The organism is Arthrobacter sp. H14 (genome assembly GCF_000520495.1).
Classification (GTDB): domain Bacteria; phylum Actinomycetota; class Actinomycetes; order Actinomycetales; family Micrococcaceae; genus Arthrobacter_C.
Map to the genome: position 1 here is coordinate 79,239 of NZ_KI914666.1, position 50,753 is coordinate 129,991.

At 60.2% G+C, this 50,753-nt stretch carries 45 protein-coding genes; 31 read left to right on the plus strand and 14 right to left on the minus strand.

What is annotated here, in order from left to right:
• Positions 1–22: 22 nt before the first annotated feature.
• Positions 23–985: a LysR family transcriptional regulator gene (locus Y707_RS26420; RefSeq protein WP_051442064.1), complete on the minus strand. Its 963-nt coding sequence runs from the start codon at positions 983–985 to the stop codon at positions 23–25.
• A 214-nt stretch (positions 986–1,199) separates the two neighbouring features.
• On the opposite strand from Y707_RS26420, the gene Y707_RS33155 reads away from it, so the two are divergent.
• The 5 genes from Y707_RS33155 (at position 1,200) to nrdF (ending at position 8,904) form a co-directional block, all read left to right on the plus strand.
• Positions 1,200–4,463 carry a S8 family peptidase gene (locus Y707_RS33155; RefSeq protein ID WP_051442065.1) on the plus strand — a complete coding sequence of 1,088 codons (3,264 nt, stop codon included), beginning with the start codon at positions 1,200–1,202 and terminating at the stop codon, positions 4,461–4,463.
• Between the two features lie 480 nt (positions 4,464–4,943).
• Positions 4,944–5,189: a glutaredoxin-like protein NrdH gene (nrdH, locus tag Y707_RS0114930; RefSeq protein ID WP_026535676.1), complete on the plus strand. Its 246-nt coding sequence runs from the start codon at positions 4,944–4,946 to the stop codon at positions 5,187–5,189.
• A 35-nt stretch (positions 5,190–5,224) separates the two neighbouring features.
• Positions 5,225–5,716 (plus strand): class Ib ribonucleoside-diphosphate reductase assembly flavoprotein NrdI, encoded by a 492-nt coding sequence (nrdI, locus tag Y707_RS0114935; RefSeq protein WP_081744905.1) that lies wholly within the window; start codon positions 5,225–5,227, stop codon positions 5,714–5,716.
• A gap of 14 nt (positions 5,717–5,730) precedes the next feature.
• A complete protein-coding gene (gene nrdE / locus Y707_RS0114940; RefSeq protein WP_026535678.1) occupies positions 5,731–7,857 on the plus strand; it encodes a class 1b ribonucleoside-diphosphate reductase subunit alpha in 2,127 nt (708 codons plus the stop codon).
• Between the two features lie 72 nt (positions 7,858–7,929).
• Positions 7,930–8,904, plus strand: coding sequence for a class 1b ribonucleoside-diphosphate reductase subunit beta (nrdF, locus tag Y707_RS0114945; RefSeq protein WP_026535679.1), 975 nt, complete (start codon positions 7,930–7,932; stop codon positions 8,902–8,904).
• A 162-nt stretch (positions 8,905–9,066) separates the two neighbouring features.
• Here the strand turns inward: nrdF and Y707_RS33510 are convergent, their stop codons facing one another.
• On the minus strand, positions 9,067–9,480 hold the full coding sequence (locus Y707_RS33510) for a CapA family protein (RefSeq protein WP_442853299.1): 414 nt from the start codon (positions 9,478–9,480) through the stop codon (positions 9,067–9,069).
• Between Y707_RS33510 and Y707_RS0114950 the strand changes: the two genes are divergently transcribed.
• Together Y707_RS0114950 and Y707_RS26430 are read left to right on the plus strand one after the other, a co-directional pair.
• Entirely contained in the window at positions 9,361–10,146 is a 786-nt protein-coding gene (locus tag Y707_RS0114950) for a thioesterase family protein (RefSeq protein ID WP_035781901.1), read from the plus strand. The two genes, Y707_RS33510 and Y707_RS0114950, sit on opposite strands and share 120 nt — an antisense overlap.
• A gap of 18 nt (positions 10,147–10,164) precedes the next feature.
• Positions 10,165–11,007, plus strand: a complete 843-nt coding sequence (locus tag Y707_RS26430; protein ID WP_051442066.1) for a lipoate--protein ligase family protein — start codon at positions 10,165–10,167, stop codon at positions 11,005–11,007.
• A 56-nt stretch (positions 11,008–11,063) separates the two neighbouring features.
• Here Y707_RS26430 and Y707_RS0114960 read toward each other — a convergent pair whose 3' ends face one another.
• Both Y707_RS0114960 and Y707_RS0114965 read right to left on the minus strand, forming a co-directional pair.
• Positions 11,064–11,714 (minus strand): MBL fold metallo-hydrolase, encoded by a 651-nt coding sequence (locus Y707_RS0114960; RefSeq protein ID WP_026535681.1) that lies wholly within the window; start codon positions 11,712–11,714, stop codon positions 11,064–11,066.
• A complete protein-coding gene (locus tag Y707_RS0114965; RefSeq protein ID WP_026535682.1) occupies positions 11,714–12,799 on the minus strand; it encodes an S-(hydroxymethyl)mycothiol dehydrogenase in 1,086 nt (361 codons plus the stop codon). The genes Y707_RS0114960 and Y707_RS0114965 overlap by 1 nt, the downstream gene beginning before the upstream one ends.
• Positions 12,800–12,906: 107 nt before the next feature.
• Here Y707_RS0114965 and Y707_RS0114970 point away from each other — a divergent pair, with 107 nt between their 5' ends.
• Entirely contained in the window at positions 12,907–13,716 is an 810-nt protein-coding gene (locus Y707_RS0114970) for a DUF1684 domain-containing protein (RefSeq protein WP_035781870.1), read from the plus strand.
• Here the strand turns inward: Y707_RS0114970 and Y707_RS0114975 are convergent.
• The 3 genes from Y707_RS0114975 to Y707_RS0114985 all read right to left on the minus strand — a co-directional run bounded on the left by Y707_RS0114975 (position 13,713) and on the right by Y707_RS0114985 (position 15,345).
• A complete protein-coding gene (locus Y707_RS0114975; RefSeq protein ID WP_173401466.1) occupies positions 13,713–13,937 on the minus strand; it encodes a mycoredoxin in 225 nt (74 codons plus the stop codon). The genes Y707_RS0114970 and Y707_RS0114975 overlap by 4 nt on opposite strands.
• A gap of 199 nt (positions 13,938–14,136) precedes the next feature.
• Positions 14,137–14,841 carry an SOS response-associated peptidase gene (locus Y707_RS0114980; RefSeq protein WP_026535685.1) on the minus strand — a complete coding sequence of 235 codons (705 nt, stop codon included), beginning with the start codon at positions 14,839–14,841 and terminating at the stop codon, positions 14,137–14,139.
• A 66-nt stretch (positions 14,842–14,907) separates the two neighbouring features.
• Positions 14,908–15,345 carry a VOC family protein gene (locus tag Y707_RS0114985; protein WP_026535686.1) on the minus strand — a complete coding sequence of 146 codons (438 nt, stop codon included), beginning with the start codon at positions 15,343–15,345 and terminating at the stop codon, positions 14,908–14,910.
• 19 nt (positions 15,346–15,364) lie between these two features.
• On the opposite strand from Y707_RS0114985, the gene Y707_RS0114990 reads away from it, so the two are divergent.
• The 7 genes from Y707_RS0114990 (at position 15,365) to pdxS (ending at position 24,043) form a co-directional block, all read left to right on the plus strand.
• On the plus strand, positions 15,365–15,670 hold the full coding sequence (locus Y707_RS0114990; protein WP_026535687.1) for a chorismate mutase: 306 nt from the start codon (positions 15,365–15,367) through the stop codon (positions 15,668–15,670).
• 186 nt (positions 15,671–15,856) lie between these two features.
• Positions 15,857–16,171: a DUF6504 family protein gene (locus tag Y707_RS0114995; protein WP_026535688.1), complete on the plus strand. Its 315-nt coding sequence runs from the start codon at positions 15,857–15,859 to the stop codon at positions 16,169–16,171.
• A 30-nt stretch (positions 16,172–16,201) separates the two neighbouring features.
• Positions 16,202–19,576 (plus strand): DNA polymerase III subunit alpha, encoded by a 3,375-nt coding sequence (locus tag Y707_RS26435; RefSeq protein WP_051442067.1) that lies wholly within the window; start codon positions 16,202–16,204, stop codon positions 19,574–19,576.
• 127 nt (positions 19,577–19,703) lie between these two features.
• Entirely contained in the window at positions 19,704–21,779 is a 2,076-nt protein-coding gene (thrS, locus tag Y707_RS0115005; protein ID WP_051442068.1) for a threonine--tRNA ligase, read from the plus strand.
• Between the two features lie 35 nt (positions 21,780–21,814).
• On the plus strand, positions 21,815–22,390 hold the full coding sequence (locus Y707_RS0115010) for an HIT family protein (protein WP_026535690.1): 576 nt from the start codon (positions 21,815–21,817) through the stop codon (positions 22,388–22,390).
• 11 nt (positions 22,391–22,401) lie between these two features.
• Positions 22,402–23,025 (plus strand): phosphatidylinositol phosphate synthase, encoded by a 624-nt coding sequence (gene pgsA / locus Y707_RS0115015; protein WP_026535691.1) that lies wholly within the window; start codon positions 22,402–22,404, stop codon positions 23,023–23,025.
• A 106-nt stretch (positions 23,026–23,131) separates the two neighbouring features.
• Entirely contained in the window at positions 23,132–24,043 is a 912-nt protein-coding gene (gene pdxS, locus Y707_RS0115020) for a pyridoxal 5'-phosphate synthase lyase subunit PdxS (protein ID WP_035781872.1), read from the plus strand.
• Between the two features lie 119 nt (positions 24,044–24,162).
• On the opposite strand, the gene Y707_RS0115025 is transcribed toward pdxS, so the two are convergent.
• Positions 24,163–26,178 (minus strand): M3 family metallopeptidase, encoded by a 2,016-nt coding sequence (locus Y707_RS0115025; protein ID WP_026535693.1) that lies wholly within the window; start codon positions 26,176–26,178, stop codon positions 24,163–24,165.
• Positions 26,179–26,353: 175 nt separating this feature from the next.
• On the opposite strand from Y707_RS0115025, the gene Y707_RS0115030 reads away from it, so the two are divergent.
• Positions 26,354–26,773 (plus strand): DUF4262 domain-containing protein, encoded by a 420-nt coding sequence (locus Y707_RS0115030; RefSeq protein WP_162150229.1) that lies wholly within the window; start codon positions 26,354–26,356, stop codon positions 26,771–26,773.
• On the opposite strand, the gene asnB is transcribed toward Y707_RS0115030, so the two are convergent.
• Positions 26,763–29,498 (minus strand): asparagine synthase (glutamine-hydrolyzing), encoded by a 2,736-nt coding sequence (gene asnB / locus Y707_RS0115035; protein ID WP_026535695.1) that lies wholly within the window; start codon positions 29,496–29,498, stop codon positions 26,763–26,765. The genes Y707_RS0115030 and asnB overlap by 11 nt on opposite strands.
• Positions 29,499–29,608: 110 nt before the next feature.
• Between asnB and pdxT the strand changes: the two genes are divergently transcribed.
• The 9 genes from pdxT (at position 29,609) to Y707_RS26440 (ending at position 39,555) form a co-directional block, all read left to right on the plus strand.
• Positions 29,609–30,295 carry a pyridoxal 5'-phosphate synthase glutaminase subunit PdxT gene (pdxT, locus tag Y707_RS0115040; RefSeq protein WP_026535696.1) on the plus strand — a complete coding sequence of 229 codons (687 nt, stop codon included), beginning with the start codon at positions 29,609–29,611 and terminating at the stop codon, positions 30,293–30,295.
• 4 nt (positions 30,296–30,299) lie between these two features.
• Positions 30,300–31,058, plus strand: a complete 759-nt coding sequence (locus Y707_RS0115045) for a YebC/PmpR family DNA-binding transcriptional regulator (protein WP_026535697.1) — start codon at positions 30,300–30,302, stop codon at positions 31,056–31,058.
• 98 nt (positions 31,059–31,156) lie between these two features.
• A complete protein-coding gene (ruvC, locus tag Y707_RS0115050; RefSeq protein WP_026535698.1) occupies positions 31,157–31,738 on the plus strand; it encodes a crossover junction endodeoxyribonuclease RuvC in 582 nt (193 codons plus the stop codon).
• Between the two features lie 103 nt (positions 31,739–31,841).
• Positions 31,842–32,486, plus strand: a complete 645-nt coding sequence (gene ruvA, locus Y707_RS0115055) for a Holliday junction branch migration protein RuvA (RefSeq protein ID WP_026535699.1) — start codon at positions 31,842–31,844, stop codon at positions 32,484–32,486.
• A complete protein-coding gene (gene ruvB / locus Y707_RS0115060; protein WP_035781874.1) occupies positions 32,486–33,580 on the plus strand; it encodes a Holliday junction branch migration DNA helicase RuvB in 1,095 nt (364 codons plus the stop codon). Before ruvA ends, ruvB begins: the two co-directional genes overlap by 1 nt.
• A gap of 149 nt (positions 33,581–33,729) precedes the next feature.
• Positions 33,730–34,209 (plus strand): preprotein translocase subunit YajC, encoded by a 480-nt coding sequence (gene yajC, locus Y707_RS0115065; RefSeq protein WP_442853300.1) that lies wholly within the window; start codon positions 33,730–33,732, stop codon positions 34,207–34,209.
• Between the two features lie 5 nt (positions 34,210–34,214).
• Positions 34,215–35,936: a protein translocase subunit SecD gene (gene secD / locus Y707_RS0115070; RefSeq protein WP_026535702.1), complete on the plus strand. Its 1,722-nt coding sequence runs from the start codon at positions 34,215–34,217 to the stop codon at positions 35,934–35,936.
• Positions 35,936–36,949, plus strand: a complete 1,014-nt coding sequence (gene secF, locus Y707_RS0115075) for a protein translocase subunit SecF (protein WP_026535703.1) — start codon at positions 35,936–35,938, stop codon at positions 36,947–36,949. Before secD ends, secF begins: the two co-directional genes overlap by 1 nt.
• A 257-nt stretch (positions 36,950–37,206) precedes the next feature.
• Complete coding sequence (locus Y707_RS26440) at positions 37,207–39,555, plus strand: RelA/SpoT family protein (RefSeq protein ID WP_051442074.1); 2,349 nt, start codon at positions 37,207–37,209, stop codon at positions 39,553–39,555.
• Here Y707_RS26440 and Y707_RS26445 read toward each other — a convergent pair.
• From Y707_RS26445 to Y707_RS0115095, 3 genes are all read right to left on the minus strand, one after another.
• A complete protein-coding gene (locus Y707_RS26445; RefSeq protein WP_081744907.1) occupies positions 39,552–40,190 on the minus strand; it encodes a type IV toxin-antitoxin system AbiEi family antitoxin in 639 nt (212 codons plus the stop codon). The genes Y707_RS26440 and Y707_RS26445 overlap by 4 nt on opposite strands.
• Before the next feature lie 91 nt (positions 40,191–40,281).
• Entirely contained in the window at positions 40,282–41,931 is a 1,650-nt protein-coding gene (locus Y707_RS0115090) for a DUF349 domain-containing protein (RefSeq protein WP_026535704.1), read from the minus strand.
• A gap of 51 nt (positions 41,932–41,982) precedes the next feature.
• Positions 41,983–42,162 carry a peptidylprolyl isomerase gene (locus Y707_RS0115095; protein ID WP_026535705.1) on the minus strand — a complete coding sequence of 60 codons (180 nt, stop codon included), beginning with the start codon at positions 42,160–42,162 and terminating at the stop codon, positions 41,983–41,985.
• Positions 42,163–42,317: 155 nt separating this feature from the next.
• Here Y707_RS0115095 and hisS point away from each other — a divergent pair, with 155 nt between their 5' ends.
• Complete coding sequence (gene hisS, locus Y707_RS0115100) at positions 42,318–43,664, plus strand: histidine--tRNA ligase (RefSeq protein WP_026535706.1); 1,347 nt, start codon at positions 42,318–42,320, stop codon at positions 43,662–43,664.
• On the opposite strand, the gene Y707_RS0115105 is transcribed toward hisS, so the two are convergent.
• Positions 43,665–44,915, minus strand: coding sequence for an APC family permease (locus Y707_RS0115105; RefSeq protein WP_026535707.1), 1,251 nt, complete (start codon positions 44,913–44,915; stop codon positions 43,665–43,667).
• Positions 44,916–45,014: 99 nt separating this feature from the next.
• On the opposite strand from Y707_RS0115105, the gene aspS reads away from it, so the two are divergent.
• Positions 45,015–46,778 carry an aspartate--tRNA ligase gene (aspS, locus tag Y707_RS0115110; protein WP_026535708.1) on the plus strand — a complete coding sequence of 588 codons (1,764 nt, stop codon included), beginning with the start codon at positions 45,015–45,017 and terminating at the stop codon, positions 46,776–46,778.
• Here the strand turns inward: aspS and Y707_RS0115115 are convergent, their stop codons facing one another.
• Complete coding sequence (locus Y707_RS0115115; RefSeq protein ID WP_035781876.1) at positions 46,779–47,207, minus strand: GNAT family N-acetyltransferase; 429 nt, start codon at positions 47,205–47,207, stop codon at positions 46,779–46,781.
• A gap of 81 nt (positions 47,208–47,288) precedes the next feature.
• Between Y707_RS0115115 and Y707_RS0115120 the strand changes: the two genes are divergently transcribed.
• The 4 genes from Y707_RS0115120 to Y707_RS29990 form a co-directional block, all read left to right on the plus strand.
• The gene (locus Y707_RS0115120; RefSeq protein ID WP_026535710.1) at positions 47,289–48,431 is read left to right on the plus strand and encodes a type III polyketide synthase; all 1,143 of its coding nucleotides are present in this window, start codon (positions 47,289–47,291) and stop codon (positions 48,429–48,431) included.
• Complete coding sequence (locus tag Y707_RS0115125) at positions 48,431–49,171, plus strand: class I SAM-dependent methyltransferase (protein ID WP_035781878.1); 741 nt, start codon at positions 48,431–48,433, stop codon at positions 49,169–49,171. Before Y707_RS0115120 ends, Y707_RS0115125 begins: the two co-directional genes overlap by 1 nt.
• 6 nt (positions 49,172–49,177) lie before the next feature.
• Positions 49,178–50,329: an FAD-dependent oxidoreductase gene (locus Y707_RS0115130; protein ID WP_026535712.1), complete on the plus strand. Its 1,152-nt coding sequence runs from the start codon at positions 49,178–49,180 to the stop codon at positions 50,327–50,329.
• Between the two features lie 171 nt (positions 50,330–50,500).
• On the plus strand, positions 50,501–50,753 hold a 253-nt coding region (locus Y707_RS29990; RefSeq protein WP_026535713.1), incomplete at its 3' end, for a transposase.

A 50,753-nucleotide genomic window follows, 5' to 3' on the forward strand; every position in this document is an offset into this window, starting at 1 on the left:
GCGCACGGCCGGCGGGCCTTTCTCATGCCGGTTTTCGTGCTTTCCCGCGATCCTGATGGCGCACTGACCGGTCAGGCGAGATATTGAGCTTTTCCAGAATCTCTGCCAACAAATCGATAAAGACGCCAACCTCCGCCGTCTGCTTGTCGCTGATGAGCAGCGCGAAAAGGTTTCTGGCCAACCTTATTTCCGGGACGTCCAAAACAACGACCCCGGAAGGCCGGTTCAACAACGCCAGTTCAGGAACCAGCGACGCACCGATGCCGGCCGACGTCATCTGCAGGCTGGCGTTGAAGTCGTCGCACAACGCCGTCACCCGCGGATGGAGATTGCAGCTGGCGAAGAGCCGCTCGATAACGGCGGCGTCACTCGTTCCAGGATGGTGGACTATCCACGGCATATCGGAGAGCTGCGACGCGCTCACTTCCGAGCCCGGGCCGATGCCCCAGGATTCAGGCAGGACGACGCGGAAATCGTCATCACCAATCCACTGCTTATTGATGGTCGAAGGCCAGGCCAGACCGGTCTGGCCCACCTGGTAGACCAGTGCCACATCGAGTTCACCGCCGGCGCGCAGGTCCTGGATGGTCTCCGCCGGTTCCGCAACTGAAACTTTCAGGCTGATGCCCAGATCGTGCCACGCCGGCATCTGCATCAGCCGGGGGAGCACGTGCGTGGCAAGGCTGGGAAAGATGCCCAGCCGCAGTTCCTGGGTGGTGTTCTTATGTGTCCGGGCCGTTGCGGCCAATAGGGCGTCGATGTCGGACAGCACCTTGGTGGCGTGCCTGGACATTACGACTGCGGCCTCGGTGGGCAGAACGTTTCGTGCCGAACGGTGGAAGAGCTCAACCCCCGTTTCCCTTTCCAACGTCGACATCTGTTGGGACACTGCCGAGGCCGTGTATCCCAGACGGTTGGCAGCAGCCGCGAACGAACCCAACCGTGTGACCTCCAGAAGAGTCCGGAGATGAATCGGATTTACCATAAGGAAAACTTTAGCTCAGCGACTTACAATAATGAGGTCAGAGTGACTCCCGTGGCCGCTGTGATTTTGTCGCCCCGCGGCGGGCCTTGGCTTTAAAGCGTGGCGGAAGCCAGTAGGATTGATCCGTTGTGCCCGACGTCACAGATGTGGACACGATGGCAATATCGCTGAGGCATCCGCAACGTGCCTCCACCTTCCGAACCATTGGAGAGTTGTGAATAAGAAGAGATCCAGGAATTCCGCGCGTTCGTTCAGCCGAACCAGCGGGCGGTTTTTGGCCGCAACTGCCGCCATTTCGTTGGCCGCGACGGCGGCGGGTGGAACCGCATACGCGCAGCCGTCGGATACATCTCCGTCGCTGCCGGAGCGCCAGGCCATTGATACGTCCAACTTTGTGGATGGTGCCACATACATCGTGACGCTGGCGCAGGATGCCGCCAGTTCTTATGAGGGCGGCGTGAATGGCATTCCCGCGACGGCACCCGGCAATGGCAAGCAGCTTAACGCCAACTCCCAGGCAGTCAAGCAGTACCAGGGGCATCTGAAGAAGCAGCACAAGGAAGTCGCTGCCGAAGTTGAGGCGGAACCGACCCGGAACTATACGCTGACTGTCAACGCCTTCGCTGCAGAGATGACGGCGCTTCAGGCCAAGAAGCTGGCAGCCGACAAGGACGTCATCAGCGTCGAAAAGAACCAGCTGCACAAGATCCAGCAAAGCACTACAGACTTCCTCGGGCTCGGCAGCGAGGCCGACGGTTCGGGCGGCGTCTGGCAAGAGATCGGCGGCCCGGATGAAGCAGGCAAGGGCATCGTCGTCGGTGTTATCGATACCGGAATCGCTCCAGAGAACCCCTCCTTCGCCGGCGCAGACCTCACCGATGAGGTCTCCGCCGACACTCCCTATCTGAGTGGTGAAGCCATCACCTTCAACAGGGCCGACGGCGGCACATTCACCGGTACCTGCCAGGCGGGCGCGGAATTTACCGCGGACGACTGCAGCACCAAGCTGATCGGTGCGAAGTATTTCGTGGAAGGATTTGGCGCCGCAAATATCGGTACTCCGATAACCGACGGCGAGTACGGTTCGCCGCGCGACGGGCATGGCCACGGTTCGCACACTGCCAGTACAGCAGCAGGAAAATTCGGTGTCGAAGCCGACTTGGACGGCATCGACATGGGAACCATCTCGGGTGTCGCACCGGCCGCCAAAATAGCTGCCTACAAGGCGTGCTGGACCGGCAATGATCCCGGCGTCACCACCGACGACGGCTGCGCCACGACAGACCTGCTGGCAGCCATCGAAGCCGCCACCAACGACGGCGTGGATGTCATCAACTACTCCATCGGCGGCGGAGCGGCACAGTCCACCGTGTCGCCGATTGACCAATCCTTCCTGGGCGCAGCCGAGGCCGGAATTTTTGTCGCCGCCTCTGCCGGCAACTCCGGACCGGGTGCTTCGACACTGGATAACGCCTCGCCGTGGATCACCACAGTCGGAAACAGCACCTACGACACCCCGCAGTCCACCGTGGTCCTTGGGAACGACGCCAAACTGACCGGTGCATCATTGAGCATTTCCGACGCCGGGCTGGATGAAGCCCCATTGATCCTGGCGGAAGATGCCGCCTTGGAAGGTGCGGCAGAGGCGCCGCTCTGCGGGCCAGGATCCCTCGACCCGGCAAAAGTTGGCGGCAAGGTTGTCGTATGCGACCGTGGCCAATTTGCCTTGATTGAAAAGGCCACGGAGGTCGCGGACGCCGGCGGTGCCGGCATGGTCCTGGTCAATAAGCCGGGCGAAAGCAGCAGCGTTCTCTCTCTCCAGTACCCCGTTCCCACCGTTCACCTCACGGCGGAACACCGGGATGAACTGCGGGCATACGCGGCCACCGAGGGCGCCACCGCATCCATGATCCGGGAAGCAGTTAACCCGATGGTCATTCCGGCGCCGCAGATCGCCGAATCATCGAGTCGAGGACCGGTACTGGCAGATGGTTCCAATATTTTGAAGCCGGACGTTACGGCACCGGGAACAGGGATCCTGGCGGCCGGCGCCAATGCCGAAGGTGAAGATCCTCAGCAGGTATTGATGTCCGGTACATCCATGGCTTCACCGCATGTTGCCGGTCTGGCGGCCCTGTACCTGGGCGAACAACCGGATGCCAGCCCAGCGGAGGTTAAGTCGGCACTCATGACGACTGCCTACAATCTTGTCGACAGTTCCGGCGAGCCGGTGAAGGACGTATTCACTCAGGGAGCCGGACATGTAGATCCGACGCGTTACCTGCAGCCCGGCATGTATTTCCCGGCCGGTTCTGATGACTGGTTCGGCTATATTCAAGGCCTTGGCTACGACCTTGGCGCGGATGTTCCCGACGTCGAGGGCAGTGAATTGAACCAGCCGTCGATCGCCATTGGTTCAATGGCAGGACCGCGCACCGTGTCACGCACAGTCGTCTCAACAGAGGCAGGCACGTATACGGCGGACGTGGACATGCCCGGATTTGACGTCACCGTCTCTCAGCCGACGCTGACTTTTGAGAAGGCGGGGGAGTCCAAGACCTTCGATGTGACGTTCAAGCGCACAGATGCGGAAATGGATACGTTCTCAGACGGCTATCTGACGTGGACCTCCGGCAATGGCAACACCGTTCGGATGCCGCTGGCGGCCGCACCCGCGAGCATGCTGGCTCCGGCCACCGTTTCCGGCGAAGGCACCGAAGGAAGCATCGACATGACCGTGACGCCTGGCCTTGACGGTTCCGTGGCGGTCGATACATTCGGGCTTGCCAAAGGACATCTCTTTACACCTGAGGAGGGCCAGTTCATCAACGGATACCTTGGTGCTCCTGTTGACGGCACCGTGCGCAGCAAGGAGCACAGTGGTGAAGGAACCGCGGGACAGACGATCAGTTATGAGATGGATGTCGCTGAAGGAACACGTTTGGCCACCTTCGACCTGGACTCCGTCGACGATACGGCTGATCTGGATCTTGTCGTTGTCCATTTGAATGCGGCAGGCGTTCCGGACACCCTGTGGCAATCCGCCTCAGCATCTGCCGATGAAAAGGTGCAGATCAGCACTCCGGTTGCTGGAAAGTATTTGGTGCAGGCCAATATTTACTCCACCCCGGAAAAGGCGAAGCGCGCGTCGTTCGACCTTACCGGGTTTGCTGTTCCGTCCGGTTCCACCGATACGCCGTTGGTTTCATCGCCATCGGCGCTCGATGCACAACAAGGCGTTGAGACAAATATCGAGTTGTCCTGGGAAGGGCTGGATCACAATGCGGTCTACATGGGGCTGATTGGCTACGGTGTTTCCGCGGTCAACACCGTTGTCACCGTTAGTACCGGAGATGTTCCTTGCCAGGCGCCAGGTAAACCTCACGACGGTCAGCAGGCCAAGCCCAGCCACTCCGGTGAGCAGGGCCAGCCCGCTCATTCGAAGCTGGAGCATTGCAAGCCCGGCATGTCCTCGTAACACTGTTCCAGACCGCTATCGATAAGGGCATCTGAATGACGTGATTCCCTGCCACCGGCAGGTTGGATCGGGAACAGAAAATGCGGTGTGGTGGTTATATCCACTGCACCGCATTTTTCTGTCCTGGTGCATTTCCGACACGCCGAAGTTGCGGCGACACGGCACTTTTTCACTTGTGGGTTTCTCCTCCACAGACTGTGGACAGAACCTCGTGGAAAGCCTCAAAGACGGGCTTTTAAGTTGAAGATTCGACGCTGGGACTGTGGACTATCAGCCGTTGGAATGACATACTTGTAATACATCATGTTGGGGTGCCTTTCATGAAGGCGCACTAGATGTAGTATCGAAGAACAAACACCAGTGGTGGTGGGGTGTACGCCAAAGATCGACAATCAACGCCTTGAAGATGAGGCCGATGTGGTCGCTTCAGCAGTCACCGCCACGACGTAGTTAGAGACACTTCTGAAGGGGAGAGGGACCATGACCGTAACGGTATACACCAAACCAGCGTGCGTTCAGTGCAACGCAACTTACCGGGCTCTGGATAAGAAGGGCATCACCTACCAGAGCGTGGATATGTCCCAGGATCCCGAAGCCCTCGATCGGGTCCGGTCCCTCGGCTACATGCAGGCACCGGTTGTCGTCACTGAGAAGGATCACTGGTCCGGGTTCCGTCCGGACAAGATCAATGAACTTGCTCAGTCCTCAGCAACATCGGTGGCCTGATTTTCCGAAGCTATTGACGCTAAGGAGCAGTGCCCATGTCATCGCAGGCCATGGCAGAGCTGAAAGATGCAGCCGCCGGAGCCCAGGACAATCAGGCGGGCAACTTCACCGACGCGCAGTTGATCTACTTTTCTTCCATATCGGCGAATACGCACCGGTTTGTTGAAAAGCTGGGCGGGCAGGCGGGAAGAATTCCGCTTCGCACCCAAGAAGAAACCCTTCACGCACGAGCACCTTACGTACTGATTCTGCCCACCTACGGTGGAGTCTCAGGTAAGGGAGCCGTGCCGAAGCAAGTAATCAAATTCCTCAATTGCAAGGAAAACCGATTACTGATCCGCGGCGTTATCGGCGCGGGCAACACAAATTTCGGGGAAACATACTGTTTGGCCGGCGACGTCGTCGCAGCCAAGTGCCAGGTTCCCCACCTGTATAGATTCGAACTAATGGGTACGCCGGAAGACGTCGCCAAGGTTCATGAGGGATTGGAAGAGTTTTGGACACGACAGTTGCAGAGCCGGAAGTAGCAGAAGAGAAGCCAATGCCGGCGGCGTTTGAAGGTCTGGGCTACCACGAGCTCAACGCGATGCTGAACCTCTACGGAGCGGACGGCAAGATCCAGTTTGAAGCCGACCGCGAAGCAGCACACCAGTACTTCCTGCAACACGTGAACCAGAATACCGTGTTCTTCCATGATCTGGAGGAGCGCCTCGACTATCTGGTCAAGCATGACTACTACGAGCGCGGTGTCCTCGACCAGTACACGATGAACTTCATACGCGACCTGTATGACCGCGCGTACAAGAAGAAGTTCCGGTTCGAAACCTTCCTCGGTGCCTTCAAGTTCTACACCTCCTACACGCTGAAGACTTTTGACGGCAAGCGCTTCCTCGAACGGTATGAGGACCGCGTTTGCATGGTCGCACTGGCCCTTGCCGGCGGTGATGAGAACCTGGCCACGCATCTGATGAACGAGATTATCGACGGCCGCTTCCAGCCGGCGACACCCACTTTCCTCAACTCCGGCAAGAAGCAGCGCGGAGAGCTCGTCTCGTGCTTCCTGCTGCGCATTGAGGACAATATGGAGTCGATTGGCCGCTCCATCAACTCTGCACTGCAGCTGTCCAAACGCGGCGGCGGTGTCGCTTTCGCTTTGACGAATATCCGGGAAGTCGGAGCACCGATCAAGCACATCGAAAACCAGTCCTCCGGCGTCATCCCCGTCATGAAGCTGCTGGAAGATTCCTTCTCCTACGCCAACCAGCTCGGTGCCCGCCAGGGTGCCGGTGCCGTTTACCTGCACGCACACCATCCCGACATCTACCGGTTCCTCGATACCAAGCGCGAAAACGCCGACGAAAAGATCCGCATAAAGACGCTCTCGCTCGGCGTCGTCATTCCGGATATAACCTTTGAACTGGCCAAGAAGGACGAGGACATGTACCTGTTCTCACCCTATGACGTTGAGCGCGTCTACGGCATGCCGTTCTCTGATATTTCGGTGACCGAAAAGTACTACGAAATGGTCGACGATTCACGAATCAAGAAGTCCAAGATCAAAGCCCGCGACTTTTTCCAGACACTGGCGGAGATCCAGTTCGAATCGGGTTACCCGTACGTGATGTTCGAAGACACCGTGAACCGGGCCAACCCGATTGACGGCAAAATCATCATGAGCAACCTCTGCTCCGAGATCCTTCAGGTTTCCCAGCCGACGACCTACAACGATGATCTGTCGTACAACGAGGTCGGCAAAGACATCTCCTGCAACCTGGGTTCGCTCAACATTGCCAAGACGATGGATTCACCGGATTTCGGTGCCACCATTGAAACCGCTATCCGGGGTCTCTCCGCAGTCTCCGATATGAGCCACATTTCATCTGTGCCTTCGATCGAGAAAGGCAACGACCAGTCACACGCGATAGGCCTGGGACAGATGAACCTGCACGGCTACCTCGCACGGCAACGGGTCTATTATGGCTCCGAAGAGGGCCTGGACTTCACCAACATGTACTTCTACTCAGTGGTTTACCACGCGCTGCGCGCCTCAAACAGGATCGCGATGGAACGCGGTGAAACTTTCGGCGGCTTCGAGAAGTCGGATTATGCCAATGGGAGCTACTTCGACAAGTACACCGACCAGGTCTGGGAACCGAAGACCGAACGCGTCCGTGAACTCTTCGAGGAAGCCGGCGTAAACATCCCGAGCCAGGAGGACTGGCGGGAGCTGAAGGCGTCGGTCATGGAGCACGGGATCTACAACCAGAACCTGCAGGCGGTTCCGCCGACAGGATCGATCTCCTACATCAACAACTCGACGTCGTCGATCCATCCGGTGGCGTCCAAGGTGGAAATCCGCAAGGAAGGCAAGCTCGGTCGTGTTTACTACCCGGCCCCTTACCTGACTAACCACAACCTGGACTACTATCAGGATGCTTATGAGATCGGCTACGAGAAGATCATCGATACGTACGCCGAGGCCACCCAGCACGTGGACCAAGGGCTGTCGCTGACCTTGTTCTTCAAGGACACCGCCACCACCCGAGAGATCAATAAAGCCCAGATCTACGCTTGGCGCAAGGGCATCAAGACGCTCTATTACATCCGCCTGCGCCAGCAGGCCCTTGAAGGCACTGAGGTGGAGAATTGCGTCAGCTGTATGTTGTGACGGTGTACGACGGCGGCAGGTTCCGCCGTCGTACACCCTCGCCACAGCCCATCAACGAATTAAGAGGACGAAATGACTGAAAAAGTGGCGCTGCTCAGCCACGTTGAGGCAATCAACTGGAACCGGATTCAGGACGAGAAGGACGTTGAGGTCTGGAACCGGCTGGTCAATAATTTCTGGCTGCCGGAGAAGATCCCGCTGTCCAACGACGTCCAGTCCTGGAACCAGCTGACTCCGGAGGAGCAACTGGTGACGATGCGCGTCTTCACGGGTCTAACCCTGCTGGACACAATCCAGGGAACTGTCGGGGCAGTCAGTCTCATTCCGGATGCACTGACCCCGCATGAGGAGGCCGTCTACACCAACATCGCCTTCATGGAGTCCGTGCACGCGAAAAGCTATTCGTCCATCTTCTCCACATTGTGTTCCACCAAGGAAATCGACGACGCGTTCCGCTGGTCCACTGAGAATGAGAACCTGCAGCGCAAGGCCCGCATTGTCATGGAGTACTACTCCGGCGACGATCCACTCAAGCGCAAGGTCGCCAGCACACTGCTCGAATCCTTCCTGTTCTACTCAGGCTTCTACCTGCCGATGTACTGGTCCTCACGAGCCAAGCTGACGAACACGGCAGACTTGATCCGCCTGATCATCCGTGACGAGGCAGTCCATGGCTACTACATCGGCTACAAGTTCCAGCGCGGGCTGGAGCGGGTCTCTGAAGAGCGGCGCCAAGAAATTAAGGACTACACCTATGAGCTCATGTATGAGCTGTATGACAACGAGGTGCAGTACACGCACGACCTGTACGACAGCGTCGGCTTGAGCGAGGACGTCAAGAAGTTCCTGCACTACAACGCCAACAAGGCGCTGATGAATCTCGGCTACGAGGCGATGTTCCCCAGCAGCGTCACGGACGTCAATCCGGCGATCCTCTCAGCGCTGTCACCGAACGCGGACGAGAACCATGACTTCTTCTCCGGTTCCGGGTCTTCCTACGTGATCGGCAAGGCCGTGAACACCGAAGACGAAGACTGGGACTTCTAGCCACCTAAGACTACTGCGCGATCAATTCACCATCTTTGTTAGCTGTGATGATGTGGGAGCCAAAGGGAGCGCTGGTCGCGTTGAATCTTTCGCACATCCACTCCACGTCAGCTGTGGCGGCCCGATGCAGCCGCAGCTGACGTGTCTGCATCGTTGATCAGATCACCACAACCGTTGAAAATCGGCTTGTCTCGGTAGAATCTCGATCGGCCGCGGGTGGTGTGAAGAATGCCCGTGGACGATGTCGATGCCCGCGTCCACGAGTTGGTGGGCAAACTGTACCTGGTCGTCAGAGATTCGGTAGCCCCAATTCGTCCGAGCGGTACAGCGGGCCTGGCAAAGAGTGCAGGTCATTGGCGGGGCGTATCGCGCTGACCGCTGGCATGCGAAATGCAGAAGTTCATCGAAGTGGGGAATAATGAGGTGCGGACCTGTCCCGACCACATTAAAGGCACCATGACTGACTCGTATTACCGCCAACTGGGCAACGGCCGATTTGAATCGACGATCCTTGCACAGGGCGCCTGGAATCCGGCAGAGCAGCACATGGCTCCTGTCTCCGGGCTGATCGCGCATTGCCTTGAGCAGCACGAGCCCAGGCCGGACATGCGGATGGCCCGGCTCAGTTACGAGATCCTGGGGATGATTCCGGGCGGCGAATTCGATGTTACGACGACAACCATCCGCCCCGGCCGGACTATCGAACTGATCCAGGCGGAGATGTCCGCTGGCGGGAGAACCGCGGTAAGGGCCACCGCGTGGCGGTTAGTCAAGAGCGACACCGCTGCGGTGGCTGCATTCGAAGATAAGGCCATGCCTGGCGTGGAACAAGCTGTCCACTGGGACGGCATGGATGAGTGGCCAGGTGGTTACATCGCCTCATTGGACATCAGGGTGATCCCAGGCCACCGGCGGGGCAGTGGACAGGCATGGATCCGCTCGCCCTACAGGATGATCGAAGGTTTCGAAACCACCGACTTCGTCCACCTGTTGGGCTTGGTCGATACGGCCAACGGAGTTTCGTCCAGGGTTCCACCGGGGCCTGGAAGCTTCATGTTTCCGAATCTCGACCTGCAAATGCACTTGTACCGCCAGCCATCCGGTGAGTTGCTGGGGTTGGATACGAGCGTCACCTTCGCATCCGACGGCGTCGGGCTTACATCAACAATCCTCAACGATGCGGATGGTCCCTTTGGCCGCGCCGAGCAAATACTTACCGTCCGCCAGCTCCCCGCTGACTGACTGCCGCCCTACAACCCTATGGATTCCTCATCTCAACTGCCGCCCACAATAGCGGACAGGTTATCCGTGATCCAGCAAGAGTCCACGCTTGGCGCCGCCGCCGATCTGGAGCACGGCATCAGGTTGCTCCAGGCCGCCCGGAATGGACAGTTGAGTCCTTCACTACGGTTCTACCTGCCGCAGCCGACGGTGGCTTTCGGGCAGCGGGATACGCGGCTGCCTGGTTTTGAAACAGCCCGTCAAGCTTGTCTGGACCATGGCTTCACCCCATTGGTCCGCCGGGCGGGAGGACGGGCTGCGGCTTACCATCAAGGCTGCCTCGTCGTCGACCACGTCGAACCCTCCGGTGATTCCATCGCCGGGACAAAGCAACGCTTCGCCTTTTTCTCGGATTTGCTGACTGAGGCTCTGAGGTCGACCGGTGTGAATGCCGGCGTGGGTGAAATTCCCGGGGAGTATTGCCCCGGCGAATACACCGTGCACGGAATTCCCAACGGTCCAAATGAGTCCCTGGTAGCGGACGCCGGCGAAAATCCTCAAGAATTGGATGTTCCACCGACAGCCGTCAAGCTCGTCGGTACGGCCCAGCGGGTGGTGTCCGGTGCCTGGTTGTTTTCTTCCTCAGTCGTCGTTGAGGGTTCGGCTTCGATTCGCGCGGTCTTGATCGATGTCTATGCCGCATTGGACTTGGAGTGGAATCCAGCTACGGCAGGAGCGGCCGAAGACCTGGTGCCGGGGCTGACGGTCGACAAGGTACAAACCGCCATACTAACTTCATACTCTACACAGGCCACACTGCAACCTGGATCGTTCGAGCACTTTGCTTCACACACAACGACGGCGGCAAACCCACCTCGGTGAGCTCGCCGCCGTCGTACGCTGCCAGAGGCCTTACGCCGCCGTCGTCGTAGCCGCGCTTATTCTCCGCGTGCCAGCCATTCATCCAAGTGCGGAGCCTCGGCCCCGATGGTGGTTGAGTCGCCGTGGCCGGTGTGGACGACGGTCTCAGGCGGCAGGGTGAAGAGCCGGTCGCGGATCGACTCCATAATGACCTCGAAATCGCTGAATGAACGACCGGTCGCACCGGGCCCGCCCTGGAAGAGCGTGTCTCCCGTGAAGACCACACCTTGACTGGCCAAATAAAAGCACGTGGAACCGGGGGAGTGGCCAGGGGTATGGAGTGCCTTGATCCGCTGCCCCGCAATTTCGAAGATGTCCCGGTCCTGAATCTCGTGGCTTGGATCCACGCTCGGGAAGACGCGTTCCCACAGCATCCAGTCCGAGGAATGAAGGTAGATCGGAGCGACCACGGTATCGGCGAGTTCCAGCACCGCCTTGATGTGGTCGTCATGGCCATGAGTCAGCAGAATCGCGACAACCTTCCGGTCGTCAACCGCATTGATGATCGCATTGGCATCGTGCGGGGCGTCGATGATGATGCATTCCTCATCGTTGCCTACGAGCCAGACGTTGTTCTCGACTTCCCAAGTACCGCCGTCGAGGGAAAAAGTTCCCGCGGTTTCGAGGTGGTCAATTCGAAGGGCGGAGCTGTTTGCAGTCTCAGTCATTAGAGTTCCACCACCGATCGAAGAACCTTGCCTTCTTCCATTTTCCTGAACGCCTCCTCGATCTGGTCCAATTTAATGCGCTCGGACACGAAGGCACCCAGGTCCAGCCTGCCCAGCCGGTACTGGTCGACCAGCATTGGGAAATCGCGTGAGGGCAGGCAGTCGCCATACCAGGACGATTTGAGCGCGCCACCGCGGCCGAAAACGTCCAGCAACGGCAACTCGATTTTCATATCCGGCGTGGGAACTCCGACCAGTACCACCGTGCCGGCCAGATCGCGGGCGTAGAACGCTTGGGTGTAGGTTTCGGGACGGCCCACGGCATCAATAACGACGTCGGCTCCGTTGCCTCCGGTGAGTTCCCGGATGGCCTCCACCGGATCGGTCTCCTTGGAGTTAACGGTGTGCGTTGCGCCCATTGACTTGGCCTTCTCCAGCTTGCTGGGGTCAATGTCGACGGCGATAATCGTCGTCGCACCCGCCAGCTGCGAGCCCGCAATAGAGGCCGTACCGACGCCGCCGCAACCAATGACCGCCACCGAATCACCACGGCTGACATTGCCGGTGTTCATTGCGGCGCCGATGCCTGCCATTACGCCGCAACCGAGCAGGCCCACTGCCGCAGCATCAGCATCCGGGTCCACCTTGGTGCACTGCCCGGCCGCCACGAGTGTCTTGTCCGCGAAAGCACCGATGCCGAGGGCGGGGGAGAGCTCCGTGCCGTCTTCGAGTGTCATCTTCTGCGTCGCATTGGCGGTGTCAAAGCAGTATTGCGGTTCGCCGCGGCTGCACGCCCGGCACTGTCCGCAGACTGCCCTCCAGTTCAGGATCACTTTGTCGCCCGGGGCAACCTCGGTGACGTCGTCACCAACGGCATTGACGACGCCGGTGGCCTCGTGTCCCAGCAGGAAGGGGAAGTCATCGTTGATTCCGCCCTGTTTGTAATGCAGGTCCGTGTGGCAGACGCCGCAGGTGATGATATCCACCAGGGCCTCACCCGGCCCTGGATCAGGAACGAGGATGGTCTCCACGGTCACGTCTGCATCTTTAGCGCGGGCAATGACTCCACGTACTTTATGAACCACGTTGGTTATCCTCTCCGACGGCCGAAAAATCTGATTGGCCGCATGTTTGGTAAAGCGTCGTTCCCCCATCATAGGAAAAACCCTTCGGCGGTTCCTATGATGAAGTCATGAGTGAACCCGCCGCTTCCGTTCCAACAATCGATCAGCGGACCTTTATCAAGGAATGGAAAGCATGGCACTTGACCCGTGAGGCGAAGCTGTCGGACCCATTTGGCTGGCTTTCCGTCACGGCGATGCACTGGCTGAGTAGTGATTCACAGAGGTACGACGGCGTCCCGGGAACCTGGTCGAGTGACCGCAGCGGGATCGTGGTGAAGCTGGAGAAAGGGGAGGAGCTCTTCGTCGAAGGAGAACCGGTTTCGGGCCGCTACGGATTTGGAACGCTCCACGAACGGGAGTCCATAACGATGCGGACTGAGGACTTCGCAGTGGAAATTGCACGTCGCGGCGGCCATGACTTCCTGCGGCCACGGCACCCGGACGCCCCGGCTCTGGCGGCGTTCAAGGGTGTGCCGACGTTTGACCCGGATACGCGCTGGCGGTTTGCCGGCCGGTTCCGGGCCGACCGGCATTCCGTCACTGTGGGCTCGGTGGTGCGGGCGGTGCACCACGAGTACTTATCCCCGGGGACGATTGAATTCACGGCCTACGGGCAGATCCACAGGCTGACCGCGTTCCCCGGCACAGAACCGGATTCATTCCAGGTGCTGTTCACCGACGAAACGTCCGGAGCCAGCACGTCCGGCCTGTGCAGGGCGCTGTATATTCCGGCACCGGACGACGACGGCACCGTCGTGTTGGATTTCAACCGGGCTGTGAATATGCCATGCTCATTCACCGAGCATGCCACCTGCCCGCTCCCGCCGTCGGAAAACCGGCTGCCCTTTGCGGTGGAGGCGGGGGAGAAAGAGTACTAGGCAGCGAGACGGCTCTGAACCTCGGCCAACGACGGGTTCGTTGCACTTGAACCATCAGGGAAGAGAACGGTAGGTACGGTTTGGTTGCCGCCGTTGATGGATTCCACCAGAGCGGCTGTTCCCTCGACCTCTTCAATATTGATTTCCTGGTAGCCAATACCCTTTGCGTCCAGCTGCGACTTGAGTCGGCGGCAGTATCCGCACCAGGTGGTCGAGAACATGGTGATGTTGCCGGCGTCCGGGGTGTACTCCACGGTTTAGCTCCTTGGTTCAGGCTTAGTGCCGCATTTTCGGCGGCGGTGTCATTGTCACTGGTCTAAACACTTGTTGATTGCCAGTCATTCCCGGGCAAGCCGGTGATGACCATAAGGCATAGCCTTTTTGTTGCGGTTTGGATCGCGACCGCGCTTGCGGTGTGGTTCAGCTTGCGGCCTCAATCAGTTCCGGACCATTGTTGCGGACACTGTTTACTTTTGAGCTGACCACTCGCGGGGTGAGCTTGGGTTCCGGCATCGCGTCCAGAAGCTGTTGCACGTCGGCAGGGTTCCTGACGGCCGTATCCAACCAGTCGGAATAGAGGCCGGGAGGGACGACCAGGGGCGTCCTGTCATGGATGTGGCCGAGCGCATCTGTTGCGCTGGTGGTGATGATTGTGCAGGTCCGCAGCCATTTTTCCGGGTGGCCTTCCGGCAGAGCGGGATCCGGCCAATACTCGTAAAGACCAGCGAAGGCCAGAATGCCGCCGTCGTCCCCATGGAGGTACGTCGGTATTTTCCCGTCGGCGGTTTTCTGCCATTCGAAATATCCGTCGGCCGCCACCAGCGCCCGCCGTCGTGAAGCGGCCTGCCGGAATGAGGGTTTCTCAGTGACGGTTTCCATCCGTGCATTTATGAGGCGGGCGGCAGACTTCCGGTCCTTTGACCAGGACGGAACGAGACCCCACCGTGCTGTTGCCAACTGCCGGGTTTGTTCCGTGCTTCCGGCATGGCGTTCGATGACGAGAGGGACTTCGTCGGTCGGTGCAATGTTGTAGGAAGGGGCGATCTCCCCTTCGAAGGATTCGTCGACATTGAACGAGGCAACAAGATCACCAGTGCTTCGTGCCATCACATATCTGCCACACATGGTTCCATTATGGGTCAGTCACCGTGATTCCGCTTCGCACGCTTTTCGGGTCACCTGCTGATGCGGTTACGCGGCAGACCCGATGCGGACAGTGCCGTCCGCATCCACGATTAGTCCTGGATTGTAGACGACCTCCCAGCGAAAACCATCCGGGTCGGCGAAGTAGCCGGAGTATCCGCCCCAGCTCATCTTCCGACCGGGTGCGATGATGCTTCCGCCGGCTGTCCCGGCCTGGGCCAGGACAGCGTCGACTTCTTCCTCGCTGTGTACGTTGTGTCCCAGCGAGATCGGGGGAACGGCTCCGGACTGATAATCCGCATCGGCTTCGGCCTCAAGTTTTTCGATGTCGTACAGGGCCAGCAGCAGGCCATGTCCAACCTGGATAAAGACCACTTCGGAGGCGACATCCAGTGTCGCCGCCCATTTCAGGCCATCCAGGTAGAACCGCCGGGACACTTCCAGGTCACGGACACCAAGGGTCAGAACGTCGACATGAGGCTGCATACATCGATATTCTCACTAAATGGTCACCGATGACGAGAATGCCCATAGACAGCAACTGGCCGACGTCCGCACTGCCATCGACGAGATAGATGAAGAAATGGTGGCATTGATGGCCCGGCGTGAACGGCTGGTGCGGATCGCCGGCACGCTGAAGGAGGATGCAGCCGCCGTCCGTTCACCCCAGCGCGTCGAGCAGGTGATCTCCACTGTCCGGTCGCTCGCCGTCGAATCGAAGGTCAGCCCGGAAGTGGTTGAGGCAACGTACCGTTCCATGATCGAAGCTTTCATTGAGCTTGAGCTGAAGGTTCAGCGCAGCAGTTTCTGAAGGATTTCCCGAACATTTTTCACACCGGACGGTCCTGTCATTGCGGTCCGTCCCAGGGGGGAGCGCATGCCCTCTCACCTGCGGTTTAAAGGACATCTGTGTTTTGTCAGTGCACAGGCGTAAACTTGAACTTACTCGAACAAATATTCGAGAACGGTGTGGGATTGCGTTGGGAGGTGGCTGGAGTTGGGTGTCTTCAGCGAGTCGGTGGAAGTGGTGTGTTCGTCTGCGGGGCAGCCTCTAAGCCTGGTCTGGCAGAACCGGACATACGAGATCGAAGCGGAACCGTTGCGCTGGTATCAACGGCGCAAATGGTGGGAAGAGGAGTTGCGGGCGGAGCGGGGCCGCGGCGCTGGGCTGGTGGACCATGAGATCTGGCGGGTACAAGCCAGAGTCAATGACCGGTCGGAGCTGCGGACGCTGGACATAGTGCATCAGGTGGATACGGGGCGCTGGCGGCTATTGAAAATTCACGACGCCGTACAGGACCTGAGTGCATAGGACTGCGCGGAAACTTCTCCCCGGACATATATGAGCTTCACCCATCTACACGTTTCAACCGCCTTCAGTGCACACTATGGCGTCTCCTGGCCCGAAGATTTGGCCGGGACGGCTGCCGGTGACGGGGCGGACGCTTTAGCCTGCACGGACCGCGACGGTCTTTATGGCACGGTCAAACACCTCAAAGCCTGCATGGCGGCCGGTATCGATCCAATTGTGGGTGTCGATCTGGCCGTGCTGCGCGACGGCCAGGTGAGCGGCCGCGTCGTCGTACTGGCCCATGGCGAATTGCAGGGAGCAGGCTACCGGGCACTGTGCCGGCTGATCTCCGATGCCCATGCGAATACCGGCGCGCATTCCCGTAAGCCTGTCGGTGTCACTCTGGAGGAGCTGGCCTCGCGCTGCCTGGATCCAGTCACTCTCGCTCCTGTGCTGACAGTACTGATTGGCCCGCATTCCGATGTCGGCCAAGCGTTGCGGACCCGCAGTTATTCCACCGCCCGATCGTTGTTTACACGGTGGCTGGCGGTGCTTCCGGCCGGTTCGGTGACAGCCGAAGTGGTTACACACCTGAGTCCGCCGGGCGAGGCTTTGAGCACCGCCCATGGGGTGCGGCTGTTCAAGCTGGCGCGGGAGCGCAATGTTCCAGCTGTGCTGACCAATGCAGTGCGGTACTGCGGAATTGACGGCGCAGCCACCGCTGATGTGCTTGATTCTGCCCGGGCGCTGACCGCACTGGGGAAGCTGACCGACCTGCAGCCGAACGGGCAGGGATGGCTGAAGACGCCGGCACAGATGGAGTCGCTGGCCAGGGAGATCGCCAAGGCTGCGGATCTTGGTGCGCCCGGCGCCGCCGACCTGCTGTCAGCAACCGGGAAGTTGGCCGACCGGTGCAGGATGGATCCGGCGGCGGATATGGGATGGAAGCAGCCTGTAGTTCCTGAAGCATCGGTGATCGGTATCGACCAGGACCCGGTGACCGAACTCTGGCAGCGCTGCGAGGCGGGCATCGGCCGCAGATTCGGCGCCATATCCGGTTCGGACGAGCGAAAACTCCGGGAACGGTTAAACCACGAAATGCAGATCATTGACCGGCTCGGGTTTTCTTCCTATTTCCTGACCGTGGCCGAGGTTTCGAAGATGATCATCGAGATGGGTATCCGGGCGGCGGCCAGGGGATCGGGCGCCTCATCCCTGGTGAACTATCTGATCAACGTCAGCCAGGTGAACCCGCTCAACCATGACCTGATCTTTGAACGTTTCCTCTCACAGGACCGCTCCACACTGCCGGATATCGACATCGATGTTGAAAGCGCCGAGCGGCACAATGTTTACCACCGGATTTTCGAACGGTTCGGTGCTGAACGCGTCACGCTAATGAGCATGCAGAATGGCTACCGGGCCCGGGGCGCAGTGCGTGATGCCGGGCTTGCGCTGGGGATGAATGAGGACGACGTCGGCACCATCGCCAAACAGCTGTGGCGGTTTTCGGCTGCCAAGTTCCGCGAAGCCATGGCGGAAAAACCTGAACTGCGTGACTTTTCCTCCCGGGTGGAACAAAACCAGCAACTGGATCTGCTGGTGGATCTGACCGAACGGCTGGACCGGCTGCCGCGGCATATTTCAATGCACCCTTGCGGCGTGATTCTGGGGGACAAGAACCTGCTGGACCGCACCCCGGTCCAGCCCAGTGGACTGGGACTGCCGATGTCGCAGTTCGATAAGCACGATATGGATCCGATGGGCATGCTGAAGCTGGATGTGCTGGGTGTGCGAATGCAAAGCGCAATGGCCTATGCGCTGAAAGAAATTATCCGGATCCACCCTTCCCGCCAGGAGGTTGCTCAAGCCGGCCGGCACCGGAACGTGACAGGGGGCGTTCCTGATTACATCGCCGGGGACGGCCGGATTAATCTGGAGGCGGTGCCGTTCGATGATGAGCCGACGTACGAGTTGATCCGCAGCACGCATACATTGGGATGTTTCCAGATTGAGTCGCCGGGGCAACGGGAGCTGATTGGCAAACTTGCGCCACGCGAATTCAACGACCTGATTATCGATATTTCGCTTTTCCGCCCGGGGCCGATGAAGTCCGATATGGTCCGCCCATTCCTGGAGCACCGGCATGGGTGGGCTCCCGAGAGCTACCCGCACCCGGACCTCAAACCGGCGCTCGCCGAAACCCACGGGGTGACGGTCTTCCATGAACAGGTGCTGCGGACTTTCGACGTCTTCACCGGCTGCGGCATGGCCAAGGCTGACGAGCTCCGGCGGCTGCTTGGCAGAGGGGAGGCCGAACCCGGGGTGGAGGACTTTTTCCGAAAGGAATCGGCAGCGAGAGGTTATCCACCCGCAGTGGTGGACAAGGTCTGGAATACGCTCAAAGCCTTCGGCAGCTTTGGCTTCTGCAAGGCCCACGGGGCCGCATTTGCCGTACCAACCTACCAGTCAGCCTGGCTCAAGGCACATCATCCAGAAGCTTTCCTGGCCGGGATCTGGGAACACGACCCAGGTATGTATCCGCGCCGCTTGCTGGTGGCCGAGGCCCGGCGGATGGGCATACCGATCCTGCCATTGGACATTAACCGCAGCACTGGTGAATACCGGGTGGAACGTATTGATGGCGGGAAACTGGGCATCAGGCTGAGTCTGGCCGGAATCTACGGACTTTCCCATACCGAACTCAAACGTATTGTGGCCGGCCAACCATACGATTCGCTCGCAGATCTGCGGACCCGGGCCAGAGTCGGCAGGGCCAGCATGAAGCGGCTTGCCCAGCTGGGCGCATTCGATTCTTTGAATCAACACGTGCATGGCCCCGGCAACCGTGCGGATTTAATCCACCACCTCAACAGTTCCCCTTCCCGTCCGGCACAACGCAGGCATGAACCTATTGAGGGGCAGTTATCGCTGCCGCTCGGCGATCTTGAACTGGCCAATTTGAAACCCGGGCTGCCGGAGCCACCGATGGAGGAGAAAGTCCGGACGGAGCTGGATCTGCTGGCCCTGGATGTCAGCGCCCATCTAATGGACAGCTACCGCCCAATCCTGGAGGAGCTGGGAGTGACGGAGTCAGCGAAACTGCTGGACCTGCGTAACGGCACCGAAGTGATAGTGGCCGGAATCCGTGTGGCGACCCAGACTCCACCGATGCGGGGAGGACGCCGGGTGGTTTTTATCAGTATCGACGACGGCACCGGCTGTGTGGATTGCACCTTCTTCCACGAAGCACAGGAGCAGGCCGGCCCGTTGCTCTTCTGCACCCGGCTGCTGTTGATCAAGGGACTGACGCGCCGCACCGGGCCCAGAGGAATGAGTCTGCAGGCCACGAACGCCTGGGATCTATCCAATACGGAAACCTTGCCGTTGGCGCGAAACCGCAAACCTCTTGCCCTTGGACGGTAACCCTTCCGCCGGCGGAGATACTGGCGGTGAAGCACCCGGCGGATCCCGACTGACTCGGCGAACCTCAAAATTGGTAGCGCCGACGCTATGGGCGATAACATCGATGGAGGCTGACAGTGGCCCCGGTATGCTGCTGTTTCTATGGCCCACGACCCGATTTCAGGAGACCGACGTGCCCAACAACATCACCCTCATCGTCAACGGCGAAGAGAATAAGGTGACCACGGGCACTACCGGTGCTGAACTGTTCGCGGGACAGCGGGACATCGTCGTCGTACGTGTCAATGGCGAGTTGAAAGACCTCGACGCACCAATCCACGACGACGGCGCGCAGGTCGATGGTGTCGAGATCGGTTCCGAAGACGGGCTCAACGTACTGCGGCATTCCGCCGCACATGTCATGGCACAGGCTGTTCAGCAACTGCGGGACGACGCGGAACTGGGGATCGGCCCCTACATCACCGATGGTTTCTACTTTGACTTCGACGTCGACGAGCCCTTCACCCCCGAGGACCTGAAGAAGCTGGAAAAGATGATGCTCAAGATCGTCAACAGCAATCAGCTCTTCCGGCGACGGGTGGTGTCGGAGGAAGAAGCCAGAGAGGAAATGGCTGATGAGCCCTACAAGCTCGAGTTAATTGGACTGAAGGGCGAATCGGCCGAGGCTGAGCTCGACGCCGAACTGGACGGTGCCGAAGGTGCTTCCGTTGAGGTCGGCGCCGGGGAACTCACCATTTACGACAACGTCGACCGTAAGAGCGGCGAGACGGTTTGGAAAGATCTGTGCCGCGGCCCGCACCTGCCGAATACCAAGTTGATCTCCAATGCCTACGCATTGACCCGTTCGGCTGCGGCCTACTGGCGCGGCAGCGAGAAGAACAAGCAACTGCAGCGGATTTACGGCACCGCCTGGCCGACCAAGGACGATCTGAAGGCCTACCAGGAGCGCATCGTCGAAGCCGAACGACGCGATCACCGCAAACTCGGCAGCGAACTGGACCTGTTTTCCTTTCCCGACGAGCTTGGCTCCGGCCTGCCGGTGTTCCATCCCAAGGGCGGCATTATCCGTAAGGTGATGGAGGACTATTCCCGGCAACGTCACGTCGAGGCCGGCTACGACTTCGTCTATACGCCGCATATCACCAAGGGAAAACTGTACGAAGTTTCCGGGCACCTGGACTGGTACCGGGACGGAATGTTCCCGCCGATGCACGTCGACGAGGAACTGAACGACGACGGAACTGTGCGCAAGCCCGGCCAGGACTACTACCTCAAGCCGATGAACTGCCCAATGCACTGCCTGATCTTCCGTTCGCGCGGACGTTCCTACCGTGAACTGCCGTTGAGGATGTTCGAGTTCGGCTCGGTATACCGCTACGAAAAGTCCGGTGTGGTTCACGGACTTACGCGGGTGCGTGGAATGACACAGGATGACGCCCACCTCTTTTGTGCACGTGAGCAGATGAAGGACGAGCTGACAAAGACGCTGGAATTCGTTCTCGGACTCCTGAAGGACTATGGACTGGAGGACTTCTACCTGGAGCTTTCCACTAAGAACGAGGAAAAATTCGTCGGTTCCGATGAGATCTGGGACGAGTCCACGAAAACGCTCGCCGAAGTGGGTGAAGCTTCCGGGCTGGAACTGGTTCCGGATCCAGGCGGAGCCGCATTCTACGGCCCGAAAATCTCCGTTCAGGCCCGTGACGCCATCGGGCGGACGTGGCAGATGTCCACCATTCAGCTGGACTTCAACACGCCGGAAAGGTTTGAACTCGAGTACCAGGCCGCCGACGGCTCACGTCAGCGGCCGGTGATGATCCACCGTGCCCTGTTCGGCTCCATCGAACGGTTCATGGGCGTACTGACCGAACACTACGCGGGTGCCTTCCCGGCCTGGCTGGCCCCCGTGCAGGTAGTCGGCATCCCGGTGGCGGACGCCTTCAATGACTACATGTTCGACGTCGTCGACAGGCTCAAGGCTGAAGGCATCAGGGCCGAAGTGGATATCAGCTCTGACCGCTTCCCGAAAAAGATCCGCACCGCCAGCAAGGATAAAGTTCCCTTCGTGCTGATCGCCGGTGGCGAGGACGCGGACGCCGGTGCAGTCTCCTTCCGCTTCCGCGACGGCAGCCAGGATAACGGCGTCCCGGTCGATGAAGCCGTCAGCCGCATTGTCGAAGCGGTACGAAACCGGGCAGGGTAGTACGGGTGGCCACAGGAAAGCAGGCAGCTGAGGAAATGGGCGCCGACGGCGGAATCACCGACGACTTCACGATCCCGGGTGTGCCCGACAGCTTCCAGCGCCTGTGGACCCCGCACCGCATGGCCTACATCAAGGGTGGGCAGGACCAATTCAAACATCAGGATGACTGCCCATTCTGTGCGGCGCCAACCCGCTCCGATGCAGAATCGCTGATCGTGCACCGCGGCGTCCACGCCTTTGTCGTTCTAAACCTGTTTCCTTACAACCCCGGTCATCTGCTGATTTGCCCGTACCGCCATGTACCTGACTACACCGACATCACCGTGGCTGAAACGGCCGAAATAGCGGAATTGTCCCAGACCGCCATGCGCGTACTGCGGGAGGTGGCCAAACCGACCGGCTTCAACCTCGGTATGAACCAGGGGAATACCGGCGGCGCTGGTATTGCCGCGCACCTGCACCAGCACATCGTCCCACGATGGGGCGGAGACGGGAACTTCCTGCCGATTATTGCGCAGACAAAGGCCATCACGCAGACGCTCGACGAAGTACGCGAGCTTGTTTCCGAGGCATGGCCGTCCGGCGCCGGCGCAAACGGCGACAGGGACTAAAGGCACAGCGGATGCTCAACAAATATGCGCGCGCGTTTTTCGCCGGAATCTTCACTCCACTGGCACGGATGCTGATCCGGATGAAGATTTCCCCCGATGCCGTCACCCTGACCGGAACCCTGGGAGTATCGGCCGGGGCACTGGTTTTTTACCCCCTGGGGGAGCTGTTCTGGGGAACAGTATTCATTACCGTGTTTGTATTCTCGGACATTGTTGACGGGCTGATGGCCCGGATGCTCGGGCGGACCGGTACCTGGGGAGCATTCCTCGATTCAACCTTGGACCGTTTCGGCGACGCTGCGGTGTTCAGCGGTCTGATCATTTGGTTCTTCACCGGCGGGAACAATCCCACCATTGCCGTGCTGGCGCTGGCCTGCCTCATCCTCGGCAGCCTCGTCTCCTATGCCAGAGCCCGCGCCGAAGGACTGGGCATGACCGCCAATGTGGGCATTGCAGAACGCTCGGAACGCTTGGTGGCTGTACTGGTTACTACCGGATTCACCGGTCTTGGACTGCCTGAGCCAATCCTGCTGGTAGTACTCGTCCTGCTGGCCATTGCCAGCCTCATTACGGTGCTGCAACGCATCCTCACTGTGCGGCGGCAGGCGCTGGAGCCACGCTCCACCGTGGACTAAACCCTCATCCGAGGCGCGTTTCGTTCACCGGAGTAACCTTGTACGCCGGACCTTGGCGGTCGGCATAGAATTAGGGGACATCTTTCTCGATTCTTAGGGGCTCTCTGTGTCCATTACTGAAACATCGACGCCGGTTCCGGTCACCGGCAGCAGCCGCGTCAAGCGCGGCATGGCGGAAATGCTCAAGGGCGGCGTCATCATGGACGTCGTCACCGCGGAACAGGCACGGATCGCCGAAGATTCAGGTGCTGTTGCCGTGATGGCGCTTGAGCGCGTTCCTGCCGACATCCGTGCCCAAGGCGGCGTCTCCCGCATGAGCGATCCGGACATGATCGACAGCATCGTCAATTCGGTTTCCATCCCCGTAATGGCTAAAGCCCGGATCGGCCACTTCGTTGAAGCCCAGATCCTGCAGTCACTCGGCGTGGACTACATTGACGAGTCTGAGGTACTGACTCCGGCCGACTACACCAACCACATCGACAAGTGGAACTTCAAGGTTCCCTTTGTGTGTGGTGCCACGAACCTCGGTGAAGCATTGCGCCGGCTCAATGAGGGTGCAGCCATGATCCGTTCCAAGGGCGAGGCCGGAACGGGTGACGTCTCGAACGCCACGACGCACATGCGCCAGATCCGTGCCCAGATCAAGCGTCTCTCCTCCATGCCTGAGGACGAGTTGTACGTTGCGGCAAAGGAACTGCAGGCGCCGTACGAACTGGTCAAAGAAGTAGCCACTGCAGGCAAGCTTCCCGTTGTCCTCTTCACCGCTGGTGGAATCGCGACGCCGGCTGATGCTGCCATGATGATGCAGCTCGGTGCCGACGGTGTCTTTGTTGGATCCGGAATCTTCAAGTCCGGGAATCCGGCCGCCCGGGCTGCTGCCGTCGTCAAGGCAACAACATTCTACGACGACGCCGATGTTCTGGCCGACGTTTCCCGTGGTCTTGGCGAGGCGATGGTTGGCCTCAATGTGGACCAGATTCCCGAGCCGCACCGGCTGGCCGAACGCGGTTGGTAAACCACAGTATTAACCAGTGACAGCTGAAGTACTGGTAAAAAGCCGAGGGTGAGCGGTCCATTGGCCGCTCACCCTCAGCTTTTTAGTTCTGGAGGAAATTGCACCTGCCCAGTTGGTTGTTACTCGAGTCCGCGCCGCTTCAGCAAAGGTGCGATCTCGGCGTCGCGTCCGCGGAAGTTGCGGAACGCCTCCAGCGGATCAATACTGAACCCTGTTGACAGCAGTTCCTTTCGGAAATGGTCTCCGTTCCCGCGGGTCAGTCCGCCATTGGCTTTGAACCACTCCACCGTGTCGGCATCCATGACTTCGCTCCAAATGTAGGAGTAGTAACCGGCGGCATAACCGCCGGCGAAAATGTGCTTGAAATATCCGGTACGGTAGCGCGGCGGAATCAGGTTCAAGGCCACGCCCGCCCGCTCCAGTGCTTCGGCTTCAAACGCCAATGAATCTGTGATTTCCGTGCCAGGGGCCAACTCATGCCATGCCAAATCCAACAACGCGGCGCCAAGATACTCGGTGGTCGCAAAACCTTCGCCCCATTGCTGCGCGGCCACCAGCTTATCGATCGACTCCTGGGGGAGCGCTTCACCCGTCCTATAGTGCTTGGCGTAATTGGCGAGGATTTCCGGCCACAGTATCCACATTTCGTTCACTTGCGAGGGATACTCGACGAAGTCTCTCGGAACGCTCGTGCCCGAGAACTTCGGATAGCTGACGTCCGAGAACAGCCCATGCAGGGCGTGCCCGAATTCGTGGAACATGGTTGTGACCTGGTCATAGGTCATTAGTGTTGGTTCGCCGGCGGGTGGCTTAGGAATATTCAGGTTATTGACGACGACGGCCCGCGTGCCAAAGAGCGCGGACTGCTCGACGAGCGGATTCATCCAGGCCCCGCCATTTTTCGTGTCCCGCGTGTAGTAGTCGCCGAGGAAGAGACCGAGCGCGGTTCCGTCTTCCTCCTTAACTTCCCAGATGCGGACGTCCGGGTGATATCCCGGCAAGTCCTTCCATTCTTCGAAGGTCAGGCCGTAAAGCCGATTCGCCGCATAGAAAACGCCGTCCTGCAGGACACGCTCCAGCTCGAAATACGGACGCAAGGCGGCAAGGTCGACGTCGTACTTATCCCTGCGCACCTGCTCTGAATAGAAAGCCCAATCCCACGGCTCAAGATCGTGGCCCGCAACATCGGCGAGAATGCCGGCTTCCGCCTTGGCGTTATGGACCGCGGCAGGCGCCAACCGGTCCATCATCGTGTGGATGGCTGCCAACGACGGTGCTGTCTGATCGTTGGCGGCGTAGGATGCATGGTTTTCGAACCCCAGCAACTCGGCCCGCTCGGCACGCAGTTGGGCCATGGTTTTAGCGATGCCGAGCGAGTTGAACTCATCGTCGCGGGTTCCCCGACGGACTGAAGCATCAAAGAGACGACGGCGGGTTTCCCTGTTGGCAAGTGAGGCCATGGCGGGCTGATTGGTGGGCAGCACGAGGCTTAACATATATTTGCCCTCGTGTCCGCCTGTTCTGGCCGCTTCGGCGGCGGAGGCAATATCGTCTCCGGAGAGGCCCTCGAGTTCTGCTTCTTTTTCCACCAGCAGCGCTGAGGCGTTGGCGCCATTCATTACCAGTTGGGAGAACTGAGTGCTGAGCCGCGATAACTGACTGTTCAGCTCCCGCAACCGCTGCTTAGCACGGTCCTGAAGTTGTGCTCCAGAGCGGGTGAAAGCCCTCAGGTACTCCTCAAAGAGCCGGCGCGACTCGGCGTCAAGGTTCTCTAAATCCGGATCAACAAGGGTAAAGCGCTGGTAGAGCTCCTTATTGAGGTAGATGCTGTCCTGGTGCTCCGCCAGCCGTGGAGAGATCTCACTCTGGATCTGTTGGATGTTCCCGGTCGCATGGGAACTGGCGAGATTGAAGAACACCGCCGATACCCGTTGCAGTGTCCTTCCGGACTTCTCCAACGCGGCGACGGTATTGGCGAAGCCGGCCGGTTCTGTGTTGGAGACGATCGCTTCGACCTCTGCCTGATGTTCACCGATTCCTGCCTCGAACGCGGGCAGGAAGTGCTCGTCATGGATCTGGTCAAAAGGCGGAAGCTGGTACGGGAGCGGGCTCTCGCCGATAAAGGGATTTGTCATGGGTCAACAATTTCACACCAGTCGGCAAGTCCGGAGCCTACCCCACACGGATCAGCCAGGCGACGACAGTTATTGTCGGTGCCGGCCGGCATGCTGAAGACACACACAAACACAACAAATCGATCGGGAGGAAATTATGTGTCTTCAATGCGATGGGATGTCGCGACGCCAAGTATTGGAAAGTTTTAAAGACGTTATTCGTCGGGACGGATGGTCCATACAGTTCGTCGGGGGAGATCTGGACAATATCCCCCGTGGCTATACCGTGGGCCTGACGGAGGTGAACCATCCGGAAATTCTCGTGACCGGACGAAACATAGAGGAAACCTGCGCAATCCTCCTCGAACTCGCGTTGATGGTCGTCGATCATGGACATGTCCTGGACCCCGGCATGGAGCTTGGTTTGCACAGCCGGACGGTTTTCCTGGCCCCAATGATGGAACCGGCCAAAGTCCTGCTCACGGCCAGAGCCCTGTACGGACCCAGGCTGTCGGCTGTACAAGCCGTATGGGTCGACGACGAGGGCCGATTCCCTTGGCAACAGGCAGTTCCGGATGTGCTCACCCAGCCGATTTATGGGATGTTCACCGTCTGAACACGATGGACATCGGCGTGGTTTCCGTGGTTTGGCCCTGGGGGTTGTCACGGAAGACCGATTCGAGGGTCGCCTTGGACAGATCCGTATCGTCACCGAGGGCAACACAGCCCAGATCGTTGGCATCCATGATGGCGGTACCGGCGAAATTCTTCGCGTGCTCAGCGGGAAGTTGTTCACGGAGCAGGCCGCTGAGCCGTGCGGCAACACCTTCGGGATCCGTCGGAGCAAGCTTCACGGAGTGCGTAGAGGTGCCCACCTGGTACCCGGCGGCGCCATCAATGGCGTTGATGTTATGGCCCACAACCTCGTAGAAAACACCCTTTTTGCCTTGCAGCTTTCCGAGCACGCTGCGGCCGGATGCGTAGAGGATCCGGGAAAGGCCGACTTCATCGATTGCCAATTGCATGGACCACGGGCTGGCCAGTCCGATGCCTCCGGGATTGCGGCTGACGAAACGGCTGAGCAGCCGTGCCGCACTGGAAACCTTGATGTCCCAGACCGGAATGGACCGGCCCTGGGTCATCGCAACGATCTTCTCGCTGACGAATAGATACCAGGGAACATCATTCACGACGCCGGCATGGTCGCCGCCTGCGTCCGACAAGCCTCCAAAGAACCGCTGCACGTAGCTCAGGACAGCTGGCTCGAAATCTGTGTCACGGTAGAAGACCTCCGTGCGCAGCGGGTAGCGCCGGAAGGTTGATTCAACCGCACCATCCGTCTTTCCTCCGCTTCCCGCGACGGCAGGTGCGGTGCCCACGCCGGCCGCCGTGCCGTCGTCGTGCTTCACCGTGATGTCCAACGCCTTGGTGGGGTTGGACTCATAATCGGTCTTCGGCTCACTGCCGACCTTGACTTCGGGCTCGTCGAAGTACTCACGCAGCCACAACTCAGTATTGAGCAACCGCCAAAACACCATGGTCGATGCACTGTTCTTGTCCTGGAGGTATTCCTCGAACGCATACAGCACGGCGTCCTGATCCCAGTAGGGACGGTACTCGAAGGAGGAGGAGAGGAAAATCTCGTAGATCTTCTCCTTCATGAGCTTGAACCATTCGGCCTCCGGCGTCGTGAAGCCAATCTTGTTTCGGCGGTTGCTGATCAACTCCGGCAGCAGACCGCGTGTGGCATCCCGCAGAATGCGTTTGTTCCAACCACCCTTGATGATCGACTCGTCGTCGAGGCTGAAGAGGTACTTGACCACTTCCTTGTCCAAAAACGGAACGCGTCCCTCGAGTGAGAACCGCATGGTGTTCTTGTCCTCGTAACGCAGCACGGCAGGCAAGGACTTGTAGAACAAATCGTCAATCAGGCGAAGCTTGAGGTTGTCCGGGATATTGGAAAACTTCTCGTTGGCGTACTTGCCCGTAAACTCCTTGCGCAGGAGCGAGGAGATGGACAGACCCTTACGGTTCGTAACCATGCCCCGGAGGCGGAAGCGGCCCAAGCGGTAGAAGATATCGAGTGCGGAAGTGACCTCTTTGGCCAGCTTGCGGTACTCGCCCCGGGTCTTAAGCTGGCGCAGATAGGCAAAGTAATACGGAACATAGCCGGCCATCATCTCGTCAGCGCCCTGACCATCGAGCAGCACGGTCACATGCTTGGACGCCTCCTGCATTACCCGGTACTGGGCGTATGGTCCCGAGGAAATGATCGGTTCTTCCTGGGTGCGGACGAAATCCTCAAGATCGATGGCGAATTCGTCAGCCCTCGGGAGGATCTTGTGCGCGGTGACATTGCCTTGGCAAGTGTCCAGGACGGCGTCAGCGTAGTTTTCCTCATCATTAATCGAGTTCGGAAACACCGCGGAGAATGTCTGCTGGGTCGCACCGAGTGAGTCGGTGGCAGCGGCATGTTCCTGCATCAGCTTATTAATAGTGACGACGACGGCGGAGGAATCCAGCCCGCCGGACAATGCGGTGCCGACTGGAACCTCGGACTGCAGACGCAGTCGTACTCCTTCGGTGAAGCGGCGGCGGTATTCGTTGATGACCTCGCGGCTGTACGGCGTCTCCACCGAGGCGAGCTCCGCGAGTTCCTCCTTGAGCCGGGTGTAGGAACTGACCTCGAACTCACCGGTGGCCGTATCGATGACCATCTTTTCGCCCGGCATCAATTTCCGGATGCCGGCAAAGAAGGTTTCCGGTTCGTCGTCGTGGATCCGGAACTGGAGGTAGCGGTAGAGGATGCGCTCATTCGGCCGGCGTTCGATCTTGTCGGCTGCAAGGATCGACTTGATCTCGGAGCCGAAGAGGATCTGCGGCTTATCGTCCGTGCCGGCGTTGGCGTAATACAAAGGCTTAATACCGAAGTGATCACGTGCCAGTACGACCCGGGAACGCTTCTTGTCGTAGATGGCAAAGCCGAACATGCCGTTAAAGCGGTCAAACGCCTCATCGCCCCACTCTTCGTAGGACTGCAGCAGCACTTCCGTGTCGGAGACGGTGCGGAACGTGCGGCCCAGGGCTTCGAGCTCCGCCTTGAGCTCCAGGTAGTTGTAGATTTCGCCGTTGTAGATCAGCACGACGTCGCCGTCGGCGCTGTACATCGGCTCCTGCCCATGCGCGACGTCGATAATCGACAACCGCCGGTGGGACAGTCCAACTGTGTCCTCGTTGAAATAGCCCTCGCCGTCGGGGCCACGGTGCTGAATGCACTCGTTCATTGCTTCAAGAAGGGAGTTGTCCTCCGTGAAGCCACAGTATCCGGCGATTCCGCACATAGTGCCTACCTCATCTATTGCTGATCGGTCTCCCGTCAATGCTAATGGCTCTGGCCGACAGAAACTGACCCAACCGACACGACGCCGGAAGGGCCGCCTATGATGTCTGGGTGACTAATTCAACCGGAACCGCCGACGGGCGGGGACTGCACGTCGGCGTGCTCGCACTGCAGGGAGATGTCCGGGAGCACCTTTATGCGCTGGAAGCCAGCGGTGCAACGGCCGGTTTGGTACGCCGGCCCGCCGATCTCGACTCCCTCGATGGGCTGATAATCCCCGGCGGGGAATCAACAACGATCGATAAGCTCAGCCGGATTTTCGGACTGGCCGGGCCGCTGAAGGAGCGTATCTCCGCTGGACTGCCGGTCTATGGTTCATGCGCTGGAATGATCCTGCTGGCCGACGGTATTGCCAATCCCGCCTATGACAGTGCCGGGAATCCGCAGCAGACCTTCGGTGGCCTGGACATCACTGTGCGGCGCAACGTCTTCGGCCGGCAGCGTGAATCGTTCGAGGCAGATCTTCAATTCGCGCAGCTTCCGTCCGGCGGCGGCGAGCCGGCCCCTGTCCACGCCGTCTTCATCCGGGCACCATCGGTCGAACGCGCCGGTGCCGGCGTCGACGTGCTGGCCAGCGTGGAGGCCACAGGCCCAGGTCATACGGAGCCATTGGAAGGGACGGCTAGAATTGTGGCAGTACGTTCAGGCACTAAGCTGGCGACCTCGTTCCATCCTGAGGTTACGGGGGAGCGCCGCATTCACGAACTTTTCATTCGTATGATCAGAGGAGAAGCGTAAAAGTATGTCGGGCCACTCCAAATGGGCAACCACCAAGCACAAGAAGGCGGTCATTGATGCCCGCCGCGCGAAGTCGTTCGCCAAACTGATCAAGAACATCGAAGTCGCGGCCCGGGCCGGAGGCGCCGACACGGCCGGAAATCCCGCGCTGGTGGAAGCCATCGCGAAAGCGAAAAAAACGTCCGTGCCCAACGACAACATTGATCGTGCAGTTAAGCGTGGCGCCGGTCTGCTCGGCGAAGCAGTCGAGTATCAGACGATTATCTATGAAGGCTATGGTCCCAGCGGTGCTGCGCTGCTGATCGAATGCCTTACCGACAATAAGAACCGTGCCGCATCCGAAGTGCGGTTGGCGGTTAACCGCAACGCTGGAAACATGGGTGATCCGGGTTCCGTCTCCTACATGTTCACCCGCAAGGGCGTCATCTCCCTGCCCAAGAACGACCTTTCCGAAGACGACGTCCTGCTGGCCGTCCTGGAGGCCGGCGCTGAACAGGTCAACGACGAGGGCGATTCCTTTGAGGTGATCTCTGAGGCGACGGACCTGCTGGAGGTCCGCACCGCGCTTGAGGAAGCCGGAATCGAGTATGAAACGGATGAAGCTGCTTTCGTCCCCTCGGTAAAGGTTGAACTCGAACTGGCTGACGCGCGCAAATTCATGCGGCTGGTGGACGCATTGGAGGAGTTGGACGACGTGCAGAACGTTTACTCCAATGCGGACATCAGCGACGACGTCCGTGACCAGTTGAACGAAGAAGACTAGATTTCCGTGCTGGAGCGCGGACCGTATCCGGATGCGCAGGTGCCGTTCTCAAGTGCGTGGCGGCCGGACAACCGGTGTCGGCGGTCAGGCTGCCTCCTGTGACGCTCCGTGTTCTCGGCGTCGACCCCGGTCTGACCCGCTGCGGATTTGGGGTGGTCGATGTTGAGCCCAACCGGCGGGCCACACTCGTAGCTGTGGGGGTCGCCGGTACGGAGCCTGCCGAACGTCTTGACCTGCGGTTGCTGGCAATTGCCCGGGCGGCGGATGAGTGGCTGGACACGCACAAACCGCAGATCGTCGCCGTCGAACGGGTCTTCAGCCAGCTCAATGTCAGCACCGTCATGGGAACAGCTCAGGCGTCAGGAGTCGTTATCGCAGCCGCGGCCCGCCGGGGGATTCCCGTTGCTTTGCACACGCCAACCGAGGTGAAAGCCGCAGTCACAGGGCACGGTTCCGCTGATAAAGCCTCGGTGACGAAGATGGTGACCAAGATTCTCCGGCTCAGCGACCCGCCCAAACCTGCCGACGCCGCCGACGCGCTTGCTTTGGCCATCACCCATGCGTGGCGTTCCGGTCCAAACGCTGCCGGCCCAGAACAGGGAGCTTCGATGACGGCCGCGCAGAAAGCGTGGGCCGACGCCGAATCGAAGGCAAAGTCAGGAACGGGACGCGGCCGTTAAGATGGGGCGGCGGTGTGGCGGCACGCTAATTGTCGGAGCCCCACGTTAGGGTTAGTAAATATGTTCGGTATACAGCCTGGACGCTAATAAGGAGGCCACTGCCATGATCAGTTCACTGCGCGGAACAGTTGCCCATGTCGGCTTGAACTCCGCAATCATCGACGTCAACGGCTTCGGCATGCTGGTTCAGGCGACGCCACAGACTTTGAGCAGCCTGCAAACCGGCCGGGAGGCAAGCGTCTGCACCGCGATGGTCGTCCGTGAGGATTCAATGACACTGTACGGCTTTGAAGACGCTCAGCAGCGGGAGGTTTTCGAGACTCTGATCGGTGTCAGCGGGGTAGGCCCCCGGCTGGCCCTGGCAGTGCTCGCGGTTCACGATCCGGAGGCAATCCGGGTGGCTGCATCCTCTGGTGATGACAAAGCGTTCAGCAAGGTACCCGGCATTGGTCCCAAGGGTGCACGCCGGATCGTTCTTGAACTGGCCGGTAAACTCGTTCCGCTCGAAGATAAGGCCGCACCCGCCTCGGGATCGGGCTGGAAGCCAAAGGTGCTCGAGGCGATGACAGGTCTTGGTTGGTCTGAAAAAGATGCCTCTGCCGCCATAGACGCGGCCACAGAGGAGGCCCCTGAAGTGGCGGCACGGGGCAATGTCGCGGAAATCCTGCGCCTGACCCTTCGCCGGCTCGGCCAGGACGGTGCACGGAGTTCCCGGGCATCTTCGGACAAAGTGACTGCAGGTTCCTGATGGAGCCAGGATCAGAGCAGGAGAATCCACTAATCTCGTCCAACAGCGAACCGGAGGAGAGGGCCATGGAGGCTGCCCTCCGCCCCCGGAACCTTGACGACTTCGTGGGCCAGCAACGGGTCCGCCAGCAACTCTCGCTGTTGCTGGAAGCGTCCCGATTGCGGGACCGCAGCGCCGACCATGTGCTGCTTTCCGGTCCGCCAGGCCTGGGCAAGACCACGTTGGCGATGATTATCGCTTCAGAGATGAACGCGCCGTTGCGGATCAGCTCAGGTCCGGCCATCCAACATGCCGGTGATCTTGCGGCCATACTGTCCTCGTTGGCCGAGGGAGAAGTCCTGTTCCTCGACGAAATCCACCGGATGTCCCGTCCCGCTGAAGAAATGCTCTACATGGCAATGGAGGACTTCCGCGTCGACATTGTTGTTGGGAAAGGCCCAGGGGCAACAGCCATTCCGTTGGATCTTCCGCCATTCACGCTGGTGGGCGCCACCACCCGTGCCGGACTGTTGCCGGGTCCGCTGCGCGACAGATTCGGATTCACCGGACATTTGGAATTTTATTCGGTGGAAGAGCTCGAACTAGTGCTCAGACGCTCGGCGATGCTAATGGATCTCAAGGTGAATTCGGCTGCCTTCAGTGAGGTGGCGGGCCGTTCCCGCGGCACACCACGTATTGCCAACCGTCTTCTGCGTCGTGTCCGTGATTGGGCGCTGGTCCATGGGATCGAGCAAATTGACTCGCGGGCAGCCTCGGCTGCGCTGGACATGTATGAAGTTGATGAAAAGGGTCTGGACCGCTTGGACAGGGCTGTCCTGCTGGCGTTGATTAACAAATTCCGCGGCGGGCCGGTTGGTCTTTCCACTCTGGCCATTGCTGTGGGGGAGGAGCCGGAAACCGTGGAGACGGTTGCCGAGCCTTATTTGGTCCGGGAGGGACTGCTCGGTCGTACTCCGCGCGGACGGATTGCCATGCCGTCGGCATGGGAACACCTCGATCTGCCTCTGCCCGCCCACATGTCGGCGGCCGGACAGGACGAATTGTTCGGAATTGGAACCGAAAATGTTCCGGAATGGCTACAAAACTCACGTTAAAACAGCATTTGGCGACTTCTCCGACTAGACTGGTATGACATCCGGCACGATCGTGCCCAACCACTGTTGTGCGAACCGCCGGATCTGTGTGTCCAACGGCACGTTGGCGCATCCCATAGACCGCAGATGAAGAGGAACGGAACATAACTTTGTTCGTAAATGTTTTGGCCGAAATCACCCAAGGCTCCGGGGACGCACCAGCGTTTGACCCTTTCCTGCTGATCATGTTGGCCATCTTCGGCGTCTTCATCTTCATGATGTTCCGCAAGAATAAGAAGGCCCAGAAGAAGACGCAGGAGCAACAGTCACAAATGGCACCCGGCGTGGAGGTGATGACCAGTTATGGTCTCTTCGGTACCGTCGTCGCCCTGGACGAGGCTGAGAACAAGGTAGTCCTCGAACTGTCTCCGGGTAACCAGGCCACGGTTCACCGTCAGTCGGTCACCAAAATTGTGACGCCTGTTGAAGAGGACGACGACGACGCCGTTCCGGATGATGCCTCGTCACTGACCGGCACTGATGCCTCCGGACCCACCGGTGCTGCGGGGTCACATGCTGACGACACCGTTGATTCCACGGAGGAAACTGTTCACCGTCCCGGCAAGGATGAAAACGACAAGGACCGCTAGTCGCGATGCCACGTACCGGTACAACCGCCGTAGCCAGACGGGTCCTCGTCTGGCTCGGCGTAATTACTGCGCTGCTCACCGCTTTACTGGCAGGGGGCACAAACTGGGGCAATGCCAGCTGGGTCCCCAAGCTTGCCCTCGACCTGGAGGGCGGTACGCAGATGATTCTGTCGCCGGAAGTGACCGGCGACGCTGAAATAACTGACGAGCAGCTGCAGCAGGCTGTCCAGATTATCCGCCAACGTGTTGACGGGTCCGGAGTCTCCGAAGCCGAGATCACTACCCAATCGGGCGACAACGTCGTCGTCAGCCTTCCCGGCATTCCCTCGGCTGAGACTCGCCAGCTGATTCAGACCTCGGCCGAACTCCAGTTCCGTCCGGTTCTGGAGGTAGCAAATGGTGCACCTGTTCCCAAGGATCAGCGAACCCCAGAGGACCAGCTGCCGACGCCTTCGGCCGAACCGGCTGGCGCCAGTGACCCAAACTGGATCGACGCGGAACTTCAGAAAGAATTCGAGGCCCTCAACTGCACGGGCAAGGCTGCAAACGCGCCTGTTGAAGACAAACCATTGGACCAGGCCGTAGTTGCCTGTGACCCGGATACCGGCGCGAAGTACATTTTGGGGCCGGTGGAAGTACAAGGCGACCAGATCACTGACGCCGGTTTCGGGCAAGTCCAGAGCACCACCGGCTCCACACTGAACCAGTGGGCCGTCAATATCGAGTTCAACGACGACGGAACTCAAGAGTTCGAAGACGTGACAACACGTCTCTTTAGCCTCGACGGCGCGCGGAACCAGTTCGCCATCGTCCTCGACGGCAAGGTGATTTCGGCTCCCACCACGAATGCTGTGATCTCCGACGGCCGGCCACAGATTACCGGTAACTTTACGGAGGATTCTGCCCGGGCGCTGTCTGAGCAGCTGAAGTACGGTGCCCTGCCGATCAGTTTTGAGATACAGAGCGAAAACCAGATTTCCGCCACGCTCGGTGAAGATCAGCTTCGTTCGGGAGTGCTGGCCGGTGTTATCGGACTACTCCTGGTCGTTGTTTACTCACTGTTCCAGTACCGCGCTCTGGGATTCGTCACCGTCGCGTCCTTGGTTGTGGCCGGCGTCCTGACGTATTTAGCAATCTGTATCCTGGGCTGGACCGAGAACTATCGATTGTCCCTGGCCGGTGTAGCGGGTCTGATTGTGGCCATTGGCCAGACGGCGGACTCTTTCATCGTCTACTTTGAACGCATCAGAGATGAACTCCGCGATGGGCGCGGTCTCGTTTCAGCGGTGGAGAACGGCTGGCGACGCGCTAAACGTACCGTTCTCGCCTCGAAGGCCGTCAACCTACTGGCCGCCATCGTGCTCTACTTTGTCGCGGTAGGGAACGTGCGTGGATTTGCTTTCACCTTGGGCTTGACGGCCATTGCGGACCTGATCGTGGTCTTCATGTTCACCCACCCAACTCTGCAGCTCCTCGCACGTACAAAGTTCTTTGGCGGGGGCCACAAACTCTCCGGCCTTGACCCTGCCGGACTCGGGGTGCTGCCGCTCTACCGGGGCGGCGGCCGGCTGCGTCAGACCATCGACCGCACGCCGCCCAAGACGGGAAAGAACGCGGTCGCTTCAGGGGAAGCGGGCAGACGGCAAACCATCGCCGAGCGGAGGCTTGCGGAGAAACAGGATTCCATGGCCGGTCCTTCCAAGAGCCAGGACGAGGAGACCAAGTAATGCCTAGTTTTTCAACGTTCGGCAATGAGCTCTACACGGGCAAGCGATCCTACGACTTTGTGGGCAAGCGAAAGCTTTGGTTCTCCATCACGCTGGTCCTGATTGTTGTTTCGATCATCATTCCGGTGGTCAAAGGTGGGTTCAACCTCGGGATCGATTTCCGCGGCGGGTCCCAGTTCACCGTGTCCAACGTCGTTGAAGAGGACATTGCCGCCGGCGAGGAAGCTGTGACCTCCGTGGTGGCGGAAGCCGAACCACGGGTGACGAATATTTCCAACAACACCATGCGCGTCCAGACTGATCAGTTGAGTGACGAACAGACGCTCGACGTCCGGGATGCACTGCGGGAAGCGTACGGGGTCTCCCAACAGGAGGTAACGTCCACCTATATCGGTCCTGCCTGGGGACAGGACGTCACCCGGCAGGCGATTCAGGGGCTGATTATCTTCGTGGCCCTGGCCGCCGTGATGATGGCGATCTACTTCCGCACTTGGAAGATGTCGCTGGCTGCGGTCAGCGGTATGGTCACCGTGCTGGTCACTTCGGCTGGATTGTATTCGTTGAGCGATTTCGAAATCACGCCTTCGGCTGTCATCGGATTCCTGACGATCCTCGGCTACTCGCTCTATGACACGGTGGTCGTTTTCGACAAGATCCGGGAGAACACGCTCGACATCGATAAGTCGACTAAGAGGACTTTCGCCGAGCAGGTGAATCTCGCCACCAACCAGACACTGGTGCGCTCAATTAACACATCGGTGGTTGCTGTATTGCCGGTGGCATCAATCCTGTTTATTGGCGTCTACCTGCTTGGTGCCGGTACGCTCCGCGATCTGGCCCTCGCCCTGTTTGTCGGCATCATTATTGGAGCGGCAACGACTATCTTCGTCGCGGCCCCGATGTATTCTATGCTCCGGGAAGGCGAACCTGAACTTCAGCGGCAGGCAAAACGCGTCCGGCAGCGGCGTGCCCAGGAGGAAGCCGAAGCATCGCGGGAAACCGCAACAGCCTAGGCAACTGACAACAGAACCGGCCGGTGACCCTGAACGGGGACGCTGGCCGGTTCTGTTTATGTCCATGCCGTTGCGGGCATAGACTAGGAATAGTCCGTGAGCCAAGAGGTTGGAAACGGGGCAATGCACGGCGGCTTCCGCCCGTCGGCGGAGGGAGAAGAGTGGAGGATCGCAGTCCGGCCAGCGGCCACTCAAGCCAGCAGGCCGACGTCGGCACCGGCGCACTTCAGGACGTGCGTAATGAGTCGCGCGCCCCAATGGCCCCTGCCCCGGACACTCCGGTGGAAACCGGAACGCGGGCCGGAACGGCAGAACGTCCCGACAGCAGCGACGGAGCCGCGGCCGAGTCCCGGCCCACCTTCCCCGGCCGGCGGGAACGTACGCGCGCCAGGATTGCCCGCCTTACCGGCCGGGGACCCAGTGGGTACTCGCCCATTCTCGAACCGCTGCTTCGCACCGTCCGGGCCAACAATCCCAAAGAGGACTTCGACCTCATTCAGCGTGCTTTCGTGGTCGCCGAACGCAGCCACGAAGGGCAAAAGCGGAAGAGCGGCGATCCCTACATCACCCATCCGGTTGCAGTAGCGACCATTCTTGCCGAACTGGGCATGACCGGCACAACCTTGGCAGCGGCTCTGCTGCACGACACCGTCGAAGATACCGAATACACGTTGGACCAGCTCCGCGCGGAATTCGGTCCTGAGGTGGCCATGCTGGTCGACGGCGTCACGAAGCTGGACAAGGTGACCTTCGGTGAAGCGGCCCAAGCCGAAACGGTCCGGAAAATGGTCGTGGCGATGGCCAAGGACATTCGTGTGCTGGTGATCAAGCTCGCCGATAGACTGCACAACGCCCGGACGTGGCGCTTCGTTTCGGCGGAGTCCTCGGCGCGCAAGGCCCACGAAACGCTGGAGATCTTCGCCCCGCTGGCACACCGATTGGGCATGAATGCGATTAAGTGGGAGCTGGAGGACTTATCGTTCGCCGCCCTGCACGCAAAGGTGTACGAAGAGATCGTACGGATGGTGGGGGAGAGGACGCCCGAACGCGAGAAGTACCTCTCGACCGTCCGGAACCAGATCTCCGAGGATTTGAAGGCCGTCAAGATCAAGGCAACGATCACTGGACGCCCCAAGCACTACTACTCCATCTACCAGAAGATGATTGTCCGCGGTAAGGACTTCGACGACATCCACGATCTGATGGGCGTTCGGGTTCTCGTGGATTCGGTCCGCGACTGCTATGCGACTCTGGGCTCACTCCATTCCAGGTGGAATCCGCTGCCGGGACGTTTCAAAGACTACATCGCGATGCCGAAGTTCAACATGTACCAGTCGCTGCACACGACAGTCATTGGCCCAGGCGGCAAACCGGTGGAGATCCAAATCCGCACGCATGACATGCACCGCCGCGCAGAATACGGTGTGGCGGCTCACTGGAAGTACAAGAACCAGGGCCATACCGGCACGGAACACAAAGACGGCGACATGGACTGGCTGCGGTCACTGGCCGACTGGCAACAGGAGACCGCTGACCCTGACGAGTTCCTCGACTCGCTGCGGTTCGAAATCAATGCCCAGGAAGTCTTCGTTTTCACTCCCAAGGGTGAGGTGATGGCCCTGCCCTCCGGATCCACCCCAGTGGACTTCGCCTACGCCGTCCATACCGAAGTGGGGCACCGCACGATTGGTGCCAGGGTTAACGGCAAACTTGTGCCCCTGAACAGTGTCCTTAACCATGGTGACTGGGTGGAGGTCTTCACGTCCAAGGCGGAGGGTGCCGGACCGAGCCAGGATTGGCAGGGCTTCGTCAAGAGCCCCCGGGCACGCAACAAGATCCGCCAGTGGTTCACCAAAGAGCGCCGCGAAGAAGCCATTGAGAAGGGTAAGGACCAGCTCACGCGGGCAATGCGTAAACAGAACCTGCCGCTGCAGCGGATGATGACGCACGACGCGCTGACTGCCGTTGCCCAGGAAATGCGGTACGTCGACATTTCAGGGCTTTACGCTGCGGTCGGGGATAGCCACGTCTCGGCGGCCAGTGTGATCGATAAGCTGGTGGAGTCCCTCGGCGGCCACGAACCGGCTGAAGAGGAATTCCCGGAAGTCGCGGTTCCTCCCGGCCACGGTCGCTCGAAGGCCACTGATTCGGGCGTGATGGTCAGGGGAGTCGAAGACGTTTGGGTGAAGCTGGCGCGTTGCTGCACACCGGTACCCCCGGACGCCATCCTTGGATTTGTCACCCGCGGCTCCGGTATTTCGGTGCACCGCAGTGATTGCCGGAATGCCCAGCAATTGCTCGACCAGCCGGACCGGATCGTCGAAGTTGAATGGGCGCCTACTCAGGCCAGCGTCTTCCTGGTGGAAATTCAGGTCGAGGCACTGGACCGCAAGAGCCTGCTGTCGGACGTCACGCGCGTCTTGTCGGAAAGCCACGTCAACATCCTCGCTGCAAGCGTCAGCATCTCCAGAAACCGCGTCGCTCTATCGAAATTCGCTTTCGAGATGGTCGATCCCAAATACCTCAGTCATGTGCTGGGTGCGGTCCGGCGCATTGATGGCGTCTTCGACGTCTACCGGACTACGGATTCCCAGCGCCGCAGCTAGTCTTCCCTGGCACTCTCCATCAACTCATCCACCAGGGTGAGTGCAGCACGTTTGCGGGGAACCCGGACCAGGACGTCCAGCGCGTTTTTAACATCGTCCAGCGTGCAGGCCAGTGCGGGGTTGGCGGTCAACGCCTTGACCCAAGCCGCGGACTGCGCTTCCGGAGAATACAGTGCGAGATCCCGGGCGGTGCGTACCGGCGTGGTGACGGTGGTACCGGCCAATGTCAGCGTATCGGAAGCGGGCAGTTGAACTTCATGAAGCAGGCTGCCGCTGAAAGGACCGACCGAAGTCGTGCGCCGGTTGCGGTCGATCAACAGACTGATCCTGGCAGGAGCGGGAGCGCAACCGTAGATCCAGGCTGCACTTTGGCGCCCGATTACGGCCTTCTTAAGCAGTCCTGCCGTCACCTCATCGGCCATGGCGCCAGCCCGCAGAGCCGGACCGGCCCGAGTCCCTGGCCGGACGTATGTCGATCCGAACACGTGGGTCAGGAGTCCGTCCAACGCCATTGATTGCAACTCCGCTGCGGAAAACGGATTGTCCGCCTGGAACACCCTCGCTGATGACGTCGGAACCAACGCCGGCACTGTGGCACGGTGTGCGGTCGGTGCTGTAGGCGGGGCAGAGGGCATGGTTCAAGCCTGCCGTGTGTGGGCCCGGATGCAAAAGCCCCGCGGCCCCGACTGTGGATAAGCCAGTGCCGCGGGTCTCAAGATGCGCGTCCTAGTGAAGGTCCTTGGCGGATTTCTGGATCTGGTCCAGCCACTGCTGGCGGGCTGCCAAGGCTTCCTCGGCCGCAGCAATTTTCTTCTGGTCGCCGGCTTTCCGGGCAGTCTCCAAGTCGTCCTGGAGTCCGGCAATGGTGGATTCCAGTTGATTCATGGCACTGTTGGTCCGCGCCTTCGTTTCCGGGTCACTCTTGCGCCAATGTTCCTCATCAGCCTTGCGCACGGCTTCGTCGACTTCGCGGAGACCGGCTTCTACACGCGCCATATCGGAACGCGGAACCTTGCCGGCCTGCTCCCAGCGTGCATGGATGGACTGCAGCGACTTCTTTGCGCTGGACAGGTCCTTGACCGGGAGCAGCGCCCGGGCCTCGACAAGGAGTTCCTCCTTCACGACCAAATTGGCAGAAAACTCCTGGTCGATCTCTTCGTTCGCTGCCTGCCGAGCGGAGAAGAATTTATCCTGGGCGGCACGGAAGCGAGCCCAAAGGGCGTCGTCGTCCTTCCTGCTGGCACGTTTGGATGCTTTCCACTGGTCCATGAGCTTCCGGTATTCCCCGGCAGTGCGGCCCCAGTCCGTTGAATCGGAAAGTGCTTCCGCTTCTTTGATCAGCTCTTCTTTGGCCTCCTTCGCGGCGGCGTTCTCGCTGTCCAGCCGCGAGAAATAGGCCCGGCGGTGACGGTCGAACAGCGTGCGGGCAGACCGGAAGCGCTTCCACAGTGCATCCTCGGTTCCGCGCCCAAGCCGCATTCCGTTCTTCTGCGCCGATTTCCATGACTCAAACAGTTCATTCATGCGGGCACTGCTGTGCTTCCACTGAATGGTGGCAGGATCCGCGCCGGCAATCTGTTCAGCTTCAACGACAATGGCCTCGCGCGCGGCGGTTTCCGCGGATTTGGCCGCTTCGTGCTCGGCACGCTCAGTCTCCTTCAAATCCGCAATATCGGTGCGGAGCTTCCCGAGCCGGGACTCAAGGGCGAGAACGTCTCCCACCATGGACCGCTCGGCGACCTGGGCCTCAAGATGTTCGACGGTCTTGATCATGTCGGTGGTCGGTGCCTTCACCGCCACCCGCTGCTCCAGCAGCCCAACCTGGCCGGCGACGTCGTCGTACTTGCGTGCGAAATAGGCCAGAGCATCATCGGAGGATGCATCGGGGTACTGGCCGACGCTTTGCTCATTGCCGTCTACCATCAGGAAGACATGGCCCTCGTCGTCAACGCGTGCCCATTTGGACGCCTCAGCAACAGAGGTGCTGTGCACCGGTGGAGCGGCAACCGCGGACTGAGCCTTCCCCTGGCGGACCTTGGGAGCAATGGCGGCTGGAGTGGGCCGGGGGCCCGGACGCGGGGACGGTTTTGGGCTGGCCGCCAGCTTCGGCGCCGCGGTCTCGTTTGGAGCAACGGTCCCGGATGCTGCTGCATCGCTCGCCGGTTCAGAGTTGCCGGCCGGTGCATCCCCGCCGTGCTCTGGTACGTCCGTGCCCGTGTCGGCGCCCAGTTCGGAACTGGCTTCGCCCGTCCCGTTCGTCTGCTGCAGTTCGGCCGCCGAAGGGTCCTTCACCGCGTCATCACCGCTTCCGGTCTCAACCGGTTCGTCGTGCTGCTGGGCTTGGCCTGTTTCATCGGGTTTCTGACTATCTGTCACCGCTAAAAGTCTTTCGCTTGGGGGTCGCCCGGCGCTTGCAGCGCAGGGCATTTAATTCAATGTGAACGAGTCTATCGTCACAGGATCTTTAGGCGTGCCGTCGTTGGAACTGGTTCCGGATGACTTTAACCCATTGGCGGCGATTTCCTTCACCACGTCAAGGCCTTCCGTAACCTGGCCCATGATGGTGCAGGTTACGGAGCTGCGCGGAATGGTGCTGTCCTCATACACCAGAAAGACAGTGTGTACACACCCTCGTCCTTGCTGCGTTTAACGTTCGGGAGTGTCCAGCACATAAAATGAACCCGCCGGATCCAGTCCTAGTAATTCTCCCGTTGGTTTTGGCCGGGAGCTCATTCACCGCAGTAAAAAGGAGTCAGTCTTCAATGGCACGCACCGCTTCCCTGTCAGGTTTCCCGGAGTTGCTTCCGCAGGAACGGATGGTGGAGTTGCATGTGCTCGACACGCTGCGCCGCATCTTCGAACTGCATGGGTTCTCTTCGATCGAAACCCGCGCAGTTGAAACCATGGGCCAGCTGCTGCGCAAGGGTGAGATCGACAAAGAGGTCTACGCGGTCTCCAGGCTTCAGGCCGACGACGACGGCGGCGGCCCGGGCGCATCCGATACCGACCAGCTGGCACTGCACTTCGACCTGACTGTTCCGTTCGCCCGCTACGTGGTGGAAAACGCCGGTCACCTGGCCTTTCCGTTCCGGCGCTACCAGATCCAGAAGGCCTGGCGCGGAGAACGGCCGCAGGAGGGCCGTGCGCGCGAATTCACGCAAGCGGATATCGACGTCGTTGGTGAGGGAGAGCTTCCGTTCCGGTACGACGTCGAACTGGCCCTCGTCGTCGTCGATGCCCTCAGCGCATTGCCCATCCCCGACTTTCAGCTGCGGATCAACAACCGCAAACTGGCCGAAGGGTTCTACCGGGGGATAGGACTCAAAGACACCGCCGGCGTGCTGCGCAGCATCGACAAGCTCGACAAGATCGGCCCGGAGAAGGTTTCGGAACTGTTGCAGTCGGAGCTCGGCGCGGACCAGGAGCAGGCTGCGGCAGCGCTGAAGCTGGCGTCGATCCGCACGGAGGACACCTCGTTCGTCGATCAAGTCCGGGCACTGGGCGTGACCGACCCGTTGCTGGACGAAGGCCTTGCCGAACTGGAGCAGGTCATTGCCGAGGCGACCCGGCGCGCTCCCGGCCGGGTGCTTGCGGACTTGAGTATCGCCCGCGGTCTGGACTACTACACCGGCACCGTATACGAGACGGTTCTGCTCGGGCACGAGGGCCTCGGGTCCATCTGCTCAGGCGGGCGCTACGATTCGCTGGCGAGCAAGGGCAATAAGAAGTATCCCGGCGTCGGGCTGTCCATTGGTGTTACCCGGATGGTGGCCCGCATTCTGAGCCAGCAGCTGGCCACAGCCTCCCGCCCGGTTCCGACCGCCGTTTTGGTGACACTGGTCGACGAGGAAAGCTGGTCCGCGGCCCAGGATGTGGCCAATCAGCTCCGCCAGCGGGGGATTGCGGCTGAGGTTGCCACAGCTGCAAGCAAATTCGGCAAGCAGATCAAGTACGCGGACCGGCGCGGCATTCCCTTTGTCTGGTTTACCAACGACGACGGCACGCATGCGGTCAAGGACATCCGCAGCGGCGAACAAGTCGAGGCCGATCCGGAACTATGGACGCCACCGGCTGCTGATTTGACCCCGACAGTCACCGCGGCACCGTAGTCATCGATTCTCCCGGTCACCGGAGTACTGCACCGCGGCCCTGCCTGCCAGCCCTGCCAGCAGGACCGCGAGCATGGTCAGCACCGAAAGCAACGGCAGGGTAAAGGCGAGCAGCAGGCACCCGATGAAGCCAACCGCGTTCAGCACTTTAGGCCAGTACCACGGCCGCTCCTCCAGCGTGAAAGCGGACATGTTCGCGATGGCGTAATAGATCAGCACACCAAAGCTGGAAAACCCGACGACGGTGAGCACGTCCGTTGTCAGCAACAGCAGGATGACGACGGCGGCAACGGTGAGATCGGCGATGAAGGGAACCTGGAACCGTGAACTGATGCGGGCCAATGGACGGGGAAGATCTCCTCCGCGTGCCATCGCCAGGCTGGTCCGTCCAACTCCGGCGATCAGCGCCAGCAATGCGCCCAGGCTGGCCAGCGCGGCAGCCACAGTGACTGCCCCGGTGCCCACGGAATCACCGATATCCTGCGCCAGGGCCAGCAGCGGTGCTTCCGTTTCCGCAAGAGTTTCGGCTCCCAGTGCCTCCAGCAGTCCCAGGGCAAGCAACATATACAGGATCAGCACGACGGCGAGGGACGCCAGAATCGCCCGCGGAATGTTCCGCTCCGGCTCACGGACCTCTTCGCCCATGGTGGCGATCCGGGCGTAGCCGGCGAAGGCAAAAAACAGCACTGCGGCGGCCTGCAGCACCCCCAGCGGCGAGGCCAGGTCAGGGGCCTCAGCGGCGGGCGCCGGGCTGGTGCTGAAGGCGACCACCAGCAGGAACGCGAGGATGGCCACCACCAGCGATACTATGATCCGGCTGGCCATCGCCGTCCGGGTGATCCCGAGCAGATTCACGGTTGTCAGCAGCACGACGGCGGCAATGCCGGCAGCGGTTTCGTAGCCGGGAAAGGCATAGAGGCCAAACGTGAACGCCATCGCGGCGCAGGATGCGGCCTTGCCCGTGACAAAGGACCAGCCGGCGATGAAACCGGCCCAGGGACCCAGGCGTTTCCGTCCGTAGACGTAGGTTCCGCCACTGGTTGGATAGATCCTCGCGAGCTGGGCCGAGGCGGAGGCATTACAGTACGCGACGAAACCTGCGATGGCCACGGCGAGCGGCAACCAGGAGCCCGCGGCCGCAGCGGCCGGCGCGAAGACGACGAAAACACCCGCGCCGATCATCGAGCCAATTCCGACGGTTGTGGCGTCGAATCCGCCCAATTGCCGTTGCAGTCCTGCAGAGCCGCTCATGGGAACCTCCGACCGATACCGCCAGTGGCATCAGGCCGGCTGCCATCAACGGTAAACTCGAACACGATTGCCTGATTAACCTTACGCGAAGGGATTCTTGTGCTGCGCACACACGAGCTTGGATCATTACGGTCCGAACACATTGGACAGACTGTGACGCTGACCGGCTGGGTCGCACGGCGCCGCGATCATGGCGGGGTTGCGTTCCTGGACCTCCGCGATGCGTCCGGTGTGGCGCAGGTCGTGGTCCGCGAGGAGGAAGTCTTCCACTCGCTGCGTAACGAGTATGTCCTGCAGGTGACCGGCAGCGTGGAGAAGCGTCCCGCAGGCAACGAAAACACCTCGCTCGCCACTGGTGATATCGAAGTAATCGCCGAAACCGTGAAGGTGCTCAGCACCTCCGAGCCGCTCCCGTTCCAGATTGACGAGCATGTCGAGGTGGGCGAGGAAGCCAGGCTGAAGCACCGGTACCTGGACCTGCGCCGGCCTGGCCCCGCAGCAAACATCCGGCTGCGCAGCGAGGCCAACCGCGTGGCCCGCGAGCTGCTCCACGGAGTTGGCTATGTCGAAATAGAAACCCCGACGCTGACCCGCTCGACGCCGGAGGGCGCCAGGGACTTCGTCGTTCCCGCACGGCTGGCACCCGGCTCCTGGTACGCACTTCCGCAGTCTCCGCAGCTCTTTAAGCAGCTGCTGCAGGTCGGTGGGTTCGAGAAGTACTACCAGATTGCCCGCTGCTACCGGGATGAGGACTTCCGGGCGGACCGCCAGCCTGAGTTCACCCAGTTGGACATCGAAGCCAGTTTCGTCGAACAGGACGACATCATCGAGCTCGGCGAACAACTGATCAAGGCACTCTGGGCGCTGATCGGCGTCGAAATCAAGACTCCCATCCAGCGGATGACGTACTGGGACGCCATGGCGCGGTACGGATCGGACAAGCCCGATCTGCGCTTCGGCCTGGAACTGTCCGAACTCACTGAATTTTTCAAGGACACCACCTTCCGGGTCTTCCAGGCCCCGTATGTGGGAGCCGTCGTCATGCCCGGCGGTGGTTCGCAGCCGCGCCGCCAGCTTGACGCCTGGCAGGAGTGGGCGAAGCAGCGCGGGGCAAAGGGACTGGCCTACGTTCTGGTCGGCGAAGACGGTACTCTCTCCGGTCCAGTGGCCAAGAACCTTACCGACGCCGAGCGAGCAGGGCTGGCTGACGCCGTCGGCGCGAAGGGTGGCGACTGCATCTTCTTTGCCGCCGGAGACATCGCCTCTTCGCGCGCACTGCTGGGTGCGGCACGGGTGGAAATCGGCCACCGCACCGGGCTGATCAATCCTGAGGACTGGGCCTTCGTCTGGATCGTGGACGCACCCATGTTTGAATCCGCGGAAACGGCGGAAGCTTCGGGCGACGTCGCCATTGCCGGTGGGCAGTGGACCGCCGTGCACCACGCCTTCACTTCTCCCAAGCCGGAGTTCATGGACACCTTCGAGCAGGACCCCGAATCGGCACTGGCGTACGCCTACGACATTGTCTGCAACGGCAACGAGATTGGCGGCGGATCCATCCGTATCCACCAGCGGGATGTGCAGGAGCGCGTCTTTAAGGTGATGGGTCTGGGCGAGGAGGAAGCCGGGGAGAAGTTCGGCTTCCTGCTTGAGGGTTTCAAATACGGAGCACCGCCGCACGGCGGCATCGCTTTGGGCTGGGACCGGGTGGTTGCGCTGCTCGCCGGGGTGGATTCAATCCGCGATGTGATTGCCTTCCCGAAGTCCGGCGGTGGCTACGATCCGCTCACGGGCGCACCTGCCCCGATCACCGTGCAGCAGCGCAAGGAAGCCGGCGTTGATGCGAAGGCGGCGCAGGAATAGCTACCCGTCGAACTTGGTAAAAGCCCTGATCGGCGGATCCATGTCGTTGGCTTCGCTGAATCCGAGGGACTCGTAAAAGGCATGCTGGCCCTCGTCGGCGTCGGTAATCAACACCTTCTGCCGGACATCTCCATAGTGGCCCAGGATGTTTTCCAACATTTGCCGGCCGAGGCCTGATCGCTGGTGCTCCGGGTCTACGAGGATGTCCTGGATGTAGCAGATCGTCGCGTTGTCCGAGATGGCCCGCGCCAACCCGATCAACCGTCCATCCAGCCGTGCGGTGATGACGAAGGAGGATCCTCCGATCGCGGCAGCCAGTGACTCGGGTGCTTTGGTGTACGCAGTCCAGCCAACAGCTTCGTAGAGGCGGATCAGATCATCCAGTGGTACGGAAGTGGCCGGGGCAAGCCGTATCCGGGAGTCTTTCATGGCATCAGCATACGCGCGCCTATGGTCATGGGGAATGGTCAGTTAGTTCCGCCGGGATAGTCAGCATGCTTAGATGAATACATGTCGGTTTTCCTGCGTGCCATTGAAACTTCCTTGCCGCCCACCGTGCTGGAGCAGTCAGCAACGAGGGACCGCTTCGCCTCCCAGCCGGGAATAACCCGGCTGGGAGGGCGGCTTCTGCACGCGGCCTTCGACCAGTCGGGGATCGACCGTCGCTACACGGTCATAGAGGGGTTGGATGCTGCCGACGACGACGGCAACGCCTCGGACTTCTACGAACCTGGCGAGGGGCGGCTCCTTATGCCCGGCACACGGGTGCGCAACGAGCTTTACATCGAAGCGGCGACCAAACTCTATGTCGACGCCGCTGCTAAGGTGCTGTCGGCGTCGGACGGGATAGAGCCGGAGGACATTACGCACGTTGTTACCGTCTCCTGCACCGGTTTTTACCAACCCGGACCGGATTACAAGATCGTCCGGGCACTCGATCTGAATCCGCACGTGCAGCGCTACCATCTGGGCTTTATGGGCTGCTACGCATCCTTTCCTGCCTTGCGGGCGGCGAAGGCATTCTGCGAGGCCGAGCCCGACGCCGTAGTCCTCGTCGTCAGCGCCGAACTCTGTTCGCTGCATGTCCGTTCGTCGAACGACCCGGACCAGATTATTGCTTCTTCCGTATTCGGTGACGGCGCTGCGGCAGCTATCGTAACGGGACAGGAACCCGGGCCGGAGGCGACGGCGCTGCGGCTCGACCATTTCGAAACATCGCTGACACCCGTCGGTGAAGATGACATGGCCTGGAAGATCGGCGATGAGGGCTTCGAAATGGTGTTGAGCAGTTATGTTCCCAAGATCATTGACGAGCACATCCGCGGTGCGCTGGAGCCGCTGTTGGCCCGTGAGCCCGAACTGGCAGAACGTCCGTATAAAGAGATCCAACGCTGGGCCATCCACCCCGGCGGCCGCAGCATCTTGGACAAGGTGGAATCCAAACTAGAGCTTCTCCCTGATCAGCTCACACCATCGCGGGAAACGCTGCGCCAATACGGGAACATGAGCAGTGCGACCATCCTGTTCGTGCTCAAGCACATCCTCGAAAGTTCTTCCACCGAATCGGAAGAGCGCGTCTGCGCCATGGCTTTTGGTCCAGGCTTGACGGTGGAAACAGCGTTGATGACCAAGGTATCGCCGGAGGCGCATTGATGGCGCCTGCTCCGTGGCCTCCCCGGCTGGACCAACGGGTTATCAACGGGCAGGAGCGGATGGATGATCCCGCTGCAGACCCTGTAATGCTCAGCCGCACGTACCACCAGTTCAAATACGTCAATGCCGCGATCGCAGGCTGGCATCGGATCTACCGTTCCCGGATCCGGCCGGTGCTGCGCCGGGAACGGACCAACTCCATCGCCGATATCGGATCCGGCGGTGGAGACATCACGCGTGCCTTGGCTCACTGGGCACAGCGGGACGGCTTTCAGATCACCGTCCTTGGTGTCGATCCCGACGAGCGGGCGCACGCCTACGCCCTCGCACAACCCGCCGTCGACGGCGTTTCCTTCCGCACCGCCTATAGCCATGACCTGGTGCACGAGGGTGCGGCATTTGACATCGTCGTTTCCAACTTCATGCTGCACCACCTCACCAGCGTCGAGTTGCAGGCCCTGCTGGCCGACAGCGAACGACTTTGCACGGCAAGGACCATCCACGCCGACATCGAGCGAAGCCGCTTGGCCTATGCATTGTTTTCGGCCGGAACTTCGCCGTTCTTCCACAACTCGTTCATCCGTGAAGATGGCCTGACGTCAATTCGCCGCAGCTATACGCATTCTGAATTGACGGCGGAGGCACCGCAAGGCTGGCGTGTCGAGCTTCAAATCCCGTACCGGAATCTGCTGATTTTCGACGTCGGGCAGCGCCCCGGCGGCCCATCCGGAGACAGGTGACGGGAAGTGGCATCGAAGCTTCTGGATGCAGCGGTGGTCGGCGGAGGACCCGTCGGAGTCTATTTGGGAGCCCTGTTGGCCCACGGCGGACTCGATGTCCAGGTCCTGGAACGGCGGGCCGCTCCGGTGGGGCACTCCCGGGCAATCGGCATCCATCCGCCGGCACTGGAGTCGTTCGACCGCATCGGTGTCACCCCCTCCATCCTCGCCGAAGGCGTCAGAATCGACCGCGGATTCCTGCGAAGTGAGGGTCGTACTTTCGGCGGCTTGTCCTTCAACTCCGTATCTGACCGGCATCCCTATATAGTTTCGCTGCCGCAACACCGTACCGAGTCACTGCTGGCCGCGCGGCTGGAGGCACTTCGTCCCGGTGCCTTACGCAGGGGAGTCGACGTCGAAGGGCTCAAGGATGAAGGTGGCTCCGTACGACTGCGCGCGCATACCGCTTCCGGGACTGAAGAGGTAAGAGCCCGGATGGTTATCGGGGCCGACGGCGGCAACAGTTTTGTGCGCACCGCGGTGGGTATTGGCGTGCGTAGACACATGCACCGGGACACCTATTTGATGGGAGATTTCACCGATACCACGGAAGATGGCACCGCTGCCGTAATTTGGCTGGAGCCAGGCGGCGTCGTCGAATCGTTTCCCCTGCCAGGCCGATTGCGCCGCTGGGTGGTCCATCTGAACCGTCCAGCCCAGGAACCTACTGCCGAGGAACTTTCAGGCCTGATCGAGGAGCGGACAGGAATTGCAGTGGATCCGGCGGGTAACACTATGATCAGTGGCTTCGGCGTACGGACCCAGTCCGCGGACCGGATGGTTGCGGCACGAACAATCCTTGTTGGAGACGCGGCACACCAAGTCAGTCCCATCGGCGGGCAGGGGATGAACCTTGGCTGGCTCGATGCCGCCGCTTTGGCGCCCATCCTGATCCAAACCGCCCGGACTGGAGATACTGATGAGTCAGCCTTGGCACGCTTTGAACGGCGGCGGATGCGCTCTGCCGCTGTTGCGGCCAATATGGCCAGGATCAATATGGCCATGGGCCGTCCCGTGAGCGGTTTTGGCCTTCGGGCCCGTGACCTGTTGCTTCAAGCCCTGCTGACGCGTCCCGTTCGCGGAGTTCTCGCCCGCGCGTACTCCATGCGATGGCTTTGAACTTTCCCATCCTGAAGCCTCAGTTCCTCGAGCGGGTGGTCTTGTCCTCCACAGGGGCTGGGGTGGGGTTGGTTGTTCACATTGGTGGTTGGCCCATGGAGTGGTTGGGTTGGGGCCGGTAGTGTCGAATACATGTATTAGGTATCTGCTTAGCTGAAGTAGTATCTATTCATGGAAGATCCGCAGCCAGCAACGCCGGTGGGCGGAGTCGATTATCCGGTGACCTTCGGGCAGTTTCAGGACTGGTTTTCCACCGATGAGGCCTGTTTGGACTATTTGGCCAGACTGCGCTGGCCCGAAGGGTTCATCTGTCCCAAGTGTGGAAGTATCGACCATTGGCGCACGGGGGCCGGTCTGTGGATGTGCAAGGCCTGCACCCGTCGCACGTCAGTGACAGCTGGCACAATTTTCGCCCGGACCCGGA

Bases quoted from the DNA above. Each gene is read 5' to 3' on its own strand.
- secF (WP_026535703.1), top strand. From the start codon at position 35,936: ATGCCTAGTTTTTCAACGTTCGGCAATGAGCTCTACACGGGCAAGCGA.
- Y707_RS0115045 (WP_026535697.1), top strand. From the start codon at position 30,300: ATGTCGGGCCACTCCAAATGGGCAACCACCAAGCACAAGAAGGCGGTC.
- Y707_RS0115125 (WP_035781878.1), top strand. From the start codon at position 48,431: ATGGCGCCTGCTCCGTGGCCTCCCCGGCTGGACCAACGGGTTATCAAC.
- Y707_RS0115120 (WP_026535710.1), top strand. From the start codon at position 47,289: ATGTCGGTTTTCCTGCGTGCCATTGAAACTTCCTTGCCGCCCACCGTG.
- hisS (WP_026535706.1), top strand. From the start codon at position 42,318: ATGGCACGCACCGCTTCCCTGTCAGGTTTCCCGGAGTTGCTTCCGCAG.
- Y707_RS0115010 (WP_026535690.1), top strand. From the start codon at position 21,815: ATGGGCGCCGACGGCGGAATCACCGACGACTTCACGATCCCGGGTGTG.
- Y707_RS26435 (WP_051442067.1), top strand. From the start codon at position 16,202: ATGAGCTTCACCCATCTACACGTTTCAACCGCCTTCAGTGCACACTAT.
- Y707_RS0114970 (WP_035781870.1), top strand. From the start codon at position 12,907: ATGAGTGAACCCGCCGCTTCCGTTCCAACAATCGATCAGCGGACCTTT.
- ruvA (WP_026535699.1), top strand. From the start codon at position 31,842: ATGATCAGTTCACTGCGCGGAACAGTTGCCCATGTCGGCTTGAACTCC.
- secD (WP_026535702.1), top strand. From the start codon at position 34,215: ATGCCACGTACCGGTACAACCGCCGTAGCCAGACGGGTCCTCGTCTGG.
- Y707_RS33510 (WP_442853299.1), bottom strand. From the start codon at position 9,480: ATGCGCGATCAGCCCGGAGACAGGAGCCATGTGCTGCTCTGCCGGATT.
- Y707_RS26430 (WP_051442066.1), top strand. From the start codon at position 10,165: ATGGATTCCTCATCTCAACTGCCGCCCACAATAGCGGACAGGTTATCC.
- Y707_RS0114985 (WP_026535686.1), bottom strand. From the start codon at position 15,345: ATGCAGCCTCATGTCGACGTTCTGACCCTTGGTGTCCGTGACCTGGAA.
- Y707_RS0114960 (WP_026535681.1), bottom strand. From the start codon at position 11,714: ATGACTGAGACTGCAAACAGCTCCGCCCTTCGAATTGACCACCTCGAA.
- Y707_RS26445 (WP_081744907.1), bottom strand. From the start codon at position 40,190: ATGCCCTCTGCCCCGCCTACAGCACCGACCGCACACCGTGCCACAGTG.
- asnB (WP_026535695.1), bottom strand. From the start codon at position 29,498: ATGTGCGGAATCGCCGGATACTGTGGCTTCACGGAGGACAACTCCCTT.
- nrdH (WP_026535676.1), top strand. From the start codon at position 4,944: ATGACCGTAACGGTATACACCAAACCAGCGTGCGTTCAGTGCAACGCA.
- nrdE (WP_026535678.1), top strand. From the start codon at position 5,731: ATGCCGGCGGCGTTTGAAGGTCTGGGCTACCACGAGCTCAACGCGATG.
- Y707_RS26440 (WP_051442074.1), top strand. From the start codon at position 37,207: ATGGCCCCTGCCCCGGACACTCCGGTGGAAACCGGAACGCGGGCCGGA.
- pgsA (WP_026535691.1), top strand. From the start codon at position 22,402: ATGCTCAACAAATATGCGCGCGCGTTTTTCGCCGGAATCTTCACTCCA.
- ruvB (WP_035781874.1), top strand. From the start codon at position 32,486: ATGGAGCCAGGATCAGAGCAGGAGAATCCACTAATCTCGTCCAACAGC.
- Y707_RS0114990 (WP_026535687.1), top strand. From the start codon at position 15,365: ATGGTCACCGATGACGAGAATGCCCATAGACAGCAACTGGCCGACGTC.
- Y707_RS0115105 (WP_026535707.1), bottom strand. From the start codon at position 44,915: ATGAGCGGCTCTGCAGGACTGCAACGGCAATTGGGCGGATTCGACGCC.
- Y707_RS0114950 (WP_035781901.1), top strand. From the start codon at position 9,361: ATGACTGACTCGTATTACCGCCAACTGGGCAACGGCCGATTTGAATCG.
- Y707_RS0114975 (WP_173401466.1), bottom strand. From the start codon at position 13,937: ATGTTCTCGACCACCTGGTGCGGATACTGCCGCCGACTCAAGTCGCAG.
- Y707_RS0115025 (WP_026535693.1), bottom strand. From the start codon at position 26,178: ATGACAAATCCCTTTATCGGCGAGAGCCCGCTCCCGTACCAGCTTCCG.
- Y707_RS0115115 (WP_035781876.1), bottom strand. From the start codon at position 47,207: ATGAAAGACTCCCGGATACGGCTTGCCCCGGCCACTTCCGTACCACTG.
- nrdF (WP_026535679.1), top strand. From the start codon at position 7,930: ATGACTGAAAAAGTGGCGCTGCTCAGCCACGTTGAGGCAATCAACTGG.
- Y707_RS0114980 (WP_026535685.1), bottom strand. From the start codon at position 14,841: ATGTGTGGCAGATATGTGATGGCACGAAGCACTGGTGATCTTGTTGCC.
- thrS (WP_051442068.1), top strand. From the start codon at position 19,704: ATGCTGCTGTTTCTATGGCCCACGACCCGATTTCAGGAGACCGACGTG.
- Y707_RS26420 (WP_051442064.1), bottom strand. From the start codon at position 985: ATGGTAAATCCGATTCATCTCCGGACTCTTCTGGAGGTCACACGGTTG.
- nrdI (WP_081744905.1), top strand. From the start codon at position 5,225: ATGTCATCGCAGGCCATGGCAGAGCTGAAAGATGCAGCCGCCGGAGCC.